Consider the following 55,772-nt stretch of genomic DNA (forward strand, 5'->3'; position numbering starts at 1 on the left):
ATCATGGGGCGTTTAGCCGAAACGGCGACAGGTTTCGACGAAAGGACACGTATCGCCATGGCCGCCCCCCTCGACCTCTCGGCCCTGGCCGGCGCGACCCTGGCCTTCGATCTCGACGGCACCCTGGTGGACACGGCCCCTGATCTCGTCGGTACGCTGAACGTCATCCTGCAGGAGGAGGGCCACGCCCCCCTGCCCCTGGCCGAGGCGCGGCCCTTCATCGGCAAGGGCGCCCGCTGGCTGTTGCAGCGGGGATTCACCGAGGCCGGCGCGCCGATTTCGGACGACGCCATGGGCGGCCTCTTCGAGCGCTTCATCGCCCGCTACAACGCCCATATCGCCGACGAAAGCCGCCCCTTCCCCGGCATGGTCGAGACGCTTGAAGCCCTGCGCGGCGCCGGCGCCCGCCTGGTGGTCTGCACCAACAAGCGCACCGACCTCTCCACCAACCTGCTGGACGCGCTGAACCTGTCATACCTGTTTGAGGCCATCGTCGGCGCCGACGCCGCCCCGGCCCAGAAGCCCGACCGCCGCCACCTGGAAACCGCCATCGCCCGGGCTGGCGGCCGCCCAGACCACGCCATCATGATCGGCGACGCCGCCCCTGACGCCGGCGCGGCAAAAGCCGCCGGCGTGCCCCTCATCCTGGTCAGCTTCGGCTATACCGAGGTCCCGGTGGCCGAGCTGGGGGCCGATATCCTGATCGGCCACTACGCCGATCTGCCCGCCGCCTGTTTGCAGCTACTGCCGGCTTGCCCCCGGCCAAACGAGACGCTATAGGCGCATCCCTTCCGATGGATGCGTAGCTCAGCGGGAGAGCACCTCGTTCACACCGAGGGGGTCACAGGTTCAATCCCTGTCGCATCCACCATTCCTTTCAAGCACTTAGGCGATCTGGCCCGAGTTGCTCGCCGGGAAACTCCCCAGAAACGCTGAATTGTGGATCGCTTTCGGGCGTCGTCGAGCCTTACGGCGCCTGCAGCGCACGCCGCCGGCGCATCGTGGTGGCGGCCTGCGCCTTCGTCATCTCGGGCGCCGCGGCGAGCGCGAGGCTCGCGCAAAGGACGATCCTTACGCTCATCCAGACCCCATTCCACCGGCGGACCGCATCTCCCGCGCATGGAGAAGACGACAACTAAACGTTGCATTCCCGCGATCTTGGACACAAGCTTTCTGCCGGATCCAGCCATCACGGAGAGGAACGATGGGCAGGAAGTCATTAGCGCGCCACCCCATTCTTACCCTCCTGGCCCTCGGTGTCGGGGCGATTGCGGCCCTTCCGGCCGCGGCCCAGGTCACGCCGTCCGACGTCCGCGATCTGGTCGGGGTCAGAGGCGCCAGCGGCGAGTCGGAACTGGCGGCGCGGGGCTATGTCCAGACCGGCGGTCAGACCGGGGACGACCGCCAGTGGACCTACTGGTGGAACGAGCGTCGCGGGGTCTGCCTGTCCGTCGCCACGGCGGAAGGGCGCTATGACTCCATCGTTTCGACGCCGGCCGCCGACTGCCAGCGCGGCGGGGGCGGCGGCGGCGGCTCCGCCTTTCGGCCGCCCGAGTTCGGCTACGGGGACTCCTATGACCGCGGCGGCTACCAGGAGCACATCGCGCTGATCTGCTACGGCGAGGGTCATCGTACTGGAACCCAGATGAAGTCGGGCTACACGTGGGATTCAGACAAGAACAAGTATGTGGCGCAGACTGGCTATGAGCTGACCAACGAGGAGTACGACACCTCGGTCACCATCGAGATCGACGGCGCCAGGGGCCGGATACGCCCCGCCAAGAACATGATCCCGCTCATCCACTCCAGCAGCGACGGGGGCTGGTATGACATCGCCAATCTCTCGATCTCGCGGGACGTCATCAACGGGAGCTTCACCTTCAATGGCGCCAACCGTCCCAAGATCACCATCGACCGGCGGGCGGGTCGGATATCTCTCGATGGCCTGACCCAGTTCAGCGGATCGTGCACGCCGCTGGACGGAGATCGCATGTTCTAAGGACAAGCCCGCTAGCGCGGCGCTGGATGATCGCGTGCGCCGGCCCAGACTCTCGGTGACGCCTATGGAAAAGCACGGGCTTTCGATGGGACAGCGCGCGTCCACGATCGGCTGGTTTCTGCTGGCGATCGGATTCGCCCTCGCCTTGCCGGTGCTCTTGGGCCTGAGCGCGTGGATCGTGGTGGCGATCGCTGCGGCCGCAGCCCTGCTGGCTGCGGGCATCGCCGCGATCATCGGGCTGGCTTTCCGCCGCCACAGCCCTGGATCGTTTGTTTCGCGGTGGCTTCCGGCCGCCCTCGCCCTCCTGTTCGTGCTCAGCATCCTGGCGGCCTCGCCGGTCTACTATCTCGCCGCGGTGGTCGCGAGCCGCCCCCTGGCGGCGCCACAGGCGACGCTCTCCAACGAACAACGCACGATCATTTTCCAGGGGATGACCCACGTCGGATCGGACTCGTTCTACAAGGCCGTCGTCTACGACCTGGAGCAGGCGTTGGCGGATGGTTACGTGGTCTATTATGAGGGCGTGCGGCCCGATCCTGCCGGTGACGCCTGGTTCTCCCAGACCCTGGCTCATGGCGGCGACCTCACCGAGGAGTACAAGAGCCTGGGTGAGGTCTGCGGCCTCGCCTTCCAGGGTGACTATTTCAAACTGCTCGGGCCGGAGATCAGGGAACATCCGGACCGCCATGTCGCCGCCGACGTCACGACCCTGGAGATGAAGCAGGAATACGATCGGCTGATCGAGGTGGATCGGGACTTTGCCGCCAATGCGGCGAAAGCGGCGGCCGAGGCTGAGGATCAGGCCGACAGCGCCGATGTCCTGGCCCGCTTTCTCAGGTGGTCCCAGGATGGCGATCCCAGGCATCACAGCCTTGGCGGCGTCATCTGCCGCGGGTTCATGACGCTGACCCTGACGCCGAGCCCTGACAAGCCGCCTGGCGACCTGGACCCGATCGTGCTCGATTTTCGCAATCGCGCCCTGGTGGACCGCATTCTGTCGGACCCGCGCGAGCACATCTACGTCAACTACGGCGCCGCCCATCTGCCGGGAGTCCTGAAACTCCTGAAAGAGAGCGACCCCAGCTGGTCTGTTAAGTCGATCAAGTGGATGCGCGGGATCGAGGCGCCGGAGGAACTTCATGGCCGGCTCGGCCTGGAGTGAGGCCTCTGGAACAGCACAGGCGGGCTGAGGTCGAAATGGGCGCCCGGGGGTCAGGCTCGGCGGTTGACCCATGCAATACCGCCCACCACGCTACCGCCCGTTCTAGTTGAGTTGGGCGGGGCTGTGGGAGCGGCGAGCCCACAGCGTCTCGGAGTGTTGAAGTGCCCGCCAGTACGACGGTGGTTGCGAGCGGCGTGAGCGCCATCGACAGCCTGCTTTACGGGACCAAGTGGTCCAGCCCCAACCTCACCTTCAGTTTTCCCGACGCGGTCACGGACCTGGCGGACTATGCCAATCCGCTCGACCCTGCCTATTTCACCGCCCTGAACGCTAGCCAGCAGTCGTCGGTGGAACAGGCGCTGGTTCAGTGGGCAAGGGTCACCGGCCTGACCTTCACCGAGGCCGCCAACGACGCCGACGCGGATCTGCGATTCTATTTCTATGACGACGGCGGCAACCTGACGATGCGGGTCGTCGGCTTTCCGGGCGACACGCCGGAGAGCGGCGATGTCCAGTTCGGGGCCGCCTTCACCTCGGGCGCATGGCCCCTGGGATCCTACGCCAACTTCACCATTCTCCACGAAATCGGGCACGCGCTGGGCCTGAAACATCCGCACGACTCCACGACCGGCTTCCCGGTGGCGAATGCGGCGACCGATGGCGTCCCCAATTCGGTGATGAGCTATCGCAGCTATCTGGGCGGGCCGATCGAAGCCTATGGCATCGAGGCGGGCTCTTATCCGGCCGGTCCGATGGTCTTCGACATCGCCGCCATCCAATATCTGTATGGGCCGAATTGGACCCATAACGCCGGCGGCACGACCTACACCTTCGATCCGACCGCCCAAGTGATCCTCGGCGCCTATTGGGATGGCGACGGCAACGACACCTACAACTTCGCCGGCTATACGACGAACCTGGCGATCGACCTCCGGCCCGGCGCCTGGAGCGATCTGGGCGGTCAATATGCGCTGCTGGACAATACCGCTCCCGTCTATGCGGACGCCAATATCCGCAACCCCGAGCTCTACGACAACGACCTGCGCAGCCTGATCGAGAACGCCAACGGCGGCTCGGGAAACGACTCTCTGATGGGTAACAAGGTCGCCAACGCCTTGAGCGGCGGGGCGGGTGCGGACACGCTGGACGGCGGCGCGGGGGCAGACACCCTGGCCGGCGGCTCCGGCGACGACCAGCTGGCCGGGGGCGACGGCGACGATCGCCTCGAGGGCGGGGGCGGCGCCGACACGCTGAGCGGCGGCGCGGGCGCCGACACCTTCCTGGTCACGAACGGCGATCATGTGACCGACTTCCAGGCGGGCGACCGGATCCTGGCCACAGGGGCGGTTCCCGCCGCGGTGACCTACAGCCTCGCGGCCGCGATCTTGACCATTGATCCGGACGGGGCCGGCGCGACCGCCGCGATGACGATCGACCTCGGGACCTTCACCCTGTCGGGCTACGAGCTGGCCCTGGATGGCGACGGCGCGGTCATCCTGAAGGTCGCATCCCCGCCTACCCCGCCGCCGCCTGCGACGCCTTCGGACGGACCCGACCTGCTAAGCGCCGGATCAGAGCCGCTGTCGGCGGGGCTGGGCAACGACATCGTGGTGGGATCCAGTGGCGCCAATTGGATCCATGGCAACCAGGGCGATGACGCCCTGTATGGCTATGGCGGCGATGACACAATGATGGGGGGACAACAGAACGATCAGCTGTGGGGCGGCGACGACCACGACCTCCTCTTCGGCGATGCGGGCGACGACCGCCTGTATGGCGACAGCGGCGACGACGTGCTGTTCGGCGGCGACGGGCAGGACTTCGCCGCGGGCGGAGCTGGGCATGATCTGCTGCAGGGCAACGCCGGCGCCGACACGGTGGCCGGCGGCGAAGGCCAGGACACCCTGCACGGCGGCCAGGGCGACGATTTCGCCCATGGGAACCAGGGTGACGACATCCTGTTCGGCGATCTGGGTCGCGACACCCTGCACGGCGGCCAAGGCGACGACCGGCTCATCGGCGGCGCCGATGACGATTGGCTGTCGGGCGATCTGGGGGATGACGTCCTGACGGGCGGCGGCGGCGCCGACCACTTCAACTTCGTGGGCGGCCAGGGGCGCGACACGGTGACCGATTTCCAGGGGGGCGACGGCGACCGGCTGATCCTGGCCCGCGCGCTGGTCGCGGACTTCGACGCTCTGCTCGGGCGGGCTACCCAGGGCGATGGCGGGGTGCTCATCACCTTGCCCGACCAGATCATCGTGCTGGCCGATGTCCAGCTGAACGCCCTGTCGGCCAGCGATTTTCTCTTCGTCTGACGGCAGGCAGAAAAAGAGCCGGCGCTGCGGTACAGCGCCGGCTCGTCTTCAGCTTCAGGTCCCTGGATTACCGTGCGGCGGCTTCAAGAGCCTCGGCGCGTTCCAGATGGGCGCGCAGCTTGGGCACGGCTTCGGCCGCAAACGCCGTGAGCTGGGCGTTGTCGCCATTCTCGGCATAGCCTTCATGCAGGGTCAGCGCCTCCCGGTGGGCGGCGACCTGCTGCTCGGCGAAGACCTTGTCGAAGTCGGCGCCATTGGCGGCCCGCAGATTGTCGATCAGACCCTTGCGACGTTCGTCCATCTCGGTCGGCGGGGTTTCGCCAGCCGCGCGGGCCAGTTCAGCCAGACGGGTGGAGCTGGCGGTGTGGTCATTGACCAGCATCTCGCCCAGGGCCTTGGTTTCGGCGCTCTGGCCCTTTTCCTGAGCCATGCGGCCGGCCTCGATCTCGTACATGTCGCCGACGGCGGCGTTCATGACATAGCCGCCCAGGGTATGGGCGCCGAGAGTCGCCGCCGAGGTCTGGCCGACGGCGGCGGAGGTGGCGTCCTGCGCGGCGTTTACGGGTTCGGATTGGCCGACTTCGGTGGTTCCGTCATTGTTTCCGCAGGCTGCAAGGCCGACCAGGGCCGCGGCGCAGGCCGAAACGATCAGATAGGGTTTCATGTTGAGCTCCCTCATTAAATCCTGCCAAGCCAACACAAAGCCGAGCAATGGGTTCCAAACCATGCGGCGTCTGCAAACCGGCCGACTCAGGGTTTGCTAGATCTCGAATCCAATTTCGCGACCGTGCGTTTCCTCTGCCGGAGGTCCTATGCCGAACCCAAACCTTGAGCGTGAATACTGTGTCCACCTGGCCCAGGCCGATCGTCAGGCCGCCCGCCGCTTGACCGAGTGCAGCTTCGAAGCCGCCGCCCTGGCCTATGTGGAAGACATGCATCTGCCCGATGACGCCGACGGAGAAGTCAGCCTGGTGGTGCAGGACATGGAGAGCGGGCATGAGCACTGCTTCCGCGTCGATCTGGACAACGGCGAAACCTCCGCCTGCGGCTGAGGTCTCGTGACAGTTGCCTGCGCCCCGGCCCACGCGCCATAGTCGCCAGACCGTGGGGGATGGGACGAGAACGCTGTGGCCGACGAAGCTGCGACGGTGCGGACGGATGACGCAACGCCAAGTTTGACGCCGGGCCCAGGCGAGGACGAGCGGCGCAAGACCCTGATATCGGCGCTGGAAACGGCGCGGGACAAACTGCTCGACAGGTCCCTTCGCAACAAGCTGATCAATACGCCGCTGGGCTCCAGCAAGGCCCGCCAGGTGCGGGTGTTCGGGCGACGGTCGGACGAGGTGTTCCGCACGCTGTTCGCCGGCAAGCTGATGAGCTTCGCAGCCACGGGAGCCGCCGAGCCAGACGCCACCGAGGCGGTCGAGCCTGCCGCCAGGACGCCGCCCCCTGCAGATGACCAGCTTGAGTTCGACGCAGCCCAGGGCCGTGGACGCGACACCCGCCTGCCGACCCAGCTGACGGTCGATGGCCTGCAGAAACGCCTGCTCAGCCTCTATTACGAAGGCCAGACCCTGGAGGAGGAACAGGGCGTCAATGTGCTGTTCCTGGCGCTGGGCTTCCTGGAATGGCGTGAAGCGCGCCAGTCGGACACGCCACGCTATGCGCCCCTGATCCTCTTGCCGGTGGACCTGGCCCGGGACGGGGCGAAGGATCGCTTCAAGCTGGAGATCCGGCCTGACGACCTGATCGCCAATGTCAGCCTGCAGGCCTGGCTGAAGGAAAACTTCGGCATCGCCCTCCCCGACCTGCCCGAGGGCGAGGACTGGTCGCCGTCGGACTATTGCGCCCAGGTTGCGGCCGCCATCGGCCCGCGGCCGGGCTGGAGCGTGCGGACCGACGAAATCCTGCTGGGCTTCTTCTCCTTCGCCAAGTTCCTGCTGTGGCGGGACCTCGACCCCGCCAACTGGCCGAAGCCTGAGATGCTGACCGGCCATCCGCTGTTGAGCCACATCCTGTTGCGGGACGACGAGCCGCTGGAGGACACGCCAGTAATCGGCGACGACGGGCGCATCGACGAAGCCTTTCCCCTGGCCGAACTGATCCATATCACCGACGCCGACAGTTCCCAGGCCATCGCCATCCAGGAGGTGATGGCCGGCAAGAACCTGGTGATCCAGGGGCCGCCGGGCACGGGCAAGTCGCAGACCATCACCAACATCATCGCCGGCGCCGTCCAGCGGGGCCGCAGCGTGCTGTTCGTGGCCGAGAAGATGGCCGCTCTGGACGTGGTCCATCAGCGGCTGGTGGACCGCAAGCTGGCCACCATCTGCCTGGAGCTGCACAGCCGCAAGGCGGCCAAGACCCAGGTGCTGGAACAACTGCGCCAGGCCCGCGACGCCGCCGCGCCCCCGGCCTGGCCGCCGGCCAGCCTGAGGACGCTCGATGAGACTCAGAAGCGGCTGCGGGGCCATTCAGACCGTCTGCACCGGGCGGGCGACAACGGCCTGTCGGCCTTCGACCTGATCGGCCGTATGAGCCTGCTGAACGACGGCAGGGCCCGCGCGCCACAGTTCGAGCTTCCCCAGGCGGCGAGCTGGGACGAAGCCGCCATCGAAGGCGCCCGCATCCGCGCCGAGCGCCTGGGTGAACGCCTGGCCAGCGCTGGCGTCCCGGCCTCGCACCCCTGGCGGGGCGTGGGCATCCCTGCGCCGGACATGCTGGAGCAGGAACGCCTCGCAGCCCCGATGGCGGAATCCCTCAGCCGGCTGGAGACCCTGGCGGGGACCAACGCTGAGGTCACGCAGCGCCTGGCGGCCGATGCGAGCCCGACCCTGGGGGAGACCACCGTCTGGGTCGCAGCCCTGCGCCATCTGGCGGGGCGACCCGCCCAGGCCGATGAAATTCTCGCTCATCCGCAGGCCCTGGACCTGGCTGACGATCTGGCCAAGACCGCCGCGGCCGGCGCGCGGTTGCTGGCCATACGCGGGCAGCTCGAACCTCTGATCCGACCCGAGGCCTGGCGCGACGACTGGTCGGCCCAACGGCGGATCCTCGCCGGCCAGGGGACATCCCTGCTTCGCCTGTTCTCGAGCCGCTATCGCGAGGCCGTCGCCGATCTGCGCGGCGTCTGGGTGGGCAAGCTTCCAAAGCACGCCGCCAGGATGGCCGCCCTCGACGCGCTCATGGAGGGCCAGGGGCTGGCGAAGACGGTGGCCGAGGCCGAGTCGCGGCTAAGGTCCTGGCTGGGCGCGCACTGGAAGGGCGAGGCCACCGATTGGCGGTTCGCCGCCGAGCTGGCCGCCTGGCTGAAGGCGGCCTCGACCTACAGGCCTCAGATCGATCTGGTGTCGGTCCACGCGCTGGCCTTCGCCCCCGACGCCGCGGCCCTGGCCGGCGCGCTCGAGGCGGCCAGGCAGGACGCCACCACGAACTTCGAAACCTTGGCGGCGCGGCTGCAACTGGACCAGGCGGTCGCCTTCGATGGCCGGTCACATCACGACCTGTCGGCCTCCGAACTCGCCAACGTCGTGGGCGCCTGGAACCAGCGTCTGGCCGACATCGTCCAGTGGCCGCCGATCCGCGAGGATCTGGCCTGGCTGGCTGGGATCGGCGGCGAGCCCTTCGCCCGCCAGATTTTCGAAGGCGACATCCCCCCGACCGAGGTCGAGCCCGTCTTGATGCTGGCCGCCTTCGAGGCCATGTGGAACGCCCTGCGCGTTCGCGACCCGGAGCTAGGCCAGATCCAGGGGGACGAGCTCGACCAGCTGGTCCGGCGGTTTCGCCAGGCCGACCGTGATCGCATCCGCTGCGCCGCCGACGAGGTCGCCCGGGCCCATCTCGACCGTCAGCCGACGGGGTCGGCCGGCGCCGTGGGCGTGCTGAAAGATGAGATGAACAAGTCCCGGCGCCTGATGCCGGTGCGCAAGCTGATGGAGCGTGCGGGCGAGGCGATCCAGCGGTTCACCCCGGTCTTCCTGATGAGTCCCCTGTCCATCGCCCAGTACCTGCGGCCAGGCGCCCTGCAGTTCGATCTGCTGGTGATCGATGAGGCCAGCCAGGTGCGGCCCGAAGATGCGCTGGGCGCCATCGCCAGGTGCCGTCAGGTCGTGGTGGTGGGCGATGATCGGCAACTGCCGCCGACCAACTTCTTCAACCGCATGGTCAATGACGACGGGCCTGACGACGACGACGAGGAAGGCGACGAAACCGCGCCCGATTCCCGCGTGCGGAAGGCGGCGGTCAAGGACGTGGAGAGCATCCTCAATCTCTGTTCCCGCTTTCCCGAGCGGATGCTGCGCTGGCACTATCGCAGCGAACATCCGGCCCTGATCGCCACCTCAAATCGGAACTTCTACAAGAACCAGCTGATGCTGCCGCCCTCGGTGGTGGCCCGCGCCCACGATGGCGAAACCGGCCTGATGTTCCATCCCGTGGCCTCGGGCGGCTATGAGCGCGGCCGCACGGCGCGCAACGAGATCGAGGCCGAGGCCGTCGCCCAGGCCGCCCTGCGCCACGCCCGCGAGCGGCCGAACCTGTCGCTGGGGGTCGGGACCTTCTCGGTCGCCCAGCGGGACGCCGTGCGCGACCGGATCGATGATCTGGCCCGCAAGCATCCCGAGCTTGAGGCCCTGATGAAGGGCGGTGAGGGCCGCGAGCCCCTGTTCGTCAAGAACCTGGAGAACATCCAGGGCGACGAACGGGACGTCATCTTCATCTCGGTCGGCTATGGCCGCGACCGGGACGGCAAGCTCACCCAGAACTTCGGCCCGGTCGGGCGAGAGGGCGGCGAGCGGCGGCTGAACGTCCTGATCACCCGGGCGCGCAAGCGCTGCGAGGTCTTCTCGTCGCTGGTGGCCGAGGACATCCGCCTGGAGGCTGGCGGCAAGCCCGGCGTCAGCGCCCTGCGAGAGTTCCTGAAGCTCGCCAAGGACGGCTATTCCGACATCAACGCCCCCACCGGCCGATCCTTCGACAGCGACTTCGAAGAGGCCGTCAGCCATGCGATCCAGGCGCTGGGCTTCACCTGCCACCCTCAGGTCGGCATGGCCGGGTTCTTCATTGATCTCGGCGTCATCGATCCGGCCAATCCCGACCGCTATATCCTCGGGGTGGAGTGCGACGGCGCGGCCTATCACAGCTCCCGCTACGCCCGGGACCGCGACCGCCTGCGCCAACAGATCCTCGAAAGCCGCGGCTGGAAGATCCATCGCATCTGGTCGACCGACTGGTTCTATCGCCGCGAGCGCGAGGTCGAAAAGCTGCGGCTCGCCATCGAGGCGGCGCTTGCGGGCCGGCCCTTGCCGAACGCCGATCATATGTACGAGCCCCTGGACGATGGGCCGGTGACGGAGCCGGACGCGGCCACCGTCGAATTGGACCTCAAGCCGGACCTCGAGCCAGATCTTGAGCCGGACTGGGCGCCCCCGCGGCTCAACCGACCTGCGCCCTACATCTTCGCCGCCCTGGAGGTGGAGCCTGGCGACGAACCCCACACTCTGCCCGAACCGCGCCTGACGGACCTGGTCGCCCAGATCGTCCAGGTGGAACAGCCGATCCACGAGGACGAGGTCGCCCGCCGCCTCGCCTCAGCCTGTGGCCTGCAAAGGGCGGGCAGCCGCGCCCAGCAATCGGTCAAGCGCGGCTTGATCGCCGGACAGGCCCAGGGCCGCCTGTGCGTTGACGATGGCTTCTGGTCGGCGGCGGGCGAGACCCCGCCTGCGCCACGGGACCGTTCCGCCCTTAGCGCCTCCGACCAGGTCCGCAAGGCGTCCATGATCGCCCCGACCGAGATAGCGGCCGCGGCGCGCCTGGTCCTTACAGAGAACCAGGCCCTCGAGATGGCGGAACTTGTCACCGAGACCGCCCGCGCCCTGGGGTTCGCCCGCACCGGCGTCGATCTGGCCGCCGCCATCGACAGGGCGATCGGCGAGCGGCTGATGGCGGAGCTGGAGACCGACTATCTGGGGCGGCTCAGGCTGCGGTCCTGACGCGGCTCCCGTGGCCCTTGGGGCTCAGGGTTTGGAATAGCCCTGAGCGCGAAGGTCCAGGTCATGAGCCGCGGGGTCCTCCCGGAAGAACAGGCCGCCGCGGCGCTCCGAATCCTGCGGCAGGTAGTCGAGGGTGACCTCGCTCTCTTCGATGGGCTCACCGCCGCTGGTCAGCGTGCCAGTGACCACGATCCCAGCCGCCGTGCTGCGCCCCGTATTCTTCGCCTCGAAGCTCACCAGATAGCCTTCGCCGCTGGATCTGATCTCGGTGACCTCAAGGCTCACCTGGGGCGGTCCTTCCGGATGGTTCATGGCGAAGTAGGCCATGGAGCCGACGGCGAAGAGCACGAGCAAGGCGCCCAGGGCCGCGACCAGCCATTCCAGAGGTGACGTCGCTTCGAGGGCTTCGCGCCTGCCGCGACCATTCCTGTCGGTGGATGTCATAGGAGCAGCCTCGCCGCAGCGGCGCCGATGGCGCCCGGAAAACCAAGCACAATGGTCGAGCTGATCATCTCCTGCATCCCGCCACCGTCTGTACGACCGAATATCCAGAGCGCGAAAAGGCTGACCAACAGCACAATGGCGTACCCCACGACGCTGAAGCGCAGAAAGACAACCCAGGCCGGCGTCTCTTCGGGGCGCTGGGAGCCGCCCCGGAAATTCAGCGCATAGACGAAGGCGTGCATCAGGCCGAGCGACAGGATCGCCAGCGCCACCCCCTGCCAGGCCGACATCTTATAGGCGATGGCCACCATCTCTTCGGTCGGGGCGACGTTGAAGGACAGGAACAGCGCGCCCGCCCCCATCAGGAACAGCTCGCCCCAGTAGTCGGGGTCTCGGGCCTCGGCGTCTTCCCCGATCGGATCATCGCCCAGCTGGCTGCGGGCCAGCATGGCGCCGAAGCTGCCGGGGACGGTCTGCACCGCAACCTTGCCGATGATTTCCCGGGCCGACATGTCCGGGGTCAGAATACCGAAAATTCCCAGAATGACGGTCGAGGCGATCGCGGCCACCAGCATCACCACCAGGGCGTCGGCCATGTCGTCCCGCAGGCGCGCCGTGGGCCGCATGCCGCCGAAGTGCGACAGCCCCACCAGCACGGGCAGGGTCAGCACGATCAAAAGGGCGAGGCGGAGCGGGTTCATGTAGAAGCCCAGCCACCACATCTCCATGGTCATCATCATCGGGAGGGAGAAGATCAGCGCGCCCGCGAAGGCCCGCCCCAACCCCCTCAAGAATGCGGCGTCCGCCCGAAAGGCGCCCAGCACCAGACCTCTCCGCCGATTTGCGCCTTACGGCGTCCACGCAATTTGCGTTGACCAAGAGTGTGAAACCAGGCTGCCGGGTTCCCGTCGGCCCAGCTTATTTGTTCCGGAGAGCCGCTGGACAGACAGATCGGCAGGATAAGATCAGGCCGGGCGGCGTCGAGCTTGACTCCGGCCCTGCCTGCATCCGCGATGCATGGGAGCAAACTTGCGAGCATAGTTATGCCCAGCACCCTGGACGCCATCGACACCAAGATCCTGGAAATCCTCCAGCAGGACGCCTCCCTGTCGACCGCCGACCTCGCCGAGCAGGTCGGCCTCTCGCAGTCTCCCTGCTGGCGTCGCATCCAGCGGCTGCGCGAAGAGGGCTACATCAAGGGCACGGTGGTGCTGGTGGACCGCCAGAAGCTCGGCTTCACGATGCAGATCTTCGCCCAGCTCAAGATGACGGCCCTCAACGACGAGGACCGGGCACGCTTCAATCGCGCCATCGAGGATATTCCGGAGATCACCGAGAGCTACGCCGTGTTCGGCGAGATGGACGCCATGCTCAAGGTCCTGGCGCCGGACCTCAGCTGGTACCAGGACTTCATCTTCTCGACGCTTCTGAAACTGCCCGGCGTGGTGGATGTCCGCTCCATCGTCACCCTGGCCGACTCCAAGCACACCACGGCCGTGCCCCTGCACGTCCGCGCCCTGCGCTGAGCGAGCCCGCGTGCCGGCCTTCTTCCTGGTCGAGAACGTGACGCCGACCTCCGGCGCGCCCGACCCGATGCTTGAAACCCCCAAGCTCTCGGCCTATTGGCGGGCTCTTCAGCAGAACGAGCACGCGGCCAAGGTCCTCGTCGAGCTCCACCGGGGGCTTGAGGAACGTCGCGAGCTCATGCGCAAGGCCGCGACCTGACCCCATGAGCCAGCCCCTCTTCTTCAACCTGCAGGCCACCCACAACGCCAACCGCTGGTACCTGCCGCTGAGCCCGGCGGTGTGCGTCGGCCCGCCGGGCAATCTGTTCATGTTCGGCGGCGTCGGGATGGGGGCGGCGATCGCGGCCCTGGAGCGCACCTGCGAACGGCCGGCGGTGTGGGCGACGGCGCAATACCTGTCCTATGCCCGGCCGCCCAGCATCGTCGACCTGGACGTGCGGGTGCCGGCTTCGGGCAAGTACAACAGCCAGGCCCGCATCATCGGCCATGTGGGCGACAAGGAGATCTTCACGGTCAACGCCGCCCTCGGCGCCCGGGAGAGCGAGCATTCGGTCCAGTGGCTGGAAGCCCCCAAGGCGCCGCCGCCGGAGGAGTGTATCCCGGCCGACCACTGGCGCGGCGGGGGCGATGATCTGCACAGCCGCATCGAGGTGCGCGTGGCTCAGGGCCGTTATGGCGGCGCCACGGCGGGAACGCCGGACAAGGATGGTCGGCTGCTGCTGTGGATCCGCTCGCGCGAGGGCCTGCCCATCGATTCAAGCTTCCTGGCCATCATCGCCGACTTCATCCCCGGCGCCCTGGGCAATGCGCTCGGCCTCAACGCCGGCGGCAACAGCCTGGACAACACCATCCGCTACCGCCGGATTGTGCCCACCGACTGGGTGCTGGCCGACATCCGGGTCCATGGCGTCCACGGCGGCTTCGCCCACGGCGCCATGTACCTGTTCGCCCAGGACGGCGAGCTGATGGCCACGGCCAGCCAGTCGATGATCCTGCGGGTCTTCGAAGGCGCCCGCGACTAGGGGGCCGGCGTGTCGCTCGCCAAGGGTTTGGTCAGGTCGAAGGCCACGCGGAACAGGCGGTTTGGCCGGGCCAGTTCATAGGTGAAGGTCGTTTCCGTCAGGCCTAAGGACCAGACGTTGGTGTTGGAGACGCTGCGGCCGGTCCGCGTGAACAGCTCGATTGAATAGGCGTCCGCCGGAAAGGCCTGCAACTCGGCCGTGCCCGCCGCAACCGTATCGCCGCCATACTGCGACAGCTCGTCCTCGGTCCCGTCGGCATGCCGGTGATCGTGCTTGAGCCGCAGACGGTCCTCCCCCACGCGGGTGATCACCCAGGTGCGCGAGCGATCCTCGCCCACCCGGAACGGCACGCGGATTTCGGTGTCGGAACAGCTGGCCACATGCATCACCAGATCGGCGTCGCGGAAGGCCGCATCGGTTTCGTCCCCTTCCACCACCTGGCCCCCGAGGGTCTGGCCACAGAGGGCGCCCAGGCGTTCGAAAAACGTCCCGGCGGGACTATCGGCGCGCGCTGCGCCAGGCAGGACAGCCAGGGCGAACGCCATGCCAAAGACCTGAGCCCGAAGTTTCATGGATGACCTTCCGCGTAACCGCAGCGCCGACATCTGCGCCATCAGGCACCATAGAGCGATAACGCCGAACGCCTAGCCGCAGCGCCATCGAACCTTCACAGAGACCCTCTATGGAGACGGCGAATCCGCCGCCGGAGTTCTCGCGCGTGGCCTACGATACGCATGAGAGCCGCGCGCAGTGGGAGGCGGTTCGTGAGGTTGTGCGCCGGTTCGCGCGACGACGCCTGGGCCGCGCCGACCTGGCCGACGACATCGCCCAGGAAACCCTGCTGCGGGTGATCGACTATGGCCGCGCCAACACGATCGACAACCTCTACGCCCTGGCGCTCCGCATCGCCGCCAACCTGGTCAACGAGCACCTGCGCCGGGAGCGTCGTCGGGGCGAGGATGAGTTGACCGACGACCTCGCCAGCGCTCAGCCCTGGCCCGACCAGGTGGTCGAGGGACGCGAGGCCGTTCGCGCCCTGGCCGCCGCCCTGGAGCGCATGCCCCCGCTGCGTCGGGAAATCATCATCCGCCGCCGGGTCCGGCAACAGAGCTGTGCGGCCATCGCCCGCGAGATGGGGCTCAGCCCCAAGGCGGTCGAGAAACATGTCACCCGCGGCATGATCGACCTCAACAAGGCGTTCAGAACGCGCCGCCGGGACGGGAGCCGGCTGTCTTGACCTCGACCACGACCGATATTCTCCAAGAGGCCGCCGCCTGGGTGGAATGGTCCAGCCGCGTCGGCGCCGCCGAACCCCGCGCCCTGGCCGACTTCGAAGCCTGGATGGCCAAGAGCCCCGCCCATCGCGAGGCCTATGCCGACCTGGCCGCGCTTTGGCGTTCCGAGGCCCTGGTCGAGGCGGCCGCCGCCGTGGCGGCCCGTCCCCGCCGCAGGTGGCGCGGATTCATGCGGATCGGCGCGCCTGTCGGCCTGGCCCTGGCCTCGGCGATGATGGCGGTGATTTTCGCCCCGATCTTCCAGTTCCAGACCTTTGAGACGGGTCGGGGTGAGATGCGGCGGCTTCAACTGGCCGACGGGTCCACCGCCCATCTCAGCGGCGCGGCGCGCGTTCACATCCGCCAAGGGCTCCTGGGTCGCACGGTGGTCCTGGACCAGGGCGAGGCCTTTTTCGATGTCAACAAGGACGGCCGACCGTTCGAGGTCCAGACGGACGAGGCTCGGGTGCAGGTTCTGGGCACGGCCTTCAATGTGGATCGGCTGGCCTCAGGACGGGTGGAGCTGTCGGTCTATCGCGGGGCGGTGAGCTTCCGCGCCCGAGGGGGCCCTTCGGAAGAGCTTGGCCGCGGCGAGCGGGCCAGCGTCGACAATGGACTGCTGCTGGTCGCGACGCCATTCGACCCCCTGGACGGGCCCGACTGGATGGGAGGCTGGTTCGACGCTTCGGACGCGTCCCTGGCCGAACTGGTGGAAAAGCTGGATCGCTTCTCCGAACGGCCCATCACCCTGGCTAACCCCCAGCTAGGCGAACGGCGCATCTCGGGCCGCTTTCAGATTTCTGAGCCGGACAAGGTGATGAGCGTCATGGCCGCCGCCTATGGCGTCAGGATTACAGAGGTGGGCGGACGAATAGTGATTTCCGACTCCGAACCGCAATAATTCCGTCAACGATACTTCACATAAAAAAGTGTCGGGGTCGGGCGCGGCCAGACATCTCTCCCATGGACGGGCCAGCACGGTCCAATCCTGGGGGATATCTTGATCATGAAGTTAGCACTGACCCGCCACGCCTCGGTGTTCGCCCTGGCCGCGGCCGCCATCTTCGCCATGCCGACGGTCGCCAGCGCCGCGGACGCCGCGCAGGTGGAGTTCGCCATCCCGGCAAAGGCCATGGCCGAGGCGCTCAGCGACTTCTCCCGCGCCACCGGCCTGCAGGTCGCCGCCCGGCCCGAGGACCTGCGAGGCCGCAAAAGCCAGCCGGTGAACGGCCGCTTCACGCCTGAGCAGGCTCTGAGCCGGCTGACGGCCGGCGCCGGCGTCACCGCCCGGATCTCCGGCGGCGCCGTCCTGATCCAGCCGAACGCGACCCCTGCCGCTACGCCGGTCCGCTCGACCTCGGCCGCGCCCGCCCTCGGCGCCGCCGCGACGCCGATAAGCCCATCGGCCGAGGCCAACACCGTGGCCGATCTGGTGGTGATGGGATTTCGCGGCAGCCTGATGCAGGCCCGCGACATCAAGCGCATGGCGGTGGGCGCGCAGGACTCCATCGTCGCTGACGATATCGCCGCCTTTCCCGACCTGAACCTGGCCGAGGCCCTGCAGCGGGTGCCCGGCGTGGCCATCACCCGCGACGCCGGCGAGGGCCGCCAGATCGCCCTGCGGGGCCTGGGGCCTGACTTCACCCGCGCCCAGTTGAACGGGATGGAGGTGCTCGGCAACACCTCGTCGGGCTTTGACAACCGCGGATCGGTCAGCCGCACCCGCAGCTTCGACTACAGCCTCTTCGCCTCCGAGCTGTTCAACCGCGTCACGGTCGAGAAGTCCTATGCCGCCGAGCAGGACGAAGGCGGCATCGGCGGTACGGTCGGCCTGACCACCGCCCGCCCTTTCGACTATCAAGGCTTCCGCGGCGTGCTGGGCGCCAAGGCGCAGAAGAACTCGAACACCGAGGATGTGACGCCCCGCGTGGTCGGCCTGATCTCCAACCGCTGGGATTCGTCGATCGGCGAGTTCGGCGCGCTGTTCTCGGTCGCCTATTCCGAAAACGACGTGAACGAGTACGGCTATCGCAGCTGGAACTGGACCAAGATCAACGTCAACGCCGCCAATATCGGGCCGGGCGTCTCGGCCGCCGACGCCGCGCGCCTGTCCACTGCAACCGGCATGAACCGGCTGTCAGCGCCCCAGGCGCCGAGCTATTCCACCTGGTTCGCCCATCGCGAGCGGCTGGGCCTGACCGGCGCCCTGCAATGGCGGCCGACCGACCGGATCGAGATGAGCCTCGACCTGCTCTACGGCACGCTGAGCAACGAACGCGATGAATTCGCTCTGGCGCCGGCTGGGGTCAACGCCCTGACCGGCAATGTCACCGGCACGCAGCGCCTGAATGCGGTGGAAATCCGCGGCGACAGCATCGTCTATGCCGACTGGAGCGGGGTCGACATGCGGAACGAGGCCAAGCACTCCAACGACGAGACCACCTTCACCCAGGCGGTCTACAACGCCTCGTTCCAGGCCACGGACAATCTGAGCTTCACCGCCCTGCTGGGCCATGCCCGCTCAGAATTCGAAGGCCCTGTCTTCGACAAGGTGTTCATCCAAGCCAACAACAAGGCCTTCAGCTACGACTTCCGCAATGGCAGCCCGGCCACAAACACCTATGGCTTTGACGTCACCGATCCGAGCCAGTGGAGCCTGATGCGGGCCGACGCCCGGGAAGACTATATCCTCAGCGAATACACCACGGCCATGGTGGACGCCGCCTGGCGCTTCGCCCCCCACTCGACCCTGAAGGTCGGCGTCCAGCACAAGGATTTCGCCAATGAGGGGTGGCAGCGCTTCCAGCGGGTGGACTGGTACAACCGGCCGAACCCGCCGGCGCCGGTGCTGGAGGTCATGTCCTATGACTCCATCGCGCCCTATGTGGTCGCCGACGTCGACGCCACCTATGACCGCACCGGACAGCTCCGCGACCTGACCTCGGCCAACGACCAGCCGGGCACCAACTTCCAGATCAGCGAAAAGACCACCTCGGCCTATGTGCAGTACGACCTGGACACCGTGGTTGGCGACTTCCCGGTGCGGGCCAATGCAGGGGTTCGCTACTATTCGACCGACCTGACCTCCGCCGGCTCGGTCAACACCAATGCCGGTCTGGTCCCCGCCGTGATCGAGACCTCCTATGACGGCTTCCTGCCGGCGGCCAACATCGTCGTGGATGTGACGCCGGACCTCGTGGCGCGGCTAGGGGTCAACCGCAATATCAGCCGTCCGAGCCTGGGCGACCTGCGGGCGGCGGGCTCGGTCAGCTTCACGCCCTTTGGCGGCAGCGTGAACGCCGGCAACCCCAATCTGAAGCCGTTCCTCGCCGATTCCGTCGAGGCGTCGGTGGAGTACTATATGGGCGCCAGCGGCTATGTCGCTCTGGGCGTCTTCTATAAGTCCATGGACTCGTTCATCACCGCCGAAACCGCCTCGGTCCCCTACGGCACGATCGGCTATCCGCTCTCCCTGCAGGGGCCTGGCCAGGACGCCAACACCATCTACTCCTTCAGCCGGCCGGTGAATGGCGACGGCGCGACGATCAAGGGGGCGGAGTTCGCCATCCAGCGAGACCTGGACTTCCTGCCGGCGCCCTTCGACAAGCTGGGCTTCATCGGCAACGTGACCTATGCCGAGGGGGAGACCGACGCCACGGTGGATGGCGTCGTCTACAAGATGTCCCTGGCCAACCTCTCGAAATGGACGACCAACGCCACCCTCTACTATGAGACCGAGCGGTGGGGCGCGCGGGTGTCCAGCGCCTATCGGGACGGCTACCGCGACGGCATCGGCGGCAACGGCAATGTCGGCTCCGGCTATCACGACACCCACAATGTGGATGTCGCCGCCCACTACAATGTGAGCCCGGCCCTGAAGCTGGTGTTCGAGGGCATCAACATCACCGACGAGCCCATCGACCAGTACACCGATCTGGAGGCCCAGCGTCCGACCTCCTACACCACCAGCGGGCGAACCTTCACCCTGGGCGTCAGCTACGTCTTCTAGCCCTCACCCGCCCCTTATCGCCTTGACCTATCGACCGGCGGGCCCTGTCCGCCGGTCGTCGCTTCTCCGCCCCCTGGCCCGCACGCGCTAGTAAATGACCCCGGCCGGAGGGCCAGCGTCACAGGAGCGTCATAGCCTCCTTGCCTGTGACCGGATCTAGGTCCGGCGCGAGTTGGGACAACCAAACAAGGGGGATTGTCATGACACGTCTCAAGTCGTTCCGCGGCCTGCTGCTGGTCGGCGCCGCGAGCCTGATCGCCGGACCCGCCGCGGCCCAGGCCAGCGGCACGCTGCTCGAAGAAATCATCGTCACCGCCACCAAGCGCGAAGTCAGCGTCCGGGACATCTCCGGATCGGTCAGCGCCGTCAGCGGCGCCCAGCTCGAAGCCATCGGCGCCCAGAGCTATGCCGACTACATCGCCCGCACGCCGGGCGTGACCTTCAACCAGTTCCAGCCGGGCACCTCCCACGTGGTCATCCGCGGGGTGGCCACCAATTCCGGCAACGTCCAGGGCCAGGGCACCACCGGCTACTACATCAATGAAGTCCCGCTGACCGAGCCAGGCTGGACCATCGTGATCCCGGACATCGACGCCTTCGACGTCGATCATGTGGAAATTCTGCGCGGTCCCCAGGGGTCGCTGTTCGGCTCGGCCTCCATGGGAGGGGCGGTCAACTATGTGGCCCGCAAGGCCGACGCCAGCGCCTATGACGCGGCCATCGAGACCACCCTCAGCCAGACGAAAAACGCCGATGTCGGCGGGGCGATCAAGGGGATGGTCAACATCCCGCTGGTGCAGGACAAGCTCGCCCTGCGCGCCGTGGCCACCTATCGCAACGATCCCGGCTATCTCGACAATGTCGGCATCGGCAAGGACGGCTCCAGCGACATCACCATCGGCGGCGGCCGCCTGTCCCTGGTCTGGACGCCGACCGACGCCACCGAAGTGTCCTGGCTGAGCCTCTATCAGAAGACCGAGGCCGACGACGCGCCCTACCGCAATCCGGCCTTTGGCGACCTGGCCCGCTCCAGCGCCTTCGCCGAGACCAACGAGACCGACGTCACCCTGCACAGCCTGCGGGTCGACCACGACTTCGGCTTCGCCACCCTGACCGCCATCGGCGCCTATCAGGAGAAGTCGCAGGACTACGCCTTCGACTTCACGCCCTATCGCGCCGCCTATAACGCCGATCTCGGCCTCAACCTGACCTCGCCCCTGTTCATCGAAAGCGGCGGCGAATCGACGGGCGAGAGCCTGGAAGTCCGCCTAGCGTCCAACACCGAAGGCCGCTTCGAGTGGCTGGTCGGCGCCATGTACTTCGAGAGCGAGAAGAACCTCTACGAGCAGCTGGGCGCCGACGGCGCGACGGCGGCGTTCAACGCCTCTCCGCTCTTCGGCCCGGGAACGGGCTCTGTGATCGCGCCGGACGGCCGCATCTTCAACGCCTTCTTCACCGACCTGAAGGCCAAGGAGATGGCCCTGTTCGGCGAGGCCAGCTTCAACTTCACGCCGGAACTGAAGCTCACTGCCGGCGGGCGCCTGTTCAAGACCGAGACCGACTCCACCTCCAGCCAGGTGGGCTTCTCGACCTTCCCGGGCGGCCTGAACGTCTCGCCGACCGACTCCGATGAGCAGGACGGCTTCTCGCCCAAGGTCTCCCTGACCTACACGCCCAACGAAGACCTGATGGTCTATGGCCTCTACTCCGAGGGCTTCCGCTTCGGCACACCCAACACCCAGGGCCTCAGCGCCTTCCCGGTGCCGGCGGGCTCCGAGAGCGACAGCCTGAAGAACTACGAGATCGGCGTCCGCTCGAACCTGGCTGGCGGCAAGGTGCTCCTCGACGCCACGGCCTTCTATGTGGACTGGTCGGACATCCAGCTGCGGCTCCTGACCCTCGACAACTTCAACTATGCGGCCAATGGCGGCGCTGCGACGATCAAGGGCCTCGAGACTTCGGTCACCTTCAGCCCGACCCCGCAGTTCGATCTGCAGTCGAGCGTCACCTATATGGAGGCCCGTCTCGACGAGCCCCTCTTCATCCTGTGGTACGGCACCGCGCCCGAGGGCTCGCAACTGCCGGGCTCGTCGGACTGGTCGATCACCAATACCGCCTCCTATCGGTTCGAGGCCGCATACGATCCGACCCTCACCCTGTCGCATCGTTATGTCTCGTCGGGGATCAGCGACCTGAACTCGGCCGTCCCCGGGATCACCCCCAACACCCAGGGGGACTTCAACGTGATCGATCTCCGCCTGCGGGCGAACCTGGGGGCCACCTCGGTCACGCTGTTCGGTTCGAACCTGGGCGATGAGCGGGGCGTGACGCGCACCCTTCCCGAGGCCAACGGTCTCAGCCAGGGTCTGATCCGGCCGCGCACCTTCGGGGTGACCCTGAACTGGTCGCTCTAAACTCCAGGTCTTGAGCGTGTTTCGTCCCGATAACCGGGTCCCACTTGTCGGAACGCGCTCTAGCGATTTCCTCCGCTGAATCCCCGCGGATTCAGCGGAGGCGATGGGCTAATCCACGGAGTCGCCAGCACGATCCGGGAGACAATTTCGGACCGTACTCTGAGGCTGAGGCCGAAGACGGAGCTAAGCATATGAACCGACGGACCTTGTTGCTTTCGACGGCGAGCCTGGCCCTGGCGCCCTGCTTTTCCTGGGCTGAGGAAGGCCGGGGCGCCATCGCCCCGCCCCGTCCGCCCCGCAGGCCGTTGCGGATCGAGCAACTGGGTCGCGTTCGGAATGACCCCTATGCCTGGCTGCGTGATCCCAATTGGGCCGAGGTCTCCCGCGACAGCAGCCTGATGTCGCCGGAAATCCGCGCCCACCTGGAGGCGGAGAACCGCTACGCCAACGCCCTGCTGGCGCCGACGCAAGGCCGGCAGGACGCCTATGCCCAGCGCATGATGGCCCTGGCCGAAGGCGACGAGTCTCAGCCCCCCGTTCCCGATGGTCCGTGGGCCTACTACGCCTATGTGCGCCCCGGCGAGGATCATCCCGTCCATGCCCGTCGCCCGGTCGGCGGCGGCGAGGAACAGATCCTGCTGGACGAGCAGGCCCGCGCCGCGGGCCACGCCTATTTCCGCACCACGGCGGCGGCCCACAGCCCCGACCACAGCCTGTTCGTCTGGGCCGAGGATGTCGAAGGGGGCGACCGCCACCGGATCTGCATCCGCGACCTGGCCACCGGCGAGATCCGCGCCACGCCGCAGGCCGAGGGTTTTGGCTGGGAAGGCCTGGTGGTCTCGTCGTGCTCGCAGTGGGTGTTCTGGATCTGGCGCGATCCCCTGGGCCGCCCCGCAAAGATCTTCCGCCGCCCGGCCCGCGGCGACAGCGACGAACTGGTCTATGAGGAGCGCGATCCGGCCCTGTTCATGGCTCTGTCGCGGATGGCGTCGGGCGCCTTCGTCACCATCCAGATCCTGGGTCCTGACGTCGACGAGGCCCGCCTGATCCCGGCGGCGGAACCGACCGCCGAGCCCATCCTGGTGGAGCCTCGGCAGCCGGGCCTCCACTATCAGGTCCAGGAGTGGAACGGCCAGCTCGTGATCCTGACCGACGCCGACGGCGCGATCGACGGCAAGCTGATGACCGCGCCCCTCGACCAGCCCGGCCGCGCGCACTGGCGGGAATGGATCGCCCACGAGCCGGGCCGGCACATCCTGGAGATCCGGCCGCTGCGCGACCATCTGGTGCGCCGCCAACGCCGCAACGGCCGGCTGGAAGTCATCGCCCTTCCGCAAGGCGGCGGCGACGAGGCGCAGGTGGCCTTTGATGAAGCCGCCTATCTGGTGACCCTGGAGCCGCAGCAGGCCTATGACACGGCCATCCTGCGTCTGAGCTGGCAGTCGCCGCGCACGCCGCCGCGCTGGGTCGATTACGATCTGACGAGCGGCCAGCAGACCCTGGTGAAGGCCCGCCAGATCGGCGCAGGCTACAATCCTGAGGACTATGAAGTCCGCAGCCTGTTCGCCCCGGCCAGCGATGGCGAGCAGATTCCCGTCACAGTCCTGATGCGCAAGGGCGCCGTGTTGGACGGCCGTTCGCCCCTCCTGCTCTTCGCCTATGGCTCCTATGGCGCCTCAACCGAGGCCAAGTTCTCCGTGCCTGTGCTGGCGCTGGTGGAACAGGGCTTCATCTACGCCATCGCCCATGTGCGGGGCGGTTCGGAAAAGGGCCGCCAGTGGTTCCTCGACGGGCGCCGCTTCCAGAAGGCCAACACCTTCACCGACTTCATCGCCTGCGCCGAGCACCTGATCGACCAGGGCTATACCCGGCCCAAGCGCGTGGTGGCCTATGGCCTGTCGGCCGGCGGCCTGCTGATGGGCGCGGTGGCCAATATGCGCCCGGACCTCTGGGGCGGCGTGATCGCCCAGGTGCCGTTCGTCGACATGCTGAACACCATGAGCGACGCCGACCACCCGCTGGTGCCGGCCTTCCGGCCCGACTGGGGCGATCCCCTGGCCGACCCGGAAGCCTATGACTACATCGCCTCGATCTCACCCTATGAGAACGTGCGGCCGCAGGCCTATCCGCCCATCCTGGCCACCGCAGGCGTGCGCGATCCGCGGGTCAGCTATTGGGAGCCGGCCAAGTGGGTCGCCGAGATCCGCGAGCAGGCCACCGGCGGCGGGCCGATCCTCTTCCTGACGGACATGGAGGCCGGCCATCAGGCGGCCGGCGGTCTGTCATCCCAGTTCCGACAAATGGGCCGCTTCTGGGCCTTCGCCGAGCAGAGCCTGGTATGGTCAGCGTAAGACGGGGCGACGCGTTCGCCCTCGGGCGCCTGGACGCCCACGATCAGGCGGCTCTCGTGGCCGGGGGCGAGGCCACGGCCGCGGAGCTGGCCGAAGCCGCGATCATCCGCATCGAGGCGCTTGATCCCCAGCTTCTCTCGGTGAGCTGGCCGGCCTTCGACCAGGCACGGCAGCGCGCAGCTGCGCCCCTGCCCGAGGGACCGCTGTCTGGGGTCCCCTATCTGCTGAAGGATTCCCTGGACTATCCAGGCCTGCCGAGCCTGGCGGGCTCGGCCAGCCGGAGCGCCGCCGCGCGCGAGGTCGCCTATCCCTATGTCCGGCGATTGGACGCCGCGGGCCTGGTTCCCGTCGGCAAGTCGGCCATGCCGGAGTTCGGCCTGCTGCCTGTCACCGAACCCCTCATCGGCCCCGTGACCCGCAATCCCTGGTCGCCTTCCCACTCCCCCGGGGGCTCCAGCGGCGGGGCCGGGGCCGCGGTGGCGGCCGGACTGGTTCCTCTGGCCCACGGCAGCGACGGCGCAGGCTCGATCCGCATCCCGTCCTCGGCCTGCGGTCTGCCGGGCCTGAAGCCGGGGCGCGGGACCACGGTGCGGGTGCGGAGCCGCCATGTGATCGAGGATCTGCTGGTCGGCGACAGCCTGATGGCCCGCAGCGTCCGCGACGTGGCCGCCGGCTTCGCCCTGGCCAGACCGGACTCGGCTGCGGCGGTCACCGGGCCCAGCCGGCGGCGGCTGAAGATCGCCTATGCCAGCCGCACCCTGGCCGGGGATGAGCCTCACGAGAGCCTGACCAGGGCGCTGGAGGACACGGTCAATCTCTGCGCACGCCTGGGCCACGAGGTGCGCCCCGCCTGGCCCGCCATCGAGGGCCCCGCCGCCCTGCGGGCCGAACAGGTTCTGTGGAGCCACATCGGCGCCGATTGCGTCGACGCCATCATCGCCGCGGGCCAGGACCCCGCCGTGGCGCTGGAGCCCTGGACAAGGGCCCTGGGCGAGATCGCCGCGGGCCTCAGCCATGTCGACCTGGAAGCCGCCTACGCGCAGATCGCCGCCCTGCCCCGCCAACTGGCCGCCTTCTTCGGGGACTTCGACGTTCTGCTGACCCCGACCTTGTCGGCGCCGCCGCCCCTGATCGGTGAGATGGCGCCCGACACTGCGCCCGATGAGCTGATGGCGAAGATGTTCGGCTGGTGCGGCTACACCCCGCTGCAGAACATGGCCGGCACACCGGCCGTGACTCTGCCGCTGGCCTGGGACGAAGCTGGCCTGCCGCTGGGGCTGATGTTCGCCGCCGACCGGGGCCAGGAAGACCTGCTGCTCGCCTTGGCCTTCGAACTGGAGGCGGCCGCCCCCTGGAAACATCGCTGGCCGCCGATCTCGGTCAACGGAGGCGCTCATGGACAAGCCGCCTGAGAAGTACGCCGCCCAGTCCGAGGCCGACATCGTGGCCTTGGTCACAGCCCATCCGCTGGCCTGGGTGGTGAGCGCGGGCCAGGGCTTTTCGGCCACGCCCCTGCCCCTGCGACCGCGGCTTGACGCAGAAGGCCGGCTCACCGCGCTCGCGGGGCACTTCGCCAGATCCAATCCCCAGGTGGCGCGGTTGAGAGCCGATCCTCAGGCTCTGATGCTGTTCATGGGGCCGCACGGCTATGTATCGCCCTCCTGGATGGCGGACCGGACCCAGGCGCCGACCTGGAACTATGCCTGCGCCGCCTTCGCCGGCGATATCGTCTTCGAGGAAGGCCCGGAGGCCACGCGCGCGGTCCTGGACGACCTGATCGAGGCCATGGAGGACGGCCGGCCGGCGGCCTGGCGCACGGACGACATGGGCCCGCGATATGAGGGACTGGCCCGCGGGGTTGTCGGCTTCCGCGCCGAAATCCGCGCCCGGCGGGTGGTGTTCAAGCTTGGCCAGGACGAGCGGGACGACGTCTTCGCCGACATCATGGCCGCCCTGCAGCAACAGGGTCCGCAGGACCTGGCGCGCCTTATGGACGTCTACGCCGCCGCGCGCGAATGATCGATCGCGGCCTCGAAATAGTGGCTGGGCGCCACGCCGAACGCACGCTGGAACATGGCGGTGAAGGCGCTGGGGCTGTTGTAGCCCACGTCGAAAGCCACCGTCGTGACCGCCCCGCCCAGGGAAAGCAGCGACAAGGCGTGGGCCAGTCGCACCTGTTGGCGCCACTCGCTGAACGTGATGCCGGTTTCGCGGCGGAAGGCGCGGGTGAAGGTTCGCCGCCCCATGCCGGACAGGTCGGCGAAATGGTCCAGATCGGCCTCATCGCCTGGGCTGTCCATGACCAGGCGACAGGCCCGCAGCAGCCGCTCGTCCTTGGGCATCGGCACCTGCAGGGCCTGGACCGGATGCTCGACCGCCACCGCGATCTCGTCGAGGATCAACTGCATGATGCGCGCCTCGCGTCCATCGAGGGCGTATTCCACCGGCAGGTCGGACGCCTCCAGGATCAGCTCCCGCAGCAGGTTGCTGACCTTCAGCACCTGGCATCTGTCCGGCAGGCGCGCATCGGCGCCGGGCTCCACATAGAGGGTGCGCAACGAGACGTGTCCCCGGCACAGGGCCTGATGGCGCACGCCGGCCGGCATCCACACCGCGCGCTGCGGCGGGATGGTGAAGCTGGTGTCGTCGGTCATCACGGACATCACGCCGGCGCTGGCATAGAGCAGCTGCGCCCGCTCATGGCTGTGGGGCGGGTCCATGAAGTGCGGCGGATACTCGTCGACCAGCACGGCCACGGGCCGGGGGACGTGCTGATAGTCGTCGCCGCGTGTGCTCCGCTCCATATGGCCCATACTAGACGATCGCGGGCCAATGGTCGACGGCGAGCCACCATGCGCCCTGCTATCGAGCCGAAACGCCTGTCGAACGGGCGACGTGATCAACCCTCAGGCGCCCAGGCGCCCCTTCAGTCGTCAGGAAAATCATGAGCGGGATGCAGGGGCTGGGCGGCGCCGACCTGGACGACGCGGTACGCGATTTCATCGCCCGCACCGGCGAGGCGCATGCCCGCCATGCGGGGGGGCGCGCGCTCACGCCGGTTGAAGCCCGGCAGGTGGCCGAGCAGGTGCGGACGCCGTGGCGCGCCGGGGGTCCGGCCATGCACCGCACGACCGAGGCGCACGCCCCCTCGCCCCACGGGCCGGTTCGTCTGCGCATCCACGATCCCTCTCCCGGACGGGGCAAGCCGATCCTGATCTATGTCCATGGGGGCGGCTGGATGCTGTTCAGCCTGGAGACCCACGACCGGCTCATGCGCGAATATGCCGCCCGCGCCGGGGCGGTGGTGGTCGGGGTCGACTACGCCCTCTCGCCGGAAGCCAAGTTCCCGCTGGCGCTGGAGCAATGCATGGCCGCCGTACGCTGGGCCGGCGGCGGCGGCGTGGGCGAGGCCGGCGATGTGTCACGGCTGGCCATGGGCGGCGACTCCGTCGGCGGCAACATGTCCCTGGCCAGCGCCGTGGCCCTGCGGGACGCAGGCGAGGGCCACATTCTCAAAGCCCTGATGCTCCACTATGGCGCCTTCGACACCGAGATCGACGCCGAGCACCGCGCCCGCTTCGGCGGCGAGGGCTATATGCTGACGCCTGAGGAAATGGACGTCTATTGGGCGGCCTACCTCACCGACCCGCAGGAGCGGACCAATCCTCTGGCCACCCCCGCCCGGGCCGATCTGGCCGGCCTGCCGCCGGTGTTCCTGACCATCCCGTCCTGCGATGTCCTGACAGGTCAGAGCCTGGCCCTGGCCGATCGCCTCGCCGCGGCAGGCGTCGAGGTTCGGGCCGAGGTCTATCAGGGCGCCTCGCACAGCTTTCTGGAGGCGGTCTCGATCAGCGCCCTGGCCGACCGCGCCCTGCAGGACGGCGCCGACTGGCTGGCGGCCACCCTGGCCCCGGCGCCCTGAAGGCTCGGGGTGGTCTAAGGTCGGATCGACGCCTTCAAGCCGATTCGGACCAATCCCATGAGCAAGCCCCCAGAACTGAAGTACCGCCCCCTGGCCGATGGGCGCTACGAGGTCTGGCTGCATGCGGTGATACCGCAGGACGCTCTGCTGGGCCTGCACGGGGTGCTGGCCCAGTACGCCGCCGAGGGACCGCCGGATCCGGAGCCTGAGGACGGCTCAGATGAATCCGGCTCCGGCGAGTCCGGCTCAGGCGGCCTCGCCCACTGAGCCCGTACGGGCGAGAATTTCCCGCCGTCGGGCCAGAACGACCATGAAATCATAGGGATAGGCCAGAACTTCCCGGGCGCTCATCCGCCACCATTCAAGACGCCGGACACGGTCCCGGCCGGTCTCGATGGGACCAGGCTGTGTCCTCACGCCCAGCAGGGCGAACATCATCGCCACCCTTGGCGCATGATAGGTGTCGGTGCAGATGATGAGGCGGCCAATCCCCCGTGCGCGCAGAAAGCCCAGGGCGGCGATGACGTTCTCAAGGGTGTCACGGCTGCGTTCGTCCAGAACCAGGCGGGCTGGGTCGACTCCGGAGGCCTGCAGGAGATCGGCCATCACCCGGGCTTCAGAAGGTCCATGCCGACCAAGGCCGCCGGAGCAGAAGATCAGGCAGTCGGGCCTGGCCCGCGCCGCGGCCAGCCCATAGCCGACGCGGCGCGCCAGGGCGGGACTGGCCCGGCCCCCTGGCCATACGGCGGCGCCGAGTATGACGATAGCGGCGTCCATGGGCGAAGATTGCCCGACGGCGGCCGCGGCCGCCAATGAATCACGCCTCGGGCGACCGGTCGTCCTGTTGCGGCTCCGCCTGCGCAGGCGGCGCATCGTTCAGGGGCGGCAGCAGGCCCGCGATCAGGTCGTCCTGCTCGGCCTGTCGCACCGCGCGGCGGACGTTCAGCCGCAGAAGCAGCTCGGCGTCGCGCCAACGCTCGCGGACTTCTTCCAGGCGAGCGGCCAGGTCCGAGCCCATGACGTTCTCGGTTTCACCGGCATAGAGCACCCGCGCCTCGCCGCCGGCGTTCAATTCGGCGATCACATAGTTCGCGCCCGCGGTCGGGGGGATGCGGTCATCCTCCAGCGCGGTGTAACGATAGGTCGTGCCGGACTTGCCGACGAAATCGAGTTGGCGGGCCAACACAACGCTCCCAGCCTTGATACGCATTTCAATCTGGCCCGCAGACAACCCCACAGGCAGGCCCTCTCTACACGGTCAAATCGGGCGAAAGCGAGACGCGATCCATGGTCAAGCTATCGAAATTTGTGCGGCGGCCTGTGGACGGAACAACCTCCGCCATAAGGCGTTCGAACCATGACCCGGCTCTGCTAGGTTCATCCCCAGCGGCGATTCAGCCATCTGGTCTTTCGGAGCAGCGCCATCAGTAGCGTTTCGACCTCGGACGAAACCCCAGCCGCATTCGAGCTGACGGGCGATGGCGCCGACCGCGCCGTGCGCCTTACGGGCGACTGGACGCTTAACGCGTTGGGTCGTGAGGGGCGACGCCTGGTCGCCGCGCTGAAGCGTGAACCCGCCGCCCACTTCGACCTGACGGCGGTCGGGAAGCTCGACACCGCCGGCGCCTTCGCCCTGATCCGCGCCGCCGGCGGCGTGCTGGACCCTGACAGGGTCGAGGCCCGCCCCGAGAATCAGCGACTGATCGAACTGGTGGCCGAGGCCGCCGCCAAGCGCGGGGAGCCCAAGCGCGAACCCCGCGGCTGGCATGAGATGACCGTCCGGCTGGGCAAGGGCGTGGTCGGCACCGGATACGACGCCTTCGACACCCTGGTCTTCGCCGGCCACCTGTTGATCGTGCTGGCCAAGAGCGTCGCCAACCCGCTGCGCATCCGCTGGGCCTCGGTCTTTTCCCTCGCCGAGCGCGCCGGCCTGGACGCCATTCCGATCGTCGCGGTGACCTCGTTCTTCATCGGCGCCGTGGTGGGTCTTCTTGGGGCCAACATGCTGCGCGAGTTCGGGGCCCAGGTCTTCGCCGTCGAGCTAATCGGCGTGGCGGTGCTGCGGGAGTTCAACATCCTGATCACGGCCATCCTCCTGGCCGGCCGATCGGCCTCATCCTTCGCCGCCGAGATCGGCTCGATGAAGATGAACCAGGAGGTCGACGCCATGAAGGTGATGGGCGTCGATCCGTTCGAGGCGCTGGTCTTCCCCCGGTTCATGGCCTTGCTGGTGACCATCCCGCTGCTGACCTTCGTCGCCACCCTGGCAGGGCTCTGTGGCGGTCTGGCCGTCACCTGGAGCGTGCTGGACATCGGCCCCAACTTCTTCTTCCAGCGCATTCTGGAATATGTCGGCCCCACCCATTTCTGGGTCGGCCTTTCGAAGGCGCCGATCATGGCCATCGTCATCGCCGGGATCGGCTGCCGCCAGGGCCTGGAGGTCGGCGGCGATGTGGAATCCCTGGGCCGGCGGGTGACGGCCGCGGTGGTGCACGCCATCTTCGCCATCATCATGATCGATGCCGCCTTCGCCCTGCTCTATATGGAGCTGGACATTTGACGGACCTCGACCAGCCCATGGCCCCCGAGCCCGCGTTCGAGCCGGCCAAGGACTCGACGAACGACTATGTGATCGAGGTCGCGGGCCTGCGCTCACAGTTCGGCGACCATGTGGTGCATGACGGCCTCGACCTGAATGTGCGTCGGGGCGAGATCGTCGCCGTGGTCGGCGGATCGGGATCTGGCAAGTCGGTGCTGCTGAACACCATCATCGGCCTCAAGTCGCCCGAGGGCGGCACGGTCAAGGTTTTCGGCCAGGATGTGGACAAGGCGCGTGAAACCGCGGGACTGGAACGCCGCTGGGGCGTTCTCTTCCAGCACGGCGCGCTCTTTTCCAACCTGACTGTGCGCGAGAACGTCGAGGCGCCCATGCGCGAACACACCCGCCTGTCCACCCGCGAGATGGAAGAACTGGCCGATCTCAAGATCGCCCTGGTCGGCCTGCGGCCCGACGCCGGCGCCTTGAAGCCGGCCGAACTGTCCGGCGGCATGCGCAAGCGGGCGGCCCTGGCTCGGGCCCTTGCGCTCGACCCGGACCTGCTCTTTCTGGACGAGCCTACGGCCGGCCTTGACCCCATCGGCGCCGGCGCCTTCGACGAACTGATCCGCGACCTTTCCGACAGCCTTCACCTTACGGTCTTCATGATCACCCACGACCTCGACAGCCTTTATGCGATCACCGACCGCGTCGCCGTGGTCGCCGACAAGAAGGTGATCGTCCAGGCCCCGGTGACGGAGCTGGAGACCTCCGACCACCCCTGGATCCAGGAGTACTTCCTGGGTCCGCGCGGACGCGCCGCCGCCAAGGCCCGCGTCCAGGCGAGAGAGGCCTGATCATGGAGAAGAACGCCAACTACGCCCTGGTGGGCCTCTCCACCCTGATCCTGTTCGTCGGCCTGGTGATCTTCAGCATCTGGCTGGCCCGCGTCGCCTTCGCCCGGGACTATGACGTCTACGACATCCTGTTCCAGGGCCCAGTCCGCGGTCTGACGGAGGGCGGCGAGGTGCACTTCAACGGCATCAAGGTCGGCGAAGTGACCGACATCTCGCTGGACCGGACCAATCCCAGCCGCGTCATTTCCCGGGTCCGGGTGAACTCCGACGTGCCCATCCGCGTGGACTCCTTCGCCACCCTGGAGCCCCAGGGGATCACCGGCCTGAACTATGTGCAGATCACCGCGGGCACCTCCACGCGGCCCCTGCTCAAGGAGGCCTCGCCCGAAGGTCGGGTGCCGGTCATCCAGAGCCAGCGCAGCACCCTGGCCGACCTGCTCGAAGGCGGCGGCACGGTGCTGTCGCGCACCGTCGAGGCGCTGGACCGGGTGAACCGCGTGCTGTCGGACGAGAATATCCTGACCCTGGGCGCCGCCATTTCCGACGCCCAGGCCGTGACCGCCGAACTGCGCGAGCGCAAGGCCATCATCGCCGACGCGCAGGTGGCCCTGCAGAATATCGGCGAGGCCGCCGAGGAGGCGCGCGCCCTGGCCGCCTCCACCCGCAACATCGTCGACACAGACGGCCGGGCGGCCATGTCCAGCCTGAGCGACGCGGCCGCCGAGACCGAGGCCGCCGCGGCCGACCTGCGCAAGATCCTGGCCGGACTGGAAGGCCCCACGGCCGATTTCGCCACCTATGGCCTGCCTCAGGTCACCCGGGCCGCCGAGACCCTGCAGGAAGCCGCGGAGTCGCTGTCGCGCCTGACCAATGAGGTCAGCTCCAATCCCCGCGGCGTCGTCGGCAAGGGGCCGGCCAAGGAAATCGAGGTGAACCCATGATCGCCGCCCTTCGCGCCCTCGGCCTTACGGCCGTAGCCCTCGCCCTGTCGGCCTGCGTCTCGCTTCTGCCGGACGCCGAGCCCTCGCAGCTCTACCGCCTGGACGCCGCAATCGACCCGGCCGCCACGGCCGCGCCCTCTGCCCCCACCTTTGGCCTGGTCCTGCCCAGCACCGGGTTCGTTCGGGCGGCGAGCGGCGACCGTATCCTCACCGTCACCGGTGACGAGGTGGCCTATATCGCCAGCGCCCGCTGGGTCGCCCCGGCCACCAATCTGTTCGACGAGGCGGTCGAGCGCGCCTTCGACGCCAACACTGGCCCGGCCCGATTGGTCACCCGCGGCGAAATGCGGACGGCCGAGAGCGTCCTTCGGCTCGATGTCCGCCGGTTCGAGGTGGTCTATGACCGCGGCCAGGGCGCGGCCCCTCTGGTGGTCGTCCGCCTGCGCGCGACCCTGGTCAATCGCGGCGATCGCGCGCTGATCGACGAGGAGGTGTTCGAGGCCGAAGTCCGCGCCACCGACAACCGCGTCGGCGCCATCGTCGCAGCCTTCGACGAGGGAACCGGCCAGGTGCTGACCCAGCTAGTCGACTGGTCCAACCGGACTGGCGCGCCGCAAGGCTAGCGCCAGCGCCGCGATCTTCTAGTCGATGCCGTGCTGACGCTTGGCGGCGGTGACCGTGTTCTGCAGCAGGCAGGCGACGGTCATCAGGCCGACGCCGCCCGGCACCGGCGTAATCCAGCCGGCCACCTCGCGGGCCTCCTTGAAGGCCACGTCGCCCACCAGCTTGGTCTTTCCCGCCGCGGCCTTTTCCGGATTGTCGAAGGACACGCGGTTGATCCCGACGTCGATCACCGCTGCGCCGGCCTTGATCCAGTCACCGCGGATCATCTGGGGTCGCCCTACGGCGGCGACGATGATGTCGGCCTGACGACACACCTCCGCCAAGCCCCTGGTGCGGGAATGAGCGATGGTCACCGTGCAGTCGGCCTGCAGAAGCAGTTGCGCCACCGGGCGGCCCACCAGGACCGAGCGGCCGACGACCACGGCGGACTTGCCGGTCAGATCGCCCAGGGTCTCGCGCAGCATGATCATGCAGCCGAGCGGCGTGCAGGGGGTAAGCGCCGGCTCGCCATTGGCCAGGCGGCCGGCATTGACCACGTGCAGCCCGTCCACGTCCTTGTCAGGGCTGATTGCGGCCAGGGCGGCGCGCTGGTCCAGGTGGCTCGGTAGCGGCAGCTGCAGCAGGATGCCGTGGATGCGCGAATCCTCGTTGAGCCCGGCGATCAGCAGCAGCAGTTCATCGATATGCGCATCAGCCGGCAGCCGGTGGGTGACCGAGTGCATGCCGGCGGCCAGGGACTGCTCGCCCTTGGACTTCACATAGACCTGGCTGGCCGGATCATCGCCGACCACGATCACCGCCAGGCCTGGCTGGACCTCATGGTCCCGGCGCAGGCGCGCGACCTCCTGCGCCACCTCGGCGCGGACGCGTTCGGAATAGATCTTGCCGTCGATGATCTGGGCCTGGGACATGACGACTCCTGAGGTGAGGCTGTGGCCCGCCACCTAGCCCCTGGCGGCGCGGCGCGCAACGGCGCGAGCTTGCGCCCTTCAGCCGCGGCGCAGCCAGCAGGCCAGGGCCCAGGCGTGGCTGTCGCGGCTGAGCAGGGTCAGGGCTTCGGCCGGTGTGCGCCAGAAGAGGGTGTGGTCGTCCTCGATCTTCCGCTCTGGGCGCTCGGCCAGGACGTCCACGGCGAAGAAGAGGCCGCGGGTATTGTAGGCCTCCGCCGCGCCATTGACGAAATAGTGGTCGGCCCGCGTCAGCAGGAAACTGGCTGCGACCTCCAGCCCGCTCTCTTCAACGAATTCGCGGGCCACGGCGACCTCGGCGCTCTCGCCCGGATCGATCCCGCCGCCGGGCAGGTCGATGCGGACGGGACCGTCGGCGGGCTCCACCCGAACCAGGGCCACCAGGCCGTCGCGCACGCCGACCCCAAAGGCCACCGGCCGATCAGGATAGGCGCGGCCGGGTTCGGGAACGCCGAACTGAGGGATGCTAGTCATATCAGTCGATGGAATAGAGCGCGTCGAACGGATCGACCGCCCCGGACACCACATCGGCCACCTTGACCGGGCGCCAGCCGACCTGGGAGTCGGCGCTGTCGCGCCAGGCCTCGACGACCAGATCGCGCAGCTCCGAGGCGCCGGCGCTGGTGCGGGTAAGGACGAAGGCCACGCCCCTAGGGTCTTCAGGCGTAAACGCCCCGGCCTTTTCCAGGGCGTAGAACGGCTCCACCTCGGCGAAGCCGGTCAGGATGTAATCCACGGTGCGTTGCTCGATCGCACACGCGCAGAGGCGAAGCGGGGTCATGGCTCCCTTGAGATCGGCCAGAGCCACATGGGCCCGGGTGAACTCGCCCTCGAACACGCCATGGATCCGCGCCTTGGTGTAGCCCTTGGGGTTCGGGTAGTCGCCCCAGCCATTGTAGTGAACGGTGGTGTGCAGGGGCTGGGCGCCGTCGGCCACATAGTGCGACAGCGAGCCGATCGTCATCTTGAGCAGGCCCTCCCGCAGGGCGCGATCGGTGGCATACCAGGCCCGGCGGCCCGGATCGGTTTCGCGGGCCTCGGCGGCCACCAGCACCCGCCAATAGGCGAAGTCCAGGGTCAGCTGCTGATACTGATCGACAATGGAATACTGCAGGTAGCCGGCCTTCCAGCTGTCGGTCCCGGCAGCCTGAAGCAGCTTCTCGTAGTCGGCCCGGGTGGCCGGCAGGGGGGATTCGAACTTCGGACCGCCCATCACCAGACCCGCGTCGTCAATGTCGACGAAATGCGCCGCGTCACGGTTGGAGTCGTGGATCTTGCCCGCGCCCTTGGAGCGATCCGGCTCGCGGCTGAGCTCCCCGATCTGGCTGATGGCCGTCGGATCGCGCAGGAAGGCGGGAATCTCCTCAGGCAGGGCCTCCATGGCCGCCACCCCGATGATGCGATGGCCGTGCCCGCCCCAGGCCAGGACGTGGCTGGGGGCCATGACGGCCAGGGCCGTCAGGACGAGGGGAAAGATCGCGATCCGCATCAAGGCGACTCCTAACCGTTGATCGGCAGGGCCGCCTCCACCCGCGCGATCCAGGCCTGAACCTTAGGATAGCGCGAAAGGTCGAAGCCGCCCTCGCCTGCCAGCCGGGTATAGGCGACCAGGGTGACATCGGCGAGACTGAGCTTATCGCCCACCAGAAACGGCGACGCCGCCAGGGCGTCTTCCAACCGCTGCAGGGCCGCGGCGCCCCGCTCCACCAGCCGCGACTCGAGGCTTTCGACGGCCATGCCCTCATAGCGGACCCGGAACCGGGCCACCGCCACATAGGGCTCGTGGCTGTATTGCTCCCAGAACATCCATTCCAGCATCTGGGCGCGGGCATAGGCGTCGGACGGGATCAGGTCCGAGCCTTCGGCCAGATGCAGGATGATCGCGTTGGACTGGGCCAGCGGCCGGCCATCGGACAGAATCACCACCGGAACCTGGCCCGCGGGATTTAGCGCCAGGAATTGCGGCGTGCGCGTTTCGCCCTTCAGCAGGTCGATCTCGATCCATTCATAGTCGAGACCCAGCCGCTCGGCTGTCCACTTCACCTTCAGGCAATTGCCCGAGATGGAATCCCCATAGATTCTAAGGCTCATCGCTCGCCTCCCTGACTGCTCGCCAGACTGCTGATATCTGACCTAGTGCAGGCGCCAAGCCCGTTTGACTCCGGGCGCCACGGGAAGACCTCAATTGAACGGGTTGCGAGGCCAGGCTTTGCCAGCTACCCACTGGCCACCGACTTAACGACGCAGGATGACGCCGCCATGCGACGCCGCCTCGCCGCCCTGGCGGCCCTACCCTTCCTGGCTCTGGCTTCCAGTTCCCAGGCCGCGACCAGCGACCCGATCGGCGATCTGATCGTAGGCGCGATGACCGGGGGGCTCCCGGGCACGCCCGCCTATCGGATGCGGGCCACCCTCTATCATGCGGGCGCCGCCGGCGTCGGCGCGCTGGACTCCCTGGGCTGCAAGGTCGTCGCCATGCGGACCGCAGCCATCGACAAGGCGCTGATCCCCCGCCGCACCGTCCTGTTCATCAAGGAGACCGTCGGTCTGCCGATGCCCGACGGCAGCGTCCACGACGGCTACTGGTACGCCTCCGACGTAGGCGGTTCGATCAAGGGTGAGAAGATCGACCTCTTTACCGGCCATGGACGGTCCTCCATGAAGCCGATGATGCCCCTGAACCTCTCGGAACTGACCGTCACCAAGGTCGGCGAGTTCAAGGGCTGCCCTCCCGGCAAATAGGCCCGACGCCGGCCGACCGCCTTCCTCCTCCTGACGACCGCTTTCGGCCCGTTCCCGAGGAGAAGACGCATGCCTGCATCCGAGTTCCATCCACATCTGTTCGTGATCACCGGCGGACCTGGCGCCGGCAAGACGGCCCTGATCGACGCCCTCCGCGCCCAGGGGGAGATCTGTATCGGCGAGGCGGGTCGCGCGGTCATCCGTGAGCAACGCGCCATCGGCGGCACCGCCCTGCCCTGGGCTGACCGGGACGCCTACTGGCGCGCCATGTTCGAGAAAGACCTGGCGGCGTATCGCGCCGCCTCGGCGACGCGGCGCCGCACCTTCTTTGACCGTGGCCTACCGGACCTGATGGGTTATGCGGCCCTGGAGGGCCTTAGCCCGCCGACGTCCGGGGTGAAGGCGATCGAGCAGGCGCGATATGCCGACCTGGTGTTCACCGCCCCGCCCTGGCGACAGATCTACGCCCAGGACGCCGAACGCAAACAGGACTGGACCGAGGCCGTCAGAACCTATGACGCTGTAACCCAGGTCTATGTCGATCGCGGCTATCGCCTGCTCGAACTGCCGCGTTCCAGCGTGGAAGAGCGCGTCCGCTTCGTGCTCGACGCCGCCGCCTGATCAGGTCTCGACGAAGGCCTTTTCCAGCACGAAGTCGCCGGGCTTGGCGATGGAGCCTTCCTCGAAGCCGCGCTCGATGAGCATGGCCTTGAGATCGGCAAGCACGCCGGGGCCGCCGCAGAGCATCAGCCGGTCCACGGTGGGATCCAGTGGCGGCACGCCCAGATCTTCAAACAGCTTGCCCGAGGCGATCAGGTCGGTGATCCGGCCCTCGGTCTTGAAGGGCTCGCGCGTCACGGTGGGATAGTAGCGCAGCTTGTCGCCGATCACCTCGGAGAGGATCTCGTCCTTGGCCAGGTCTTCCTCGAACAGCTCGCGATAGTTCAGGTCGGCCACATTGCGAACCGTGTGGGTGACGATGGCCTCGTCGAAGCGCTCATAGACCTCGGGATCGCGGGCGAGCGACAGCCAGGGCGCAAGGCCGGTCCCTGTGCCGAGCATGTAGAGGCGCTTGCCGGGCTTCAGGCCGTCCAGCACCAGGGTGCCGGTGGGCTTGCGGCCGATCAGCACCTGATCGCCCACCTGGATCTTCTGCAGGCGCGAGGTCAGCGGGCCGTCGGGCACTTTGATGGAATAGAATTCCAGCTCCTCGTGCCAGGCCGGGCTGGCGATGGAATAGGCTCGCAGCAGGGGCTTGCCGTCGACTTCCAGGCCGACCATCACGAACTGGCCGCTGGAGAACCGCAGGGACGGATCGCGGGTGGTGCGGAACGAGAACAGGCTGTCGGTCCAATGCTGGACCCAGGTCACGGTCTCCAGATGGAAGGCCCCGGCCTTCTTCGGGGCCGGCGCGGCCACGGTCACGTCAGTCATAACGTCGTCTTTCTATTCAGACGCCCTGTTCCAGGCGTCGATCAGATTTGGGCGCAGGTCAGATGTCGCCGCCGACATTGGCCGACCCGCCAGCGGCCGTCGTGATCCCAGGCGCGCGGGCGACATGTATGCCGCATTCGCTCTTTTGCGAACCCTGCCAGCGACCGGCGCGGACATCCTGCCCGTCTTCCACCGGCGAGGTGCAGGGCCAGCAACCGATCGAGGGAAACCCTTGCGCCACCAGGGGGTGGGGCGGCAGGTCGTGGGCCAGGACATAGGCGTCCAGGTCTTCCTTGCCCCAGTTGGCCAGGGGATTGAACTTCACGTGCGGATCGGCCTCCTCGACCACCCGCAGCGACAGGCGATCGCCCCCGTGGAAGCGCTTGCGGCCCGTGATCCAGGCGTCGAATTCGCCAAGCGCCCGGTCCAGCGGCAGGACCTTGCGGATATGGCAACAGCCGTCCACGTCGGTCTTCCAGAGCTTGGCCTCGGGATCGGCCACGGCCAGATCCTGGTAATGCGGACGCAGGTCGCGCACGTCGGTCAGGCCCAGACGAGCGGCCAGGTTGCGCCTGTAATCCAGCGTCTGGCCAAAGAGCATGCCGGTGTCCAGGAACAGGATCGGAATGTCCTTGCTGACCTGGGCGGCCAGATGCAGCAGCACGGCCGATTCCGCCCCGAAGGACGAGACCATGGCCAGCTTGTCGCCGAACTCGCGGTGGGCGGCGGCGATGATGGCGGTCGGTTCGGCGTGGCGCAGTTCGGCGTCGAGCCGGTCTGCGATCGATGGCCGATCGGTCTGATCATAGGCCATGGTCACCCTCCTTCGCGCTCCAGGAAGGCCGGCGCCCGGGCGTCGGCGGCGCGTTGATAGACGTGGCGATGCCGGCTCACGGCGTGGGCCCAGATGTCCGGGGTTGAGCCGTCAGACGGTTCGAAGGCGTTGAAGCCGCAGCGGACCATGAAGCCCGCCTGCTCACGGAACACGTCGCCCACGGCGCGGATTTCGCCCGCATAGTCCAGCCGCTCGCGCAGCAGCCGCGCCGAGGTGAAGCCCCGCCCGTCGCGGAACTTGGGGAAGGCGACGGCCACCACGGCGATCCGCGGCAGGTCATAGGCCAGGGCCTCGACCTCCTCGTCCGGCTCCAGTCGCACGCCGACGGCGCGGCCTTCAGCCAGCAGGCGCTCACCCTCGGCCTGGAAGCGGGTGAACGAGATGATCACGTCGCCCAGCGGCAGGCCCTCATCGTCCGTAACGGCGGTGAACGGGTCGTTGGCCAGGACGAACCGGCCCGCGTCGAGCTTAATGAGCGTCGGCATAGACGGCCTCCTTGAAGGGTTCGACGCCGGTCCGGCGATAGGTGTCGAGGAAGCGCTCGCCATCCTGACGTTCGCGCAGATAGACCTCCACCAGGGTGTCGATGGCGGCGGCCACCTTGTCGTAAGGCAATGCCGGGCCGAGCATCTTGCCCACCGAGGCGTCTTCGGCGCCGGAGCCGCCCAGGGTCAGCTGGTAGAACTCCTCGCCCTTCTTATCGACGCCCAGGATGCCGATGTGGCCCACATGGTGGTGGCCACAGGCGTTGATGCAGCCGCTGATCTTGATCTTCAGCTCGCCGATGGCCTCGGCCTTCTCCTGGTCGGCGAAGGTCTGGGCGATCTGCTGGGCCACGGGAATGGCCCGGGCGTTGGCCAGGGCGCAGTAGTCCAGCCCCGGACAGGCGATGATGTCGGAGATCAGGTTCACATTGGCGCTGGCCAGGCCCACGGCCTGCAGCCTGGCGAACACCTCGGGCACGTCATCCAGCCGGATGTGGGGCAGGACGAGGTTCTGCTCGTGCGTCACCCGGATGTCGTCCTGGCCATAGCGCTCGGCCAGGTCGGCCACCGCGTCCATCTGGTCCGACGTCGCATCGCCAGGGGTTTCGCCCACCGTCTTCAGCGAGATCTCGACGATGGTGTAGCCGGGCTTCTTGTGTTCCCGCAGATTGTTGCGGGAAAAGCGCGCCAGGGCCGGATCGGCCGCCTTGGCCGCCTCGAAGGTTTCCGACACCGCCGGCAGGGCTTCGAACGCGGTCTTGGCGAAGGCGCCGCGGATGCGGGCCAGCTCGGTATCGGGCAGGTCGCCCTCGGGGCCGATCTTGGCCCATTCCTCGGCCACCTGGCGGGCGAACTCCTCGGCGCCGAGGGCGGCCACCAGGATCTTGATCCGGGCCTTGTAGAGATTGTCCCGGCGACCGTGGCGGTTATAGACCCGCAGGATCGCCTCCAGATACGAGAACAGCCGGTTGGCCGGCAGGAACTCGGTGATGGTCGGGCCGACATAGGGGGTGCGGCCCAGGCCGCCGCCGACGATCACCTCAAAGCCCAGCTGACCGTCGCGACCGCGGCGGATCATCAGGCCGATATCGTGGACCTTGGCCGCCGTGCGGTCCTTGGGCGCCGCGGTGATGGCGATCTTGAACTTGCGCGGCAGGAACGAGAATTCCGGGTGCAGGCTCGACCACTGGCGGATCGCCTCGGACCAGACCCGCGGATCGTCCAGCTCCTCGACCGTGGCGCCGGCATAGGGGTCGGACGTCACATTGCGGATGCAGTTGCCGCTGGTCTGGATGGCGTGCATGTCCACCTCGGCCAGATGGTCGAGGATGTCGGGCGTATCCCGCAGCTTGATCCAGTGGAACTGCAGGTTCTGGCGGGTGGTGAAGTGGCCATAGCCGCGGTCATAGGTGCGGCCGATATAGGCCAGCTTGCGCATCTGGCGGGAATTCAGCGAGCCATAGGGCACGGCGATCCGCAGCATGTAGGCGTGCAGCTGCAGATAGAGGCCATTCATCAGGCGCAGGGGCTTGAACTGGTCTTCGCTCAGCTCGCCGGCCAGGCGGCGGCCCACCTGTTCGCGGAATTCGCGCGAGCGGTCGGCGACGATCTCTTTGTCGAGGGTGTCGTACTGGTACATCCCGCGCCTCCTTACTTACGCTTGATCAGGTTGACGCGACCGCTGGAGCGCGCGGCGCCGTCGGCGTGCATCAACGCCTCGATCATCTCCCCGCCCTCGGCCTGCTTGCCGTGGGTCGGGTGGTTCGTGGGGCCTAGGGCCCGGATGCGCTCGCGATAGCTGAGCGGCGCCCACAGGCCGTCGGACTCCATCAGGTCGATCAGATAGGGATCGATCACGACAGTGGGTTGCGACTTGGCCTGGCCCTCGGCGAGCTCGGCGGCCGCAGCGTCGTCAAACAGGTCGGCGTCGGCGAAACGCTCGACCCATTTCCCGGCCTTCCAGAAGACGACATCGCCGTCGATCAGACGGTTGGCGGTCAGGGCCTTCATCTCACTTGCCTCCCAGCTCGACGGCGCGAGCCTCAATCTGTGTCACCAGGCCGGGTTCCCCCGACAGGGCCAGAGCCATCGATTCGCCGACGATCAGAAGCGCCGGACCTTTCAGAGCCGCGGCGGCCTCGGCCAGGCCAGAGAGGTCGGTGACGATGCGGCGCTCGTCGGCCCGGCTGGCGTTCTCGACTATAAGCGCCGGCGTGGCGGGGTTACGGCCGGCCTGTGTCAGCCTGCGGGCGATGCCTGCGGCCGTGGACACGCCCATGTAGATGACCACCGTCTGGTTCGGCTTGGCCAGGCTCTCCCAGTCCAGGTCGGGCTCCTCGCCCTTGGCCGCATGGCCGGTAACGAAAGTCACCGCCTGGGCCAGGCCGCGATGGGTCAGGGGCGCGCCGGCGCCGGCGCCGGCCGCCAGGGCCGCGGTGACGCCGGGCACGATCAGGCATTCGACGCCCGCCGCGCGGCAGGCCTCGAGCTCTTCGCCGCCGCGGCCGAAGATGAAGGGGTCTCCACCCTTCAGCCGCACCACCCTCAGCCCCTGCAGGGCGAAGGCGACCAACATCTTGTTGATCTCGTCCTGGGCGTAGGAGTGGCGAGACTTGCGCTTGGCGACGCTGATCCGCTGAGCGGCGGCCGGAGCCACGTCGAGGACTTCGTCGGAAACCAGGCCGTCATGGACCACCACATCGGCGCTCTCCAGCGCCTTCAGCGCCTTGAGGGTCAGAAGCTCGGGGTCGCCGGGACCCGCGCCCACCAGCCAGACCTGGCCAGCCGGACGCGCCGCAACGCCATCCAGGACCACCAGTCGGCCGTTTCGCTTCGATTGACGCTCGCCAGGAGCCATGGGTTTAGCTTCTCTAATACGCCTTGGCCTGGAATGGCGGCGGGGCGGGCCTGGGCCCGCCCCGCTTCCATCCGCCGACGAAAGGGCCGATACATCGCCGGACGCTTGCAAACTGGGGAAATACGCCCCACTTCGCAACCCAAGGAGTTCTGCCCGGGGGTTCAGGAAAACTCATGGAACGACAGGCCGACCGGACCGGCGACCGCCGCCGCCTGCCGCCGCTGAACGCCCTGCGGGCTTTCGAGGCCGCGGCGCGTCACCTGAATTTCAGCCGCGCCGCCGAGGAACTTTCGGTGACGCCCGGCGCCGTGAGCCAGCAGATCCAGAACCTCGAGGACTATGTGGGCGCCGCGCTGTTCAAGCGCACGCACAAGGGGCTGCTGCTGACCGACGCCGCCCAGACCGCCCTGCCCGCCCTGCGCGAGGCCTTCGATCGCCTGGCCGAGGCCGCCTCACTGCTCACCGCCCCAGTCGATGGCCGGCGCCTGACCATCACGGCCGCCCCCTCCTTCGCCGCCAAGTGGCTGGTGCCGCGCCTGGGCAAGTTCGAGGAAGCCCATCCCCAGGTCGATGTCTGGCTGTCGGCCGGCATGGAGCTGGTGGATCTGAGCGCCGGCGAGGTGGACCTGGCGATCCGCTACGGCTCGGGCCGCTATCCCGGCCTGGAGGTCACCTCGCTGATGAGCGAGACGGTGCTGGCCGTGGCCAGCCCCGACCTTCTGGCGCGCACGCCGCTCAATGATCCCGCCGACCTGGTGAACCACATCCTGCTGCACGATGGCTCGGCCGAGCTGGACGCGTCCTGCCCCGACTGGGCCATGTGGCTGGCGGCCCGGGGCCTCAAGACGGTGGACGGGTCGCGCGGGCCACGGTTCAACCAGTCGAGCCTGGTGATCGAGGCCGCCGTCAATGGTCGCGGCGTGGCCCTGGCCAAGCGGACCCTGGCCCAGGCCGACCTTGAGGCCGGACGCCTGGTGGCGCCATTACAGATCGCCACGGCGGTGGACTTCGCCTATTACCTCGTCCATCCCAAGGCCAAGGGCCGGCTGCCGCAGGTCAAGGCGTTCGTCGCCTGGATCACCGCCGAGGCCGAGGCCCACGAGGCCGCCCTGCGCGCCATAGACAACGGAGCCGGCATCTAGCGATAGCCCCGGCGCCATGCGACCAGAGTGCTGAATGCTGCCGAGTTTTGAATGCTAGTTGAGATCGACGACCACAAGGCCCCGGCCGACTGCACCACCATGGCCGAGGTCCGCCAGGGGGTCGACGCCCTGGACCGCGCCCTGGTCAAGCTGCTGGCCGAGCGCCAGGACTTCATGGACGCCGCCGCCCGCATCAAGCCCCACCGCGGCGTGGTCCGCGACGAGGCCCGCATCGAGGATGTGGTGGCCAAGGTGCGCGCCGCCGCCCGGGAGGCCGGCCTCTCCGAAGCCATCGCCGAGCCGGTCTGGCGCACGCTGGTGGACCGCTGCATCGCCTATGAGTTCGGCTCGTGGGACAAAAACCGTCAGCCCGACGGCGAGCCCCTGGCCTAGGCTTCAGCTGCAGTGAAGCCCGCAGGAAACCCTGCGCGCCCAACTCACCACCAAGTCTTTGAAATAATGGTGGGTGCAGTAGGATTCGAACCTACGACCCGCTGATTAAGAGTCAGCTGCTCTACCAACTGAGCTATGCACCCATCGCGTCGGACCCCGTGATCTGGGGTCTCGGCGAGGGCGCGGAACATAGCCAGATTTTGGGCCTTGGCAAGCGGGCGTGGGAGAGAAAGATGGCGCGGCGTGATCTGACCGGGGCGGTGGACTTCGCCTATCTGGAATCCTACGCCGCCGGCGACCTCGTGGTGGTGCATGAGGTGCTGGAACTGTTCCGCCAGCAGGCAGGACTTTGGGCCCCGCTACTGACCCCCGGCGCCGAGGGTTGGCGCGACGCCGTCCACACCATCAAGGGGACCGCCCGCGGCATCGGCGCCCGGGATCTGGCCCAGGTCTGCGAGGAGGCGGAGGTCACCGGCGAGGGGCGTCTTGTGGCCGTGCGCGACGCCCTCGACCTCGCCCTGGCTGATGTGGCGGCCTATGTCCACGAGTTGATGCTGCAGTCCCTGAAGACGCCCAGCAACCGCGGCTGAGCCTGGACGCTCAGGCGGCGACCTCGGTCTGGGTCCCTTCACCCACCCAGCGGTTGAGGCAGGCCTGAAGGGTTTCCAGATCGATGGGCTTGCCCACGCTGTCGACCATGCCAGCCTCGCGGGCGCGGGCGACCTGTTCGGGCATGACGTCGGCGCTCATGGCGATGATGGGCGTGCGGCTCGAGGGGCCATCCAGGGCGCGAATGGCCCGGGTCGCGGCCAGGCCGTCGACGCCTGGCATATGCACGTCCATGAGAATGGCGTCATAGGCGCCGGTGCGGGCGGCCTCGATCGCTTCGCGGCCGTCACAGGCCAGATCGACGCTGCAGCCCAGCAGGTTGAGCATCAGCACGCCGAGCTCGCGGTTCATCGGATGATCGTCCACCAACAGGATGTGGGCCGAGAGCGGGACAGCGGTCGCCTCCCGCTCCGCTGGAGCCTGGACCACCCGGGCGCGTTCGAGGGTCAGCTCCAGCCAGAAGGTCGAGCCGGCGCCAAGCTCGGACGAAACGCCCACCCGGCCTCCCATGGTCTCGATCAAACCTTTGCAAATCGCCAGGCCCAGTCCGGAACCCCCATGCGTCCGGCTGACAGAGGAATCCACCTGGCTGAAGCGCTGAAACAGGACCGCGGCCGCCTCGGGAGCGATGCCCACACCGGTGTCCTCGACGCTGATCCGGACCTGGTCACGCTCGCCCTGTGGCGTGATCGCCAGCGTCAGGGTGACCGCGCCGGCGTCGGTGAACTTCACCGCATTGTTCAGATAGTTGAGCAGCACCTGGCAGAGGCGATGGTCGTCGCAAACATGGGCCCCCGCCCCTTCGCCCTGCACCTGCATGGAGAGGGAAAGCCCCTTGCCGCGCGCCGCATCGGCGACGATCGCCAGGGCGTCCTCGCAGACCACCCGGAGGTCCACAGGCTTGGGATCGAGCTCAATCCGCCCGGCTTCGACCTTGGAGAAGTCCAGGATGTCATTGACCACGGTCAGCAGGGCGATGCCGGAACGTCGGATCAGATTGACGTGGTGGCGCGACGCGGCGCCGACGCCCTCATCCCGCTCCAGGATCTCGGCGAAGCCGATGATGGAGTTCAGGGGCGTGCGGATTTCATGGCTCATGGTGGCCAGGAAGTCGGACTTGGCGTGGGAGGCGGCTTCGGCCCTTTCCCGGGCGCGTTGGTGGCTGACCGAGCGGCGCAGGATCAGTTCGCGCAGCCGCTGCTGGTGATTGGCCATCAGGGCGGTGAGGATGCCGGTGGCGAACACCAGGCCGAAATAGACCTGGAACAGGGACACCTGCTCCTCAAGGCTGCGAACCTCGGCCAGGACGGCCGCACGGCTGCCCAACAGGCCCCCGGTCATCAGAATGGCCGCCGCCAGCATGACGGCCAGGGTCACCGCCTGCGGCCCGGCCCGCAAGCCCAGCACCGTCACCATGGGAAACAGGATAAGCAGGGCGATCGGCGCCAGCGGGGTGAACACCAGGATGATCAGGCCGCCAGCGGCCAAGGCGCCGACCAGCCCTTCGACCTGGCGCTCTGTCGGGGTTGAATCACGGCGCTTCTGGCAGATCAGGAGGATGGCCGGCAGCACCATGGCCATGCCCAGCAGCTTGGCTGCGAACCGGTTGACCAGCATCCCGTGGGAGACCTGCCCCTCGATCAGGTAAGCCCCGACCCCAAGCAGCAGCGTCGCCAGGAGCAGCACCGGCGCCAGCGCTAGAAAGATCAGCCGGGCGAACCGGCCTGGCGTGGTGATCCGGACGGCGTTGAACCGATGGGCCAGGTGGGCGACGGCGGCGGCCTCGACCACGTTCAGCACGGCGTATCCGACAGCGGCGTACAGCGGATGGCCAAAGCCGAGAATGACCGCGACCTGGAGGACGAACCCGGCCCCCAGACAGGCCCAGGCCCAACGGGCCGGCAGCAACAGGAGCGCGGCGATGACGAAGGCGTTGGCGGTCCAGATCGTCCCGACCCCGGCCAGCTCACGCAGCACATTGGTCAGCCACAGATTGGCGACATAGAGGACGCAGAGCGTCGCTGCGATGACGAGCAGGCGCTTCTGTCGCGAGATGCCTGACAAGGCCGCCCCCTTCTGAATGATCGGCAGGGCGCGACCGTATGACACAGGCCGTCAATCAAAGCTTAAGCCTAACGGACGGCGTGCGCGGCCATCGCAGGTCCGGCGGCCCAGAATCGCGGCAGGATGCCGCCATGCCTTCGCCGCCGCGCCCTTCCCCATCGGCTCTCCGCGCCCGGGCGGCGCGTCTGGAGCGCGAGGGTGACCTGACCGGCGCGCTCACCGCCTATGAGAGCGCGCTCGCGGCCGCGCCTCATGACGTCGATATTCTGGCCGCCCTCGCCCAGATCGCCGAACGCCTGGGCATGATGGCGCCGGCCGAAGGGCTGTGGCGCCAGGCCTGCGCGCTGGCGCCCGACAGCCTGCAGGCCCAGGACGGCCGCGCCCGGGCCTTGCGCGAGCTCGGGCGCTATGACGAGGCCATCGCCGTCCTACAGGCCGCGATCGAAGCCAACCCCACCGAGGCGCGGCTCTGGAACAGCGTCGGCGTGACGCTCAGCCAGCAGGGACAGACCGAGACCGCCCTGACCTTCTATGACGAGGCCCTGCGGCTGGACCCGCGGCTGGCCACGGCGGCCTATAACCGCGCCTGCGCCCGGTTCGACCTGGGCGCGCTGGAGACCGCGCAGACCGACTTCATCATGGCCGGCAAGCTCGCCCGCAAGCCCGCAGACGCCGCCATGATCACCTTCGCCGCCGCCACCCTGGCCCTGGCCCGGGGCGACCTCGCGGCCGGCTGGGAGGGCTATGAGGCCAGGCTGTCGCCCCACCGGCCCAAGCCCGTCGTGTTCGAGGCGCCAGGCCGCCGCTGGACGCCGAACCTGCCGCTCGCCGGCAAGCGCCTGCTGGTCCTCGCCGAGCAGGGGTTGGGCGACGAGCTGCTGTTCGCCAGCCTGCTGCCGGACGTCTTCGACGCCCTGGGGCCTGAGGGCCGCCTGACCCTGGCCGTGGAGCCGCGCCTCGTCGACCTCTTCGCTCGCAGCTTTCCCCAGGCCGTGGTTCTTCCCCACCGGACCGAGCCGGTCAGCGGGCGGGTGCGGCGCAGCGCTGGCGACCTGGCCGATCCCCGGGCCATCGATCTCTGGGCGCCGCTGGCCTCCCTGCCCCGCCGGTTTCGCGGCGCGATCGCGGACTTTCCTGAGCGCCCGGGCTTTCTTGTCCCCGATCCCCGGCGGGTGGACCACTGGCATCGGTGGCTGGGGGATGGCCCGCCCGCGGTCGGCCTGACCTGGCGCAGCGGCAATCTGCTTGGGGACCGGCGGCGTCAGTATCCGCCGATGGCCTCATGGAAGCCCGTGCTCCAGGCCGGCGAAACCCGGCTGGTGAACATCCAGTACGACGTGCGGCCCGACGAGTTGGAGGCCCTGACCGCGCTGGGCGGGCGCCCCCTGCTCGAGCCTCCGGGCGTGGACCTGAAGAACGACATCGACGACCTGGCCGCCCTGTGCGCCGCCCTCGATCTGGTGGTCAGCGTCTCCAACGCCACGGGTCAGTTGGCCGGCGCCTGCGGGGCGCCGACCGTCATGCTGTGCGTGCCCGCCGCCTGGCCGCGCCTGGGACAGGAGTCCTATCCCTGGCATCCCACGATCTCGCCCGTGGCCCCGCGGGTTTTCGGCGAATGGGACCCGGCCATGGCGCAGGCCGCCGAGCTGGTGGCAGCGCTGACGGCGCACCGGTAAGGCGCCATTCGCTCACGACTGGGTCAGCCGACCGCTGAGGGCGCCGATTTCCTGACGCAGGGCGGAGAGCTCCTGGCGCAGGGCGGCGAGGTCCGCGGCGTCCTCGGCATGGGCCTGCTGGCGCTCCACACTGGCCAGGCGGAGGTCTTCCTCGATCTGCATCCGCTCAGCCTTGGCCTCTTCCTCGTGCTCGCTCTGCATGGCGTTGACCACGATGCCGATGAACAGGTTCAGCATGGTGAAGGTGGTGCAGAGGATGAAGGGCACGAAGAAGGCCCAGGCATAGGGATAGACCTCCATCACCGGCCGCACGATGCCCATGGACCAGCTCTCCAGCGTCATCACCTGGAACAGGGTGTAGGCCGAGGCCGGGATCGTGCCGAACCACTCCGGGAAGCTGGCGGCGAACAGCTTGGTGGCCATCACCGAGGCCACATAGAAGATCAACGTCATCAGCAGGATGATCGAGCCCATCCCCGGCAGGGCGCTGATCAGCGCGCCGACCACCCGGCGCAAGGACGGCACCAGCGTGATCATCCGCAGCACCCGCAGGATGCGCAGGGCCCGCAGCACCGAGAAGGCGCCGGCGGCCGGAACCAGCGCAATGGCGACGATGGCGAAGTCGAACAGGCTCCATGGGTCCTTGAAGAAGGCCAGCCGATGGACCGCGATACGGGCGACGATCTCGACGACGAAGACGGCCAGGATCACCTTGTCCAGGACCATCAGGACCGGGCCGAAATTGGCCATGGCCCAGGCGCTGGTTTCCAGCCCGAGCGTGATCGCATTGAGCACGATCAGGGCCGTGATGATCTTCTCGGTGCGCGGCGAGGTGATCAGCGCCTTGAGCTGGTCCAAGGGTTGGCTCCATGGGGTTTGGGACAGACGTCGCCATCTGCCGCAAACCTTGTGCGAGCGCCAGAGGCGAGACGGCCGCAGAGGCGCCGCCCCGCCGTCTCGCCGCCTTCACATGGCTCAGAAGCTAGCCCGCAGGCTCACCGTCACCCGGCGGGGCTCGCCGAAGAAGCCGCCGTTGTAGAAGCCGACGCGGCGGTAATAGGTCTTGTCGAACAGGTTATCGACATTGAGCTGGGCGCTCAGATGATCGTTGAACTTGTAGCGGGCTGTCAGACTGGCCAGCACATAGGCGTCCTGGGCGACATTGGTGCGCAGGGTCGGCGGGTTCGTCCCCGGCGCGCTGGTGTTGCCGGGCACGGGGATGGTGGCGAGCGTGTAGATCCCGCTTTGCCAGTTCAGCCCGCCGCCGATCCGCAGGCCCTCGAGCGGCCCGCCCAGGTCGTAGGTGCTGTAGAGGCGCGCGATGTGGCGGGGGCTGAGCGTGCTGATCCGCGTTCCCGACGCGTCCTCGGTATAGGCGTAGGTATAGCCGCTGACCACGTTCCAGCGCTCGCTGACCTTGCCGGTGATCTCGGCCTCGAAGCCGCGGGTCTCGGCCCCGCTGACCGCCACATAGGCCGAACTGCCGTCGGGCAGAAAGAAGCCGTCGGGCACCGAGGCGTCCAGGGCGGCCAGGTTGTCCTGTTGGGCGTAGAAGAGCACCGTCGAGGCCAGCAGGTCGCCGTCGAGGAACTCGCCCTTCAGGCCCAGCTCGTAGCTGGCGCCGATGACCGGGGCCAGCTGGTTGTTGTTCTTGTCCTTGTTGCTCTGCGGCTTGAAGAGATCCGAATAGCTGGCATAGGCCGAGATCTGCGAGGTCAGGTCGTAGATGACGCCCACATAGGGGGTGACGCGCTCGTCGGCATAGTCGCTGCTTGTGCGGACATAGGCGCCGGCCAGATCGAACAGGTCGACCTGCGTTTCCCACCGGGTGCTGCGCGCACCCAGGATCACCTTCAGCCGGTCGGACGGGTTGAGCCGCGCCGCGCCATAGATGCCCGTCTCCTTCGTGGTCGTGGTCTGGGCGGGCGTCCCGTACTTCAGCAGATAGGGCTCGGGGATGCGGCCGTCCCAGTTGCGGAAGTCCGGGATGGTCATGGCGTAGGGTCGCCGGCTGGCGTCGATCCTGTCGTTGAGGGTCGTGGCCTCGCGGTCAAAACCGTTGACCCCGATCACCGCCTCATGCTGGCGACCGAACAGCTGGAAGGGTCCTGAGGCGAAGAGGTCGAAGCCGGTCTCCTCCTCCTGGTAGACGTTGTAATAGTCGGCCACGAACAGACCAGAGCCATCCACCGGATCGGGATAGCCGCCATAGCCATAGTAAAGCAGCGCCGTGGACTCGCTGTCGCGCTGGTTCAGGGTCAGGCGAAGCGACCAGTCGCCGGGCAGGTCCTGCTGGATCACGCCGTAGAGGCTGGAGCTGTTGCGGTCCCAGGTGCTCCAGTTGGCCGCCACGCTGTAGTTTGGCGACAGATCGGTGGGCGTGCCGTCCCGATAGAAGAGCGGCGCCGTCCCCCAGGTCGATCCCCGGGGCGTCGCCTCCAGATAGTCATAGCCCAACCGCACAAGGGTGCTGGAGGTCAGGTCGGCCTCGACCACGGCCATGGCTACGGTCTTCTTCTCCTCATAGAAGTCGATGTGCGACTCCCGGTCCTCGAACGCCGCCGACACGCGGCCCCGGACGCGGCCAGAGGCGACCAGCGGCCCGGAAACGTCGGCCTCGACCCGGCCCCGGGACCAGCTGCCGGCCGTCACGCTGGCCGAGCCGGCGAAGTCCCGCGTCGGCGTCTTGCGGATCAGGTTGATGGTGGCGGATGGATCGCCCGCGCCGGTCACCAGGCCCGCGGCGCCGCGGATCACCTCGATGCGCTCATAGAGCGAGGTGTCGCCCATTACGCTGTTGCCCGACGAATAGCTGGTGGGCGCGCCATCGAGCTGGAAGTTGCTGATCGAGAAGCCGCGGGAGGTGAAGTTGACCCGGTTGGAGTCGTTTTCCTGAACCGTGATCCCAGTGGTCTGCTCCAGCACATTGGCGATGGAGGACAGGCCGAAGTCCTGGATGCGCTCGGTGGTGATCACGGTCACCGACTGCGGCGTCTGGCGCAGGGAGAGCGGCAGTTTGGCCGCCGAATCCGTGGCCTCGACCGCATAGCCGTCCTTCTTGCCGGTGACGACGACCCCGCGGACGGTGGCCGCCTCGTCATCGGCGGCCTGGGCGTGACCAACCAGGGCTGAACTGGCCAGGAGCGCCAGGAGCAGCACGCCCGAGTTTCGCCGGCATGAAATTGAACTGCGCACGGATCGTATCCCCTACTGAAGCGCCCCCCGGGGCGCGGTCGGGGAGCGGATAGGCCGGCTCGCCACAAGTTGCAAACGATTCTTAGTAACATGTTTGGCGGGGCGACTGACGCAGCGGCGCCCTTCCCTCCGCCAGCGTCGGTGATCTATGCCGGAAGGGTTCAGCCACGGAGGCCGTCATGCGCGACGAGGATCTGCAGCCCATCCTGGAAACCGTGCGTCGGCTCTGCGCGGAATTCCCGGGTGGCTACTGGCGGGCGCGGGACCGGGAACGGACCTATCCGACGGAATTCGTTCAGGCTCTGACCAAGGCCGGCCTGCTCGGCGTGTTGATCCCCGAGACCTATGGGGGCAGCGGTCTTGGCCTGTCGGCGGCCGCCGCCATCCTGGAGGAGATCCACGCCAGCGGCTGCAACGCTGCGGCCGTCCACGCCCAGATGTACACCATGGGCACCGTGCTACGGCACGGCAGCGAGGCCCAGAAGTCCCAGTGGCTGCCGAAGATCGCCACCGGCGAGGTGCGGCTGCAGGCCTTTGGCGTCACCGAACCGGGCGCCGGCACCGACACCACCGCGATCACCACCACGGCGACACGTACGGGCGACACCTACCTCATCAACGGCCAGAAGGTGTGGATCAGCCGGGCCGAGCATTCCGACCTGATGGTCCTGCTGGCCCGCACCACCCCGCGGGAGGAGACGGCCAAGAAGACCGAAGGCCTGTCGGTCTTCCTGCTGGACATGCGCGAGGCGGTCGGGCGCGGCCTGACCATCAAGCCGATCCGCACCATGTTCAACCACGCCACCACCGAGCTCTTTTTCGATGATCTGGAAATCCCGGCCTCAAGCCTGATCGGCGAAGAGGGCAAGGGCTTCCGCTACATTCTCGACGGCATGAACGCCGAGCGCATCCTGATCGCCGCCGAGTGCATCGGCGACGGGCGCTGGTTCGTCGACAAGGCGCGGGACTACGCGACCAGCCGCGTGGTTTTTGGCCGCCCCATCGGCCAGAACCAGGGGGTCCAGTTCCCCATAGCCCGGGCCTACGCCCAGGTCCGTGCGGCCAGACTGATGACCTACGAGGCCGCGGCCCGCTACGAGGCGGGCGAACCGGCTGGCGAAGAGGCCAACATGGCCAAGCTGCTGGCCTCGGAGGCGTCGTGGGCGGCGGCCGACATGTGCATCCAGACCCATGGCGGCTTCGGCTTCGCCGAGGAGTACGACGTGGAGCGCAAGTTCCGCGAGACCCGCCTCTATCAGGTGGCGCCGATCTCCACGAACCTGATCCTGGCCTATCTGGCCGAGCACGTGCTGGGGCTGCCGCGCTCGTACTGAGAGCGAGCCTAGTCGGTGAAGACCACCGTCTTGGCGCCGTTCAGCAGCACACGGTCCTCCAGGTGCCAGCGCACGGCGCGAGCCAGGACCCGGCGCTCGATGTCGCGGCCCTTGCGGATCAGGGCGGCGGGCGTGTCCCGGTGGCTGATCCGCTCGACGTCCTGCTCGATGATCGGACCCTCGTCGAGGTCGGCGGTGACATAGTGGGCGGTGGCCCCGATCACCTTCACCCCGCGGGCGTGGGCCTGATGATAGGGCCGTGCGCCCTTGAAGCCCGGCAGGAAGGAGTGGTGGATGTTGATGCAGCGGCCCTCCAGCTTGGAGGCCAGCCCATCGGACAGGATCTGCATGTAGCGGGCGAGCACCACAAGTTCGGCGCCGGTGGATTGGACCAACGACCAGAGCGCGGCCTCCTGCTCCAGCTTGGTGTCGCGGTTCACCGGCAGGTGGTGAAAGGGCAGACCGCTGAGATCGATGCTGGAATAGGTGTCGGCCGGGTGGTTCGACACCACCGCGCAGATGTCCATCGGCAGTTCGCCGCGACGCCAGCGCCAGACCAGGTCCGACAGGCAGTGGTCGGCCTGGGACGCCAGGATCATCACCTTTCGCCGCACCTTCGGATCACGCAGCGTCCAGTTCATGGCGAACTCAGCGCCGATGGGCGCAAAGGCCTCCCGCAGATCCGCAGCCGGCGTCTCGCCGGCCTCGAACACCACGCGCATGAAGAAGCGGTCGGTCTCGACATCGCCGAACTGCTGGGCGTCGATGATGTTGCCGCCGCGGTCGAACAGGAAGCTCGCCACCCGGCTGACGATGCCGGGCCGGTCGGCGCAGGAAAGGGTCAGGATCATGGATCGGCTGACTAGCCTGCGCGGGCGATCAGCACCACCACCAAGACCGCGATCACAACGCCAAGCGCCAGCCGCCACAGGGGCGCTGGCCGCAACTCGCCCTCAAGCCCCGCAGTCGCGTCGCGCCCCGTCACCATGGGTCCCACCAGGTTTCGGCGCTTGAACAGCGCATAGGCGGCGATGGCCACCAGATGCAGGGCGACCGCAGCCTGGAGCAGGCGGAAGTTCAACTCATGCAGGTCTGCGGCTTTCCGGCCGGCGTCGAAATCGACGAAGCGGGCCAAAGGTCCGGATTCCATGCCATCGACATCGACGGCGAACAGGCCAAGCCCCACCTGCGAGATCAGCAGGACGACGAGCAGCACCACGCTGAGCGCGCCGAGCGGGTTATGGCCAAAGCTCGCCGGCGCCCCGCGCCAGCCTCGGACATAGGCGAGGACCGCCCCCGGCCCCTTCACGAACTCGGAGAACCGGGCCGTCGATCCGCCCGCGACGCCCCAGTAGAGGCGGAAGATCACCAGGCCGAGGATTCCGTAGCCGGCATAGCGATGGATATCCATCCGCTCGCCGCCTGTCAGCCAGGCGACCACGACCAGGACGGCCAGGGCCCAGTGAACGAGGCGGGTGGGCAGATCCCACACCCGCACCCGCGCCGACGGCGTGCTGGACGCCATTCTATTGCTCGGCGCGGAAGTTGTCATGGCAGCCGCCGCAGCTGGCGCCGACCACCCTCACATGGGCCTGGAGGCCTGCGACATCGCCGGCGGCGGCCAGTTGCTGGAGCTCGGTCGTGGCCCCCACCAGGCGCTGCTGGGCCGCCGCGAAGCCTTCGGGGTTGGTCCAGACGGTCTCCAGGGCGTCGGTCTTGACCCCGTCCTGAGGGCCCGAGCCCGCCGGAAACCAGTTCGGAATCTGCTGGGCCAAGTCGTGCATGCGCTCGGCGGCCGGGGCGATCTGCGCCATGTCCGGCGACCCCGACTTCAGCTGGTCATTGATGAGCTTGAACGAGGCGCCCAAGGCCTTGTAGCCCTCCTGGCGCTCGACAACGATGGGCGGGGCGGAAGCCTCGGCTGTCTCGGTTTCGCCGGCCTGTTGGCCGCAGCCGGCCACCAGCAAGGCCAGGGTCACGGCGGTCAGGCCCAGACGGGCGCGGACGGTCAGGTCGGCAAGCGACGGGACGCTCATGGGCTCTCTCCTCGGCGGGCGCGCCAGGCGCGCGTTTGATCGAGTCTGAAGCCTAGTGTGGCACAGGTCCAGCGCCAGCGCTGCTCAGCCCAAGGCCCAATCGGTTCGACCCGACGCCCAAGCCCTGGGCGCAAAGGCATCGGAACCGCTGTCTTGCGGGGCGCATTGTCCAGCTATGCAGAGGGAGAACCTGAGAATGACATCGATGAATCGCGCCCGCCTCACCGGCCTTGCGGCCGCCGCTGGCCTGGGGCTGGCGCTGGCCGCCTGCGGTCAGGGCGAGACCACTCAGGCCGGCGACCGGCTCGACGGCGCGGCTGCGCCGACCTATCCCGGCGAGGGCGCAGCCGGTTTGGTCGACAATGAAAGCGGCGCCATGACTGAAGCGCCTGGCGCAGACGCCGCGGGCGGCGGCACCGGCCAGACGCCCGGCTATGGGGAACCTGGCGGCGCCCCCAGCGAAGCCCACAGCGACATGTCTTCGCCCCCGAGCGTCGCAGAAAACCCGCCGCCGAACTGAGGCGCCAGGCCAGCTCGGTTCCAGCGGCCGCCAGGGTGGGCGTTACGTCGTGGCGAAGAAGCCATGCTCGCCGCTCACCCGCACGAGGCAAGG

54 protein-coding genes and 2 tRNA genes (1 of these 56 running past the window's edge) are annotated in these 55,772 nt (G+C 68.0%); 31 read left to right on the forward strand and 25 right to left on the reverse strand.

Annotated elements, in window-relative coordinates; translation table 11 throughout:
- Positions 1 to 57: 57 nt before the first annotated feature.
- The 5 genes from Q8L83_RS14980 (at position 58) to Q8L83_RS15000 (ending at position 5,479) form a co-directional block, all read left to right on the forward strand.
- Positions 58 to 780, forward strand: a complete 723-nt coding sequence (locus Q8L83_RS14980) for an HAD-IA family hydrolase (RefSeq protein WP_305288294.1) — start codon at positions 58 to 60, stop codon at positions 778 to 780.
- Positions 781 to 796: 16 nt separating this feature from the next.
- Positions 797 to 871 (forward strand) — tRNA-Val (locus tag Q8L83_RS14985).
- Between the two features lie 333 nt (positions 872 to 1,204).
- On the forward strand, positions 1,205 to 1,999 hold the full coding sequence (locus Q8L83_RS14990; RefSeq protein WP_305288296.1) for a hypothetical protein: 795 nt from the start codon (positions 1,205 to 1,207) through the stop codon (positions 1,997 to 1,999).
- Between the two features lie 34 nt (positions 2,000 to 2,033).
- The gene (locus Q8L83_RS14995) at positions 2,034 to 3,161 is read left to right on the forward strand and encodes a hypothetical protein (RefSeq protein ID WP_305288298.1); all 1,128 of its coding nucleotides are present in this window, start codon (positions 2,034 to 2,036) and stop codon (positions 3,159 to 3,161) included.
- 161 nt (positions 3,162 to 3,322) lie between these two features.
- On the forward strand, positions 3,323 to 5,479 hold the full coding sequence (locus Q8L83_RS15000) for a M10 family metallopeptidase (RefSeq protein WP_305288300.1): 2,157 nt from the start codon (positions 3,323 to 3,325) through the stop codon (positions 5,477 to 5,479).
- Positions 5,480 to 5,546: 67 nt separating this feature from the next.
- On the opposite strand, the gene Q8L83_RS15005 is transcribed toward Q8L83_RS15000, so the two are convergent.
- The gene (locus Q8L83_RS15005) at positions 5,547 to 6,143 is read right to left on the reverse strand and encodes a DUF4142 domain-containing protein (RefSeq protein WP_305288302.1); all 597 of its coding nucleotides are present in this window, start codon (positions 6,141 to 6,143) and stop codon (positions 5,547 to 5,549) included.
- Positions 6,144 to 6,291: 148 nt separating this feature from the next.
- On the opposite strand from Q8L83_RS15005, the gene Q8L83_RS15010 reads away from it, so the two are divergent.
- Complete coding sequence (locus Q8L83_RS15010) at positions 6,292 to 6,531, forward strand: DUF5961 family protein (RefSeq protein WP_305288304.1); 240 nt, start codon at positions 6,292 to 6,294, stop codon at positions 6,529 to 6,531.
- Positions 6,532 to 6,606: 75 nt separating this feature from the next.
- Positions 6,607 to 11,469 carry a DUF3320 domain-containing protein gene (locus tag Q8L83_RS15015; RefSeq protein WP_305288306.1) on the forward strand — a complete coding sequence of 1,621 codons (4,863 nt, stop codon included), beginning with the start codon at positions 6,607 to 6,609 and terminating at the stop codon, positions 11,467 to 11,469.
- Between the two features lie 24 nt (positions 11,470 to 11,493).
- Here Q8L83_RS15015 and Q8L83_RS15020 read toward each other — a convergent pair whose 3' ends face one another.
- Both Q8L83_RS15020 and Q8L83_RS15025 read right to left on the reverse strand, forming a co-directional pair.
- Complete coding sequence (locus Q8L83_RS15020; RefSeq protein WP_305288308.1) at positions 11,494 to 11,913, reverse strand: hypothetical protein; 420 nt, start codon at positions 11,911 to 11,913, stop codon at positions 11,494 to 11,496.
- Complete coding sequence (locus Q8L83_RS15025; RefSeq protein ID WP_305288310.1) at positions 11,910 to 12,737, reverse strand: TIGR02587 family membrane protein; 828 nt, start codon at positions 12,735 to 12,737, stop codon at positions 11,910 to 11,912. Before Q8L83_RS15025 ends, Q8L83_RS15020 begins: the two co-directional genes overlap by 4 nt.
- A gap of 219 nt (positions 12,738 to 12,956) precedes the next feature.
- On the opposite strand from Q8L83_RS15025, the gene Q8L83_RS15030 reads away from it, so the two are divergent.
- From Q8L83_RS15030 to Q8L83_RS15040, 3 genes are read left to right on the forward strand one after another with little or no spacing between them, the layout of a single operon-like run.
- Entirely contained in the window at positions 12,957 to 13,439 is a 483-nt protein-coding gene (locus tag Q8L83_RS15030) for an Lrp/AsnC family transcriptional regulator (protein WP_305288312.1), read from the forward strand.
- Between the two features lie 10 nt (positions 13,440 to 13,449).
- Positions 13,450 to 13,638 (forward strand): hypothetical protein, encoded by a 189-nt coding sequence (locus Q8L83_RS15035; RefSeq protein WP_305288314.1) that lies wholly within the window; start codon positions 13,450 to 13,452, stop codon positions 13,636 to 13,638.
- Between the two features lie 4 nt (positions 13,639 to 13,642).
- Positions 13,643 to 14,461: an acyl-CoA thioesterase II gene (locus Q8L83_RS15040; RefSeq protein WP_305288316.1), complete on the forward strand. Its 819-nt coding sequence runs from the start codon at positions 13,643 to 13,645 to the stop codon at positions 14,459 to 14,461.
- On the opposite strand, the gene Q8L83_RS15045 is transcribed toward Q8L83_RS15040, so the two are convergent.
- On the reverse strand, positions 14,458 to 15,033 hold the full coding sequence (locus Q8L83_RS15045; RefSeq protein WP_305288317.1) for a hypothetical protein: 576 nt from the start codon (positions 15,031 to 15,033) through the stop codon (positions 14,458 to 14,460). The two genes, Q8L83_RS15040 and Q8L83_RS15045, sit on opposite strands and share 4 nt — an antisense overlap.
- A 110-nt stretch (positions 15,034 to 15,143) precedes the next feature.
- Here Q8L83_RS15045 and Q8L83_RS15050 point away from each other — a divergent pair, with 110 nt between their 5' ends.
- From Q8L83_RS15050 to Q8L83_RS15080, 7 genes are all read left to right on the forward strand, one after another.
- Entirely contained in the window at positions 15,144 to 15,698 is a 555-nt protein-coding gene (locus Q8L83_RS15050; protein WP_305288318.1) for an RNA polymerase sigma factor, read from the forward strand.
- Positions 15,695 to 16,636, forward strand: a complete 942-nt coding sequence (locus Q8L83_RS15055; protein WP_305288319.1) for a FecR domain-containing protein — start codon at positions 15,695 to 15,697, stop codon at positions 16,634 to 16,636. Before Q8L83_RS15050 ends, Q8L83_RS15055 begins: the two co-directional genes overlap by 4 nt.
- Positions 16,637 to 16,741: 105 nt before the next feature.
- Entirely contained in the window at positions 16,742 to 19,744 is a 3,003-nt protein-coding gene (locus tag Q8L83_RS15060) for a TonB-dependent receptor (RefSeq protein WP_305288320.1), read from the forward strand.
- A gap of 200 nt (positions 19,745 to 19,944) precedes the next feature.
- A complete protein-coding gene (locus Q8L83_RS15065; RefSeq protein WP_305288321.1) occupies positions 19,945 to 22,158 on the forward strand; it encodes a TonB-dependent receptor in 2,214 nt (737 codons plus the stop codon).
- A 191-nt stretch (positions 22,159 to 22,349) separates the two neighbouring features.
- On the forward strand, positions 22,350 to 24,509 hold the full coding sequence (locus Q8L83_RS15070) for a S9 family peptidase (protein ID WP_305288322.1): 2,160 nt from the start codon (positions 22,350 to 22,352) through the stop codon (positions 24,507 to 24,509).
- Positions 24,497 to 25,921, forward strand: coding sequence for an amidase family protein (locus Q8L83_RS15075; protein WP_305288324.1), 1,425 nt, complete (start codon positions 24,497 to 24,499; stop codon positions 25,919 to 25,921). The genes Q8L83_RS15070 and Q8L83_RS15075 overlap by 13 nt, the downstream gene beginning before the upstream one ends.
- The gene (locus Q8L83_RS15080) at positions 25,905 to 26,528 is read left to right on the forward strand and encodes an FMN-binding negative transcriptional regulator (RefSeq protein ID WP_305288325.1); all 624 of its coding nucleotides are present in this window, start codon (positions 25,905 to 25,907) and stop codon (positions 26,526 to 26,528) included. The genes Q8L83_RS15075 and Q8L83_RS15080 overlap by 17 nt, the downstream gene beginning before the upstream one ends.
- Here Q8L83_RS15080 and Q8L83_RS15085 read toward each other — a convergent pair.
- Positions 26,507 to 27,313 (reverse strand): helix-turn-helix domain-containing protein, encoded by an 807-nt coding sequence (locus Q8L83_RS15085; RefSeq protein WP_305288327.1) that lies wholly within the window; start codon positions 27,311 to 27,313, stop codon positions 26,507 to 26,509. The two genes, Q8L83_RS15080 and Q8L83_RS15085, sit on opposite strands and share 22 nt — an antisense overlap.
- Positions 27,314 to 27,453: 140 nt before the next feature.
- Here Q8L83_RS15085 and Q8L83_RS15090 point away from each other — a divergent pair, with 140 nt between their 5' ends.
- Positions 27,454 to 28,431: an alpha/beta hydrolase fold domain-containing protein gene (locus tag Q8L83_RS15090; protein WP_305288329.1), complete on the forward strand. Its 978-nt coding sequence runs from the start codon at positions 27,454 to 27,456 to the stop codon at positions 28,429 to 28,431.
- Positions 28,432 to 28,488: 57 nt separating this feature from the next.
- Positions 28,489 to 28,698 carry a hypothetical protein gene (locus tag Q8L83_RS15095; RefSeq protein WP_305288331.1) on the forward strand — a complete coding sequence of 70 codons (210 nt, stop codon included), beginning with the start codon at positions 28,489 to 28,491 and terminating at the stop codon, positions 28,696 to 28,698.
- Here Q8L83_RS15095 and Q8L83_RS15100 read toward each other — a convergent pair.
- Together Q8L83_RS15100 and Q8L83_RS15105 are read right to left on the reverse strand one after the other, a co-directional pair.
- Positions 28,678 to 29,208, reverse strand: coding sequence for a YdcF family protein (locus tag Q8L83_RS15100; RefSeq protein ID WP_305288332.1), 531 nt, complete (start codon positions 29,206 to 29,208; stop codon positions 28,678 to 28,680). The genes Q8L83_RS15095 and Q8L83_RS15100 overlap by 21 nt on opposite strands.
- A 40-nt stretch (positions 29,209 to 29,248) precedes the next feature.
- Positions 29,249 to 29,614, reverse strand: coding sequence for a hypothetical protein (locus Q8L83_RS15105; RefSeq protein WP_305288333.1), 366 nt, complete (start codon positions 29,612 to 29,614; stop codon positions 29,249 to 29,251).
- A 312-nt stretch (positions 29,615 to 29,926) separates the two neighbouring features.
- Here Q8L83_RS15105 and Q8L83_RS15110 point away from each other — a divergent pair, with 312 nt between their 5' ends.
- Genes Q8L83_RS15110 through Q8L83_RS15125 form a run of 4 tightly spaced genes read left to right on the forward strand, consistent with a single transcriptional unit; the run spans position 29,927 to position 33,388 of the window.
- Positions 29,927 to 30,991 carry an MlaE family lipid ABC transporter permease subunit gene (locus Q8L83_RS15110; protein WP_370868404.1) on the forward strand — a complete coding sequence of 355 codons (1,065 nt, stop codon included), beginning with the start codon at positions 29,927 to 29,929 and terminating at the stop codon, positions 30,989 to 30,991.
- Between the two features lie 17 nt (positions 30,992 to 31,008).
- On the forward strand, positions 31,009 to 31,824 hold the full coding sequence (locus tag Q8L83_RS15115) for an ABC transporter ATP-binding protein (RefSeq protein WP_305288591.1): 816 nt from the start codon (positions 31,009 to 31,011) through the stop codon (positions 31,822 to 31,824).
- A 2-nt stretch (positions 31,825 to 31,826) separates the two neighbouring features.
- Positions 31,827 to 32,765 (forward strand): MlaD family protein, encoded by a 939-nt coding sequence (locus tag Q8L83_RS15120; RefSeq protein ID WP_305288335.1) that lies wholly within the window; start codon positions 31,827 to 31,829, stop codon positions 32,763 to 32,765.
- Positions 32,762 to 33,388, forward strand: coding sequence for an ABC-type transport auxiliary lipoprotein family protein (locus Q8L83_RS15125; protein WP_305288337.1), 627 nt, complete (start codon positions 32,762 to 32,764; stop codon positions 33,386 to 33,388). Before Q8L83_RS15120 ends, Q8L83_RS15125 begins: the two co-directional genes overlap by 4 nt.
- An 18-nt stretch (positions 33,389 to 33,406) precedes the next feature.
- On the opposite strand, the gene folD is transcribed toward Q8L83_RS15125, so the two are convergent.
- The 4 genes from folD to Q8L83_RS15145 all read right to left on the reverse strand — a co-directional run bounded on the left by folD (position 33,407) and on the right by Q8L83_RS15145 (position 36,448).
- The gene (folD, locus tag Q8L83_RS15130) at positions 33,407 to 34,300 is read right to left on the reverse strand and encodes a bifunctional methylenetetrahydrofolate dehydrogenase/methenyltetrahydrofolate cyclohydrolase FolD (RefSeq protein ID WP_305288339.1); all 894 of its coding nucleotides are present in this window, start codon (positions 34,298 to 34,300) and stop codon (positions 33,407 to 33,409) included.
- Between the two features lie 78 nt (positions 34,301 to 34,378).
- Entirely contained in the window at positions 34,379 to 34,831 is a 453-nt protein-coding gene (locus Q8L83_RS15135; RefSeq protein WP_305288341.1) for an NUDIX domain-containing protein, read from the reverse strand.
- A 1-nt stretch (position 34,832) separates the two neighbouring features.
- Positions 34,833 to 35,846, reverse strand: coding sequence for a S1/P1 Nuclease (locus Q8L83_RS15140; protein ID WP_305288343.1), 1,014 nt, complete (start codon positions 35,844 to 35,846; stop codon positions 34,833 to 34,835).
- An 11-nt stretch (positions 35,847 to 35,857) separates the two neighbouring features.
- Positions 35,858 to 36,448 carry a glutathione S-transferase family protein gene (locus Q8L83_RS15145; RefSeq protein WP_305288344.1) on the reverse strand — a complete coding sequence of 197 codons (591 nt, stop codon included), beginning with the start codon at positions 36,446 to 36,448 and terminating at the stop codon, positions 35,858 to 35,860.
- A gap of 168 nt (positions 36,449 to 36,616) precedes the next feature.
- Here Q8L83_RS15145 and Q8L83_RS15150 point away from each other — a divergent pair, with 168 nt between their 5' ends.
- Both Q8L83_RS15150 and Q8L83_RS15155 read left to right on the forward strand, forming a co-directional pair.
- Positions 36,617 to 37,099, forward strand: coding sequence for a 3D domain-containing protein (locus Q8L83_RS15150; protein WP_305288346.1), 483 nt, complete (start codon positions 36,617 to 36,619; stop codon positions 37,097 to 37,099).
- A 69-nt stretch (positions 37,100 to 37,168) separates the two neighbouring features.
- Positions 37,169 to 37,720, forward strand: coding sequence for an AAA family ATPase (locus Q8L83_RS15155; protein WP_305288348.1), 552 nt, complete (start codon positions 37,169 to 37,171; stop codon positions 37,718 to 37,720).
- On the opposite strand, the gene Q8L83_RS15160 is transcribed toward Q8L83_RS15155, so the two are convergent.
- The 6 genes from Q8L83_RS15160 to cobA are packed head-to-tail and all read right to left on the reverse strand — an operon-like array spanning position 37,721 to position 42,710.
- Positions 37,721 to 38,533 carry a ferredoxin--NADP reductase gene (locus Q8L83_RS15160; protein ID WP_305288350.1) on the reverse strand — a complete coding sequence of 271 codons (813 nt, stop codon included), beginning with the start codon at positions 38,531 to 38,533 and terminating at the stop codon, positions 37,721 to 37,723.
- Between the two features lie 58 nt (positions 38,534 to 38,591).
- Positions 38,592 to 39,347 (reverse strand): phosphoadenylyl-sulfate reductase, encoded by a 756-nt coding sequence (locus tag Q8L83_RS15165; RefSeq protein WP_305288352.1) that lies wholly within the window; start codon positions 39,345 to 39,347, stop codon positions 38,592 to 38,594.
- 2 nt (positions 39,348 to 39,349) lie between these two features.
- A complete protein-coding gene (locus Q8L83_RS15170) occupies positions 39,350 to 39,853 on the reverse strand; it encodes a DUF934 domain-containing protein (RefSeq protein WP_305288354.1) in 504 nt (167 codons plus the stop codon).
- The gene (locus tag Q8L83_RS15175) at positions 39,837 to 41,492 is read right to left on the reverse strand and encodes a nitrite/sulfite reductase (RefSeq protein WP_305288356.1); all 1,656 of its coding nucleotides are present in this window, start codon (positions 41,490 to 41,492) and stop codon (positions 39,837 to 39,839) included. The genes Q8L83_RS15170 and Q8L83_RS15175 overlap by 17 nt, the downstream gene beginning before the upstream one ends.
- An 11-nt stretch (positions 41,493 to 41,503) precedes the next feature.
- Positions 41,504 to 41,863: a DUF2849 domain-containing protein gene (locus tag Q8L83_RS15180; RefSeq protein WP_304715814.1), complete on the reverse strand. Its 360-nt coding sequence runs from the start codon at positions 41,861 to 41,863 to the stop codon at positions 41,504 to 41,506.
- Between the two features lies 1 nt (position 41,864).
- Positions 41,865 to 42,710, reverse strand: a complete 846-nt coding sequence (gene cobA, locus Q8L83_RS15185; protein WP_305288358.1) for a uroporphyrinogen-III C-methyltransferase — start codon at positions 42,708 to 42,710, stop codon at positions 41,865 to 41,867.
- Between the two features lie 173 nt (positions 42,711 to 42,883).
- Between cobA and gcvA the strand changes: the two genes are divergently transcribed.
- Positions 42,884 to 43,852, forward strand: coding sequence for a transcriptional regulator GcvA (gcvA, locus tag Q8L83_RS15190; RefSeq protein ID WP_305288359.1), 969 nt, complete (start codon positions 42,884 to 42,886; stop codon positions 43,850 to 43,852).
- Positions 43,853 to 43,903: 51 nt separating this feature from the next.
- On the forward strand, positions 43,904 to 44,245 hold the full coding sequence (locus Q8L83_RS15195; protein ID WP_305288361.1) for a chorismate mutase: 342 nt from the start codon (positions 43,904 to 43,906) through the stop codon (positions 44,243 to 44,245).
- A gap of 67 nt (positions 44,246 to 44,312) precedes the next feature.
- Here Q8L83_RS15195 and Q8L83_RS15200 read toward each other — a convergent pair.
- Positions 44,313 to 44,388, reverse strand: a tRNA-Lys gene (locus tag Q8L83_RS15200).
- A 90-nt stretch (positions 44,389 to 44,478) separates the two neighbouring features.
- On the opposite strand from Q8L83_RS15200, the gene Q8L83_RS15205 reads away from it, so the two are divergent.
- A complete protein-coding gene (locus Q8L83_RS15205; protein WP_305288363.1) occupies positions 44,479 to 44,835 on the forward strand; it encodes an Hpt domain-containing protein in 357 nt (118 codons plus the stop codon).
- A gap of 10 nt (positions 44,836 to 44,845) precedes the next feature.
- Here Q8L83_RS15205 and Q8L83_RS15210 read toward each other — a convergent pair whose 3' ends face one another.
- A complete protein-coding gene (locus Q8L83_RS15210; RefSeq protein WP_305288365.1) occupies positions 44,846 to 46,918 on the reverse strand; it encodes an ATP-binding protein in 2,073 nt (690 codons plus the stop codon).
- Between the two features lie 131 nt (positions 46,919 to 47,049).
- Here Q8L83_RS15210 and Q8L83_RS15215 point away from each other — a divergent pair, with 131 nt between their 5' ends.
- Positions 47,050 to 48,594 carry a tetratricopeptide repeat protein gene (locus tag Q8L83_RS15215; RefSeq protein WP_305288366.1) on the forward strand — a complete coding sequence of 515 codons (1,545 nt, stop codon included), beginning with the start codon at positions 47,050 to 47,052 and terminating at the stop codon, positions 48,592 to 48,594.
- Between the two features lie 12 nt (positions 48,595 to 48,606).
- On the opposite strand, the gene Q8L83_RS15220 is transcribed toward Q8L83_RS15215, so the two are convergent.
- Together Q8L83_RS15220 and Q8L83_RS15225 are read right to left on the reverse strand one after the other, a co-directional pair.
- Positions 48,607 to 49,452, reverse strand: coding sequence for an ion transporter (locus tag Q8L83_RS15220; protein ID WP_305288368.1), 846 nt, complete (start codon positions 49,450 to 49,452; stop codon positions 48,607 to 48,609).
- 117 nt (positions 49,453 to 49,569) lie between these two features.
- Entirely contained in the window at positions 49,570 to 51,753 is a 2,184-nt protein-coding gene (locus Q8L83_RS15225; protein ID WP_305288370.1) for a TonB-dependent siderophore receptor, read from the reverse strand.
- A gap of 215 nt (positions 51,754 to 51,968) precedes the next feature.
- Here Q8L83_RS15225 and Q8L83_RS15230 point away from each other — a divergent pair, with 215 nt between their 5' ends.
- Positions 51,969 to 53,123 carry an acyl-CoA dehydrogenase family protein gene (locus Q8L83_RS15230; RefSeq protein WP_305288372.1) on the forward strand — a complete coding sequence of 385 codons (1,155 nt, stop codon included), beginning with the start codon at positions 51,969 to 51,971 and terminating at the stop codon, positions 53,121 to 53,123.
- 8 nt (positions 53,124 to 53,131) lie between these two features.
- Here Q8L83_RS15230 and purU read toward each other — a convergent pair whose 3' ends face one another.
- The 3 genes from purU to Q8L83_RS15245 are packed head-to-tail and all read right to left on the reverse strand — an operon-like array spanning position 53,132 to position 55,159.
- Positions 53,132 to 53,974 carry a formyltetrahydrofolate deformylase gene (gene purU / locus Q8L83_RS15235; protein WP_305288374.1) on the reverse strand — a complete coding sequence of 281 codons (843 nt, stop codon included), beginning with the start codon at positions 53,972 to 53,974 and terminating at the stop codon, positions 53,132 to 53,134.
- 11 nt (positions 53,975 to 53,985) lie between these two features.
- Positions 53,986 to 54,648, reverse strand: coding sequence for a cytochrome b/b6 domain-containing protein (locus Q8L83_RS15240; RefSeq protein WP_305288375.1), 663 nt, complete (start codon positions 54,646 to 54,648; stop codon positions 53,986 to 53,988).
- Position 54,649: 1 nt separating this feature from the next.
- Positions 54,650 to 55,159: a cytochrome c gene (locus tag Q8L83_RS15245; RefSeq protein ID WP_305288377.1), complete on the reverse strand. Its 510-nt coding sequence runs from the start codon at positions 55,157 to 55,159 to the stop codon at positions 54,650 to 54,652.
- 196 nt (positions 55,160 to 55,355) lie between these two features.
- Between Q8L83_RS15245 and Q8L83_RS15250 the strand changes: the two genes are divergently transcribed.
- On the forward strand, positions 55,356 to 55,679 hold the full coding sequence (locus tag Q8L83_RS15250; RefSeq protein ID WP_305288379.1) for a hypothetical protein: 324 nt from the start codon (positions 55,356 to 55,358) through the stop codon (positions 55,677 to 55,679).
- Positions 55,680 to 55,721: 42 nt separating this feature from the next.
- On the opposite strand, the gene Q8L83_RS15255 is transcribed toward Q8L83_RS15250, so the two are convergent.
- Positions 55,722 to 55,772, reverse strand: partial view of a DUF2188 domain-containing protein gene (locus Q8L83_RS15255; protein WP_304715857.1) — the 3' end only. Its footprint extends 159 nt past the window's final position; 51 of the gene's 210 nt are visible here — the last part of the coding sequence; its start codon lies beyond the right edge, outside the window; it ends in the stop codon at positions 55,722 to 55,724.

Origin of the sequence: Phenylobacterium sp., from assembly GCF_030680185.1 — a bacterium.
In the GTDB taxonomy this organism is placed as follows: Bacteria; Pseudomonadota; Alphaproteobacteria; order Caulobacterales; family Caulobacteraceae; genus Phenylobacterium.

Coding starts and splice junctions, on each gene's coding strand:
- Q8L83_RS15195 (WP_305288361.1), top strand. CDS start 43,904: ATGCTAGTTGAGATCGACGACCACAAGGCCCCGGCCGACTGCACCACC.
- Q8L83_RS15175 (WP_305288356.1), bottom strand. CDS start 41,492: ATGTACCAGTACGACACCCTCGACAAAGAGATCGTCGCCGACCGCTCG.
- Q8L83_RS15120 (WP_305288335.1), top strand. CDS start 31,827: ATGGAGAAGAACGCCAACTACGCCCTGGTGGGCCTCTCCACCCTGATC.
- Q8L83_RS15160 (WP_305288350.1), bottom strand. CDS start 38,533: ATGACTGACGTGACCGTGGCCGCGCCGGCCCCGAAGAAGGCCGGGGCC.
- Q8L83_RS15135 (WP_305288341.1), bottom strand. CDS start 34,831: ATGACTAGCATCCCTCAGTTCGGCGTTCCCGAACCCGGCCGCGCCTAT.
- Q8L83_RS15020 (WP_305288308.1), bottom strand. CDS start 11,913: ATGACATCCACCGACAGGAATGGTCGCGGCAGGCGCGAAGCCCTCGAA.
- Q8L83_RS15125 (WP_305288337.1), top strand. CDS start 32,762: ATGATCGCCGCCCTTCGCGCCCTCGGCCTTACGGCCGTAGCCCTCGCC.
- Q8L83_RS15155 (WP_305288348.1), top strand. CDS start 37,169: ATGCCTGCATCCGAGTTCCATCCACATCTGTTCGTGATCACCGGCGGA.
- Q8L83_RS15070 (WP_305288322.1), top strand. CDS start 22,350: ATGAACCGACGGACCTTGTTGCTTTCGACGGCGAGCCTGGCCCTGGCG.
- Q8L83_RS14990 (WP_305288296.1), top strand. CDS start 1,205: ATGGGCAGGAAGTCATTAGCGCGCCACCCCATTCTTACCCTCCTGGCC.
- Q8L83_RS15170 (WP_305288354.1), bottom strand. CDS start 39,853: ATGCCGACGCTCATTAAGCTCGACGCGGGCCGGTTCGTCCTGGCCAAC.
- Q8L83_RS15145 (WP_305288344.1), bottom strand. CDS start 36,448: ATGAGCCTTAGAATCTATGGGGATTCCATCTCGGGCAATTGCCTGAAG.
- cobA (WP_305288358.1), bottom strand. CDS start 42,710: ATGGCTCCTGGCGAGCGTCAATCGAAGCGAAACGGCCGACTGGTGGTC.
- Q8L83_RS15095 (WP_305288331.1), top strand. CDS start 28,489: ATGAGCAAGCCCCCAGAACTGAAGTACCGCCCCCTGGCCGATGGGCGC.
- Q8L83_RS15245 (WP_305288377.1), bottom strand. CDS start 55,159: ATGAGCGTCCCGTCGCTTGCCGACCTGACCGTCCGCGCCCGTCTGGGC.
- purU (WP_305288374.1), bottom strand. CDS start 53,974: ATGATCCTGACCCTTTCCTGCGCCGACCGGCCCGGCATCGTCAGCCGG.
- gcvA (WP_305288359.1), top strand. CDS start 42,884: ATGGAACGACAGGCCGACCGGACCGGCGACCGCCGCCGCCTGCCGCCG.
- Q8L83_RS15115 (WP_305288591.1), top strand. CDS start 31,009: ATGGCCCCCGAGCCCGCGTTCGAGCCGGCCAAGGACTCGACGAACGAC.
- Q8L83_RS15010 (WP_305288304.1), top strand. CDS start 6,292: ATGCCGAACCCAAACCTTGAGCGTGAATACTGTGTCCACCTGGCCCAG.
- Q8L83_RS15040 (WP_305288316.1), top strand. CDS start 13,643: ATGAGCCAGCCCCTCTTCTTCAACCTGCAGGCCACCCACAACGCCAAC.
- Q8L83_RS15030 (WP_305288312.1), top strand. CDS start 12,957: ATGCCCAGCACCCTGGACGCCATCGACACCAAGATCCTGGAAATCCTC.
- Q8L83_RS15150 (WP_305288346.1), top strand. CDS start 36,617: ATGCGACGCCGCCTCGCCGCCCTGGCGGCCCTACCCTTCCTGGCTCTG.
- Q8L83_RS15075 (WP_305288324.1), top strand. CDS start 24,497: ATGGTCAGCGTAAGACGGGGCGACGCGTTCGCCCTCGGGCGCCTGGAC.
- Q8L83_RS15100 (WP_305288332.1), bottom strand. CDS start 29,208: ATGGACGCCGCTATCGTCATACTCGGCGCCGCCGTATGGCCAGGGGGC.
- Q8L83_RS14980 (WP_305288294.1), top strand. CDS start 58: ATGGCCGCCCCCCTCGACCTCTCGGCCCTGGCCGGCGCGACCCTGGCC.
- Q8L83_RS15205 (WP_305288363.1), top strand. CDS start 44,479: ATGGCGCGGCGTGATCTGACCGGGGCGGTGGACTTCGCCTATCTGGAA.
- Q8L83_RS15085 (WP_305288327.1), bottom strand. CDS start 27,313: ATGGAGCGGAGCACACGCGGCGACGACTATCAGCACGTCCCCCGGCCC.
- Q8L83_RS15090 (WP_305288329.1), top strand. CDS start 27,454: ATGAGCGGGATGCAGGGGCTGGGCGGCGCCGACCTGGACGACGCGGTA.
- Q8L83_RS15065 (WP_305288321.1), top strand. CDS start 19,945: ATGACACGTCTCAAGTCGTTCCGCGGCCTGCTGCTGGTCGGCGCCGCG.
- Q8L83_RS15250 (WP_305288379.1), top strand. CDS start 55,356: ATGACATCGATGAATCGCGCCCGCCTCACCGGCCTTGCGGCCGCCGCT.
- Q8L83_RS15005 (WP_305288302.1), bottom strand. CDS start 6,143: ATGAAACCCTATCTGATCGTTTCGGCCTGCGCCGCGGCCCTGGTCGGC.
- Q8L83_RS15060 (WP_305288320.1), top strand. CDS start 16,742: ATGAAGTTAGCACTGACCCGCCACGCCTCGGTGTTCGCCCTGGCCGCG.
- Q8L83_RS15140 (WP_305288343.1), bottom strand. CDS start 35,846: ATGCGGATCGCGATCTTTCCCCTCGTCCTGACGGCCCTGGCCGTCATG.
- Q8L83_RS15080 (WP_305288325.1), top strand. CDS start 25,905: ATGGACAAGCCGCCTGAGAAGTACGCCGCCCAGTCCGAGGCCGACATC.
- Q8L83_RS15050 (WP_305288318.1), top strand. CDS start 15,144: ATGGAGACGGCGAATCCGCCGCCGGAGTTCTCGCGCGTGGCCTACGAT.
- Q8L83_RS15215 (WP_305288366.1), top strand. CDS start 47,050: ATGCCTTCGCCGCCGCGCCCTTCCCCATCGGCTCTCCGCGCCCGGGCG.
- Q8L83_RS15180 (WP_304715814.1), bottom strand. CDS start 41,863: ATGAAGGCCCTGACCGCCAACCGTCTGATCGACGGCGATGTCGTCTTC.
- Q8L83_RS15165 (WP_305288352.1), bottom strand. CDS start 39,347: ATGGCCTATGATCAGACCGATCGGCCATCGATCGCAGACCGGCTCGAC.
- Q8L83_RS15045 (WP_305288317.1), bottom strand. CDS start 15,033: ATGAAACTTCGGGCTCAGGTCTTTGGCATGGCGTTCGCCCTGGCTGTC.
- Q8L83_RS15240 (WP_305288375.1), bottom strand. CDS start 54,648: ATGGCGTCCAGCACGCCGTCGGCGCGGGTGCGGGTGTGGGATCTGCCC.
- Q8L83_RS15230 (WP_305288372.1), top strand. CDS start 51,969: ATGCGCGACGAGGATCTGCAGCCCATCCTGGAAACCGTGCGTCGGCTC.
- folD (WP_305288339.1), bottom strand. CDS start 34,300: ATGTCCCAGGCCCAGATCATCGACGGCAAGATCTATTCCGAACGCGTC.